Below are 57,671 nucleotides of genomic sequence, written 5' to 3'. Positions count from 1 at the left end.
CTCTCATTTTTATGCCTTAGATTCATCAATGGAGCAGATGTTTAATAATGAGCTTGTAAGCCTACAAAATCCTGTTACTGGCAAGCCTAAAACAGTTGTAACTACACCAAAAACAACCAAGCCCATCACCTCTGTTGCTAACACTATTCAGACTGTAAATATTGATGCGTCAGAGTTTAGCTCTATCAAATATAATGATCCACGCCTTGATGTTGTTGCAGATAACAAAGGCGTTGAAATGGGAATGCAGTGGGCAACGCCACTAATCAAAGCCATTCGTAAAAGCGGTGAAAAATCCAATAATAACCAAGTATCCCCAAAAGGTGCACGCTCGGTTATGCAGTTTATTCCAAGCACCTTTAATGCTTTAAAAAATAAATACAATAAAAATTGGAATATTAATAATCCAAGCGACATGACTGAAGCTGCTTATTACTTAGTTCGTGATATTTCCAAAGAATATAAAACCCAAGACCCAAGAGTGATTGCTGCTCATTACAATGGTGGATATAAGAATGGTCGATCTGTTCAAAAAACAGGGCAGGCAGTACATGCAGAAACCATTGCATATATTGATCGAATTAGTAAAAGCTTAGGTGGTGAAGCACCTGTAATCCGTGGCTCAGAATCGGAATTTCCAGAGTTTGAAGCAGACTATTCAAGACCACCAGAATATAAATCACAAGCTGATGCTGAAGCTATGGCAATGCCTAATGTGATGCATGAAAGCCTTGTTGATGATATCAATGTGAGAAGCGACCTTGAGTCTAGCTTTAAGGATTTGGAATCCCCAATGACGCAAGAGGATTTGAACTATCTTAAAGATACGGCGCATTATCAACCTGTTAATGGCAACATAAATCGTGTGGCTTATGTTGAACCACAAATTATACTGTCTGGCAAAGGTGCTTCTAACGAAACTCGTTTGACTCAACTTGAGGAAAGTATTGAGCAACTACAAACCACTGCTAATCCACAACAAACTACTGTTGAAAGCGTAAAGCAAGAAGCAATCAATAATCCAGATAATGCAATTGATCAGATTAATGGGGCTATTGTTGCGTCAGATGCGCCCACAGCAAATATTAACAATTGGCAAGGCACACGCTCGGATAATTATTTAAAGCGTAGTATGGCGCAATCTGATGGCTCTACATTGCAGCAACTGCACAACAAGAAAAATAACACCACTTTTGAACGACAAATAAATAGTGATGGAACGATTAGTCCTGTTCGTGCCGTTAAAGATGGGCGTGATTTATTTGCAGTATCAAAAGGCAATAATGTTTTGACAAAAAGCCAGAATGATGCAGCCCAAGCACTTGAACGTGAATTCTGGCAACCAAAGACAAAACAGCACGATGGTGTGCCAGACTTATCTAAAGATTCCAGTAATGAATATGGCTCATTTGCAAGTACGGCGGATGGTCGTGAAGCATTGGAAATCATGGAATCTAATCCAGATATGCAGATTACTTATACTCGTTTGGATCAAGATGGAAATGAGGAGGTGATTACAGCTTCGGCTCGTGACCTATTGGATGATATTCGTGATCAAGAAGATTTAGCCAAAGAAGATATTAGTGCCGTCAAGGCTTTAGCAAGTTGTGCGATGAAATTTGGGAGCGATGCGGCATGAGATCGGAATGTAAAGAAGCGGTAGAGAAAGCCTTAGGGCGTAAAACACCAACCAATTATCGTAATCGAATTTCTTTAATGTATCAACGAGCGCAAAACATTTTAGCGCGGACTGATCCCGATTGGGGTATGAAAAGTGCAGCCGATCGAGCGGAAGCGATTGCACAAAAAACGGCAAGCGACCTATCTATTCAGATTGCAAAGAATAACCAAAATATTGCACGTGATGCGGTCTTAAAGGCACAGATTGAAGCACAGATTTATAATCATCCAAAGCTCAACCCGATACAAGCCTTGATGCGTAAAATAGCCTATTTTTCAGATCAAAGCGGCATTCAATCTGCGGAAAAACAGGCGCAATCCTTGCATAGTTTATGGATGTCACGAGTTGCTGATGTCTTCACCAAAACCCAGGAACGATTTGGAATGTCAGTCAATAAAACTATGACTGATGACATTATTCGAGTCATGTTTGGTGGTAAATCCGACAATCCAGAAATTATGGCAATGGCTAAAGAGGTAAGCGAAACGCTAGAAGAAATGCGTTTAGCCTTTAATCGTAATGGCGGAAATATTAAGAAGTTAGATAACTATGGTTTTATGACTTCTCATGATCAGAAAAAAGTGGCTCTCACTGATCAATCTGAATGGGTCAATAATGTAATGCAGGGCTTGGATCGCAATCAGTATGTTAAAGAAGATGGCTCTTTAATGAATGATGCCGAGCTTAAAACAGTGCTTGATGATGTTTATCAAACCATTGCAACCAATGGTGCAAACAAGGAATTAAAAGCTTTAAATCAACAAAAGAAATCCGATGCTATTACTCCAATTGGCGGGCGTAGTAAAATGGCAAATCGCCACCAAGAAGCTAGAGCTTTACATTTTAAAGATGGTGATGCATGGCTGAATTATCAGGGAAAGTATGGCACCTATAATGAAACTGGATTTCATGAGATTTTAAAGAACCATGTACAGCGTATGTCAACCGAAATTGCCATGATGCAAAACTTTGGTTCTAATCCTAGACTGGCTTTTGAAACCATTCTAAATGAAGCATTGATACGGGCTAAAGCCGATCCTAGTAACGGTCAAAAGCATGGCGCACTAGATAAACAGGCGCATCGAGCAACGAGCATGTATAACACTTTAGATGCTCATACTAAGGCGATTGACTCAACTCTTGGAAATATCATGGGTGGGCTGCGTGCGCTCATGGTGTCATCAAAATTGGGCAGTACCACCATCACCACATTTGGTGACCATGCAAGCATGAAGCGAATAGGTAACATGCTAGGACTTTCCTACACTAAATCGATTGCACCTGAATACATGAAGCAGCTTACACAAGGCAAGTATCGCGATGAAGCATTGCGGTTTGGCCTCGGCATTAACGAAATGGCCGGTTCAATAACTCGTTTTGGTGACGCTGATGTTGTCAGCAGTGCTACCAAGTCAGGCCGCTTTAATGCACGTATGCAGGCTTTTGCTGCAACGACTATGAAACTATCAGGTTTGAACGCCGTCACTGCAGGGGCGAAACGAGCGTTCAATCTGGTGCATATGAATAAGCTTGCTGAAATGACCCGTAAAATGGATTGGAAGGATCTTGGTGAAGCTGATTTAAAAATCCTAAAAGGCAATGGGATTAATGAAAGCGATTGGCAATTGTGGCAAAAACTTGAACCAAGCAAGCGTGATGATGGAACGCCTGTTTTAACTCAGAATGATTTTTTTAATGCGCCTGATGATGTGATTAAACAATTTCTGCCACCTGACAAACAATCAAGTGATCGAGCTATTCAGGATTTCCGCTATAAGGCTGCAATGAAATACCAGACTCATATTTTTAATGAAGAAAGCGTGGCTATTATTGAGGCTGGTGTTCGTGAGCGAAGTATTATCAATTTAGGTGAAGCTGGTACAATCCAAGGCGAGCTAGGTAGAACCTTATTCCAATTTAAGGGATTCCCTTTAGCTTATATGTTTCGTATGGGGCATCGTGCATTTGCTCAAAATGATATAAAAAGTCGGGCGACATTTCTGGCATCTTTACTTGCGTATCAAACTTTGGCGGGCGCATTAATTGTTCAGATGCAAAACGTGGCAAATGGTAAAAATCCAGAGCCAGTATTTACGCCTGATTTCTTTGGTAAGTCACTTTTAAAAGGTGGTGGGCTTTCCTTCTTGGGGGACATCATGTCTGCACTTTCAGATCCAACAGGGCGCAGTGCATCTGATTTTATTAGTGGCCCATTAATTGGACAGGGCATGAAATTGGGTATGCTGCTTACAGGTATGGGTAATAATATTATTGAGGGTAAAGAATCAACCCGAATGATGGAAATAGCCAACACATTAAAAGGAAATATCCCACTTCAAAACTTATGGTACAGTAAATTGGTTATAGACCGCATGCTGTATTCTAAACTTCAAAATATGATTGACCCAGATTATTTGCCTAAAACACAGCAGCGATTAGAAAATTTAGGGAATAGTTACTGGTGGGATATGAGCGAATGAAAAGAATTGGAATAATTTTATTGGTATTATTAACGGGATGCGCAACTCAACCAGAAAAAACAAAAGTCGATATTGGGCAATTAAGATATGTAACAAAAGAAAAGCAGATTAATTATCTCACTTGTATTAAAGAGGCTAGCTTAATTTACTCAAAATCCAGTTCATCTGCTGGAGAGGCGGCACAAGCTACTTTAAGCAAATGTGAATCCCAACTATCTGAAGTAACTACAGCTTCATTTAATCAATTACATGCTGTTGGTAAGCATGATATGACAAGCTTAGATATAAAAATGGCGAATGAATATAGCGAAAAACTAAAAAAAGACTCCTATGATAATGCAGTGCGATATATTATTGAGAGTAGAATGAAAAACCAATAAATTTCGCAAAAAACTTAACTTAAGCCCCTTAATATAGATGGGGCTTTTAATAATCAAATAGAAAATATTTTAAAAATGCTGTTTATTTATTTAAGCAGATTTAACTGCCCAATTTCATATTTATAACTTTGCCATTCGCCTAAACGTGGAATGCGATTAATGCCAGTTTGTTCGCGCCACAGCTCAATAAACGCATCTCCATGTTCATAGTTTGGAATACTGCCTGTCGCCCAACTTGATACCGCTGATGATGATGCATCAAGCACATAGGAAATTTTTTCATGTGACCAACCGAGATTGCGTAAATCTAAAATCATACGACCAAAATCGGGTGCTTTATAACCCCGTCTTTGCACTAAAAATTTTTTAATTTTTTTATCAGATTTTAGTTTTCTAAAACGTTTAGGTAGTCCACCTGTTAGTACAGAACTATCAAAATTTAAATCATATATATACATTAAGTGGTTACCCCATGTATTTGTTCTAGTGCATTCGCATCTAAATTTGAAAATTGACAGTACTTCAAGTAAGCGTGCATATATGCTGTACCAGGTGCGCCGTGTCTATTCTTACCAACAATAGCCTCAGCAACACCTATGTATTTAGACTCTTTGTTATAAATCTCATCTCGATATAAAAATAAGATTTGATCTGCATCCTGTTCGATGGCTCCAGATTCTCTTAGATCAGAAAGTATGGGGCGCTTATTGGGACGTTTTTCTAATTCACGATTGAGCTGTGATAATAGAACAACCACGCAATCAAACTCTTTTGCCATGGCTTTCAATTCCCCAGTGAAATACGCAATTTTTAGGTCTTCACGGGCAAACTGTTTGGTCGTTTTCATAATCTGCAGATAATCAATCAGTACTAAGCCAATCGATCCATATTCATGCTTTACCTTGCGAACTGACTCTCTGATATTGGCAATTGAAGGGCGAGATGTATCATTGATTTGCATAGGTACATTTTGAAGCATTGCTACAGCGCGCGTATAAGCCGTAAATTCGTCTTTTGGTAGTAGGTGTGGTGTGTTGCGCACCAAACTGATATTAGCGGGTGCTATGGCGCAACAGAGACGCATAGCGATCTGTTCTTTCGGCATTTCACCCGACATAATCAGAACTGGTTTTTTTTGGATGACAGCAACATGATTCGCAATAACTTGCATCATGGTGGTTTTTCCCATGGCAGGTCGGGCTGCTATCACAAATAAACAACCTGGTTCAACGTCACCTAATTTTTGATCTAAATCATAAATACCAGTTTGAATACCCTTGATCAACGTAGTACCAGCAATCGCTGCTTCCATTTTACGGCTGATTTCTACAAATGTGTTTGATGCTGCATCATGGATATGGAATAAAGATTCACTTGCCGTTTCAGTATTTAAATTTGCAAAAACTGTTTGAGCATTTTGTACAAGTTCACCACGAGTAACGGTTAGCTGACGTGCTTGCTGAATGATTTTTAATGCTTCAGTTTCAACTTGTCTACAGGCTGTAAGATCTTTTAATTTTTCTGCATACGACTGTAGATTATAAAAACTTGATGGTGCATCACTCATGAGTTGCATTAGATACTTTTCGCCACCTGATGCTTCACCATATTTTCGCGTTTCTAACCATTGATTGACTAGGATTAAATCATAAGGTGAGTTATGAGCATCAAGATCTACAATCGCACTAAAGATTAACTTATGACGTGTTGCATAAAAATCGTTTTCAGAAAGTAAATTTTCAATTTGGTCATAAGATCCAGTTACGGTCATCAGGGCAGCGAGTACCGCCTGTTCGATTTGAATATTGTGAATTGGAGTCTTGTTACTCATGTGATGTTCTCCAATAAACTTTTTGGTTTGCTGTCGGTAATATTTAAAGCTGGCATTGCTGCTGAGTTCTGAGTTGGCTCTAGCAGATTCACATAATCTGGATTGGCTTTCTGGTATCGCTGAAATTTGTCGATAATCCATGCTGTAAATTTGTGGAGTTTCTGAGATTCAGATAATCCCTTGCCATCGAAATAGGAATTGAATGAGCTTAATTCAAATTCAAAACTTGGAAGACCAAAAATGAGCTCAAGATTTTTTTCGTGACCAGCGATTTTGATCTTAGTTTCAAGTTGTTTTTGATTCGGAATCCAGTCGTGTTTTTCAGAGAGATTCATTGATAGATTCAATGATAGATTCAGCGACCCAAAATTGGGTTCATTCAAAGTACCGTTTTTGGGTTCATTACTATCCAAAATTGGGTCGATTACAGGGGGGTAATCGTCCCGTTTTTGGTCTTGTTTAATCGTCCCGTTTTCGGGCTTATTGGGGGTTTTAATCGTCCCAATATTGGATTCATTATTTAGGTCAATAGACCCAATATTGGTACTATTAGAATCGTCATTTTTTTGCTCTTGATCGCGTGATTTAACACCAATTAATTGCAAAATTCTGACTCTACCAGTAGGTCCAGTTCGCTTCCCCGTGTCTAAAATTAAGCCAATTTCGATAAGCTCATTGACTACCTTTTTCACCGTTTTTAAGTTCAAAACAGTATCAGCAGCTAAACGCTCCATACTGGGCCATGCTGTATGTTGTTCGCCAGCGCGGTCTGCTAAGGAAAGCAGAACCAAGCGCTGAGCAGAGGTGTTTACTGGAGCAGTCCAAGCCCAGCGAGTAGCATCATTACTCACTCGTCCTCCTTATGCCGATCTTGGTTATTTACTACGGCATTTAGAAGGCGTTCTGGTGTCATACGCACTGATTCAGCATATACGGACGATGATACAGAATCAGTATACTTAACAGCAGTTTTGGACGATTCTTTGGTATTTTCTGCTGTAATAGAAGGCTTATCCATTTTTAGATGCCTCCCATTCTGATTCATACTTTTTAAATTCACTTTCAAAAGTATTGCTAATACTTTCAGATAAAAAATCTGCAATATAAATCAAACGCTCAAGACTTGTGAAAACTACATTAGAAAGAACTTTAGAATTTTCTTTAATAGCAAATAACTCATCTTTGATTTGATGAAGCAGTGCACCAAACCAAGAGCTTATTTCATGGGCTAGGCCATAGGCTTCGGAAAGATCGGCAGCATCAAATTTAACGTTTATATTTTTTGATGCATTTTTATATTTCTCATATTCAGAATCAAAAATGTTGATGTAGTTTTCAGCTAAGTATTCTGCAACTGAAATAAGACTTTTAATATCAGTAAAGCTATGAGGTGTGGAGCTAGATTCTTGCTCAACCTCTATAAGTCGCTGTGTTTCTTTCTTAATACGACTAATTAGAACTTTAACTTGAGTGGTTGAATCTAATGCAAGTGAATAAGCATCAAGGATATTGATTGCACTATAAAAAGATTTTTCTGGAAATTGAATATTAACTTTTGCGTTCATGACGAATGCACTCCTAATGATTGTTTAGAGGCTTTACCAGTCACGACCAAGTGAGGGTGGCAAAGCTGAAAAGGGTTGGTCGACAGGCTCATTAGGTTACCTGCACACTCGAAAGTGTCCCTCTCCAACTTCACCATAACATGCGAATGCATAGAGAGATAACGCATAAAAAAAGCCCGAAGCGGACTGTATGCGCCAATGAGTTGATAGCCGACCAAAGCTAATCTAGTGATTTTGCACCAGACAAACTTAATATAAATCAATAAAATTAATTTGAAAAGGGCGAAGCTAAAAATAGGTGAATATTTCATACAGATTCTCCAAATCTCTTGGCAAGTATCCGCATGCCTTTTGGCAAGATGAAGAATTCAGTTTGTGTAAAGCTATATGATTGGCCAGAGGCTTTAACACCTTCTTTCAAAGAATACTTAGTTTCACAATAGCCCTGATTTTCACTGTAATAAGTTGAAGCTCTGGCATTATTTAAATAGCGATCCCAATTATTTTTTCTAAGCCACTGGGCCAAAACTTGTTGCTTTAAGTTCAGAATTTTACATGCCTGTTGAAACTTCACGCCGTGTTCTGTACGAGTGATAGTTTCTATAGCTTTCGACAGTACTTGGTTTTCAGTACAAAGTTGGATATTTTGTTCAGCATAGCTAAGCAACAGGTCTCGCAATTGTGCTGGATTGTTTAGATCAGGCAGTTGAGGTTGTAGCATCATGGCATCAAAGTTGTGAATAACTTTAAGATGGAAAGCTGGACTAATCCACATGGCATATGCATAAACTATTTCTTTTACAACGTATGTACCCTGATTTATCCCACCACGAATTACATTGATGGGGGATACAGGAATTCCTGTATCGATTAATACTTGAACAAGATCCCGGGTTTGTTTGTTTTCAAGAAAATATTGGGGCTGGTTTTTACGTTCACCTCCGCTGGCCTGATGTAAATCATTGGCACAGAAGCGTCCATGCTGATCTTGCCGAATCATGGCGCCATCAATATTGACTTTAGAGGCAACTAACACATTTGCGGAGACTTTCATGGTTATGCCTCCATTTGAGCTGCAGCAGCTTCTTTCTTACTATTATGCCACTCAACAATCTCTTGATAATCAAAGAAAACAGGAGCTTGTTTTGTGGTACCCATTTTCATTGGCTTTGGAAACGTGGGATCTTTTCGGATCGTATGACGAAGTGATTCACGTGTGACATCCAACATTTGGCATGCTGTACTAAATTGAATACGAAGAGGAGTCGCCTGATTCATATCTATAACCATATTTATAAGAATATGGTTGAAGTGTGTTTTCGTTGCTATCCCGAAAATACGGGGATTGATATTTATTGGGATGATTTTTCTTTCAAACTATCCAAATAAGTATGCATCCCATACATTATAAGCTCTTTCCTTTGATCCTCAGTTTTTGCATTTTTTACAAAATAAATAAACGGATTACTTTTACTTTTAGACTCTGCATACTTATTTTGGAGAGTCTTTTGCGAAATATTGATTTTTGTATATTTTAGAATTTTTGAAATAGCGGTCTTACATGCATGACTATCATCTGTAATAGTGTTGTTAAATTTAACAAATTCAATTATGCAATAGATTCCAAATAAGCTGAATGTATCCCACTTTGATGGACGTCCTCGAGGTGCTTTTTCAATCTGGAAGCTTGGCTCGTGCTTTTCAGCTAGCTTATAGGCTAGAGCCATCCACATAGTATCGCCATTTGTTTTTTTAATTCCATAAGCATCCATTAAATCTAGAAGTTTCATCAATCTTATTAATGTAATTCTTCCAGCTTGATGTCGGTTATATTTTTCAATTTCTTTAGTTTTTTCTTCAAATGCTTTTTGTGTATAAAGTAGTTTTCCTAAACACGAAATAGGATCTTTAAATTCTGGAAATGGAATTGTATCGTTAATATTTGATTCTTTATTTTTATGTTTCATCATAATTTCCAACTCTAAAATTTACAATTTGGTCTAATTCTGCAAAATTGTTAATAACTACTAATTGGACACAATCGATAACTCTAGAAGTAGCTACTTTGCTAACTTTGCATACTGGAACTGTATGATTTCATCGCCTAAAATCTTGGCTGTATAATCATATGGGCTAATACTTGTCTCTTTAGTCGCATCTAAATAATCACTCCACCAGTTGAGCATAGTTCTTCTTTCTTCTAAGAACTCTGCTTTATGGATATATGCAAGCCGTACATTATTACGCTCTTGGTGACTCATTTGTTTTTCAACAGCATCTTTTTGAAATAATTTACTCTGAATCAATGCAGCACAGGCCATTCCTCTAAATCCGTGACCGCACACTTCAGTGTTTGTGTCATATCCAAGACGGCGTAAAGCTTTATTAATGGTTGATTCACTCATAAATCCGTGAGGGTCGCCATTTTTAGGAAATACATTTTGAGTATGGCCGCTGTATCTATAAATCTCTTTTATTATTGCCAGTGCCTGTTTCGAGAGTGGAATTAAATGTGAAGTCTTCATTTTCGCCCCACGGTGAGAATACTTGTAACCTTCTACAAAATCTCTAGTTGGGGGAATGGTCCATATAGCATTCTCAAAATCAAATTCTTTCCATCTAGCAAATCTGATTTCACTTGAACGAGCAAAAGTATGTAATGCAAACTCCACACATAAACGTGTTAAAGGATAACCAGTATCGACCAATAGCTTAGATTGTAACTCTGGCAGTTTTTCTAACGGTAACTGAGGATGATGCTTTGTTTTCTTTGTAAGAACGAATATATCTTGTAAACTGTAAGCTGGGTTCGTTTCAATAAACCCTTTAGATATTGCAAATGCAAAAATACTTGTTAGCCGCTGGCGTGTCTTTTTTACAACTTCTGTATAACCTAAGTCTTCAATAGTTTTAATTACTTGAACGAGTTCTTTTGACTTGATTGCATCAATGGGTTTTTCCCCTAGTTTGGGGAAAACATAATCCTCCATATTCTTAAGAGCCCTTTCTGCTGTTTCAGGACCCCAGCGCCCAGTATTTTTATATGCGGTGTGCCACTCTCGAGCTATAGATTCAAAATTATATTTATTCTCTAGTTTAGCTTTTTGTATTTCACCGTATTCAATTGGATCTATACCATTAGCAATTAGTTCTTCTAATTCACGGCGCTTAGTCCGGGCAGCTTTTAAGCTTAAAGCTGGGAAGTTACCTAAAGTCATTAAGCCATCTTTGCCATTAGCTCTCTTATATTTAAATCGCCATACCTTCGAACCACTCTTTCGAATGAATAGTATTAGCCCATTACCATCATACAAAGAGTAGTCTTTTTCCTGTGGTTTTGCCCCAGTACATTTGGAGTCAGATAGCGGAATTGTCTTTTTGGCCATGATTGAATAAGGATACATATTTAGTAGAACTTTATATATCCTCAATCATATCCTTGTATTTTGCAACTATATCCTTATACATTTACTTATATTTTGTTATGTTTTTATTTTATCTATATGAATATAAACTATTTTTAACTAAATTATTTTATATTTTGCTATGGGGGTGGTGCGCTCGGCGGGACTCGAACCCACGTCGGTCACTTAGGAGGCAACTGCTCTATCCAGTTAAGCTACAAGCGCATAATTTTATGATTATAAACAAAAAAGTTATTGCCTAAGCAATAACTTTTTTAATTTTTTATTCAGACGTAGAAGTCTTCGAATTTAGCAACTTGTATAGTAAATACATGACCACAATCCAGACAGGAATCATGATGACAGATTCCTTAAACCCTTGCGTCCACATAATATAAAGAACAACCGCAATAAACAGTAGAACGATGTAGTTACTTACTGGCGACCAAAGCGCAGGGAATGATACCTTGTGATGCAAAGCTTTCATTGCCGATCTGAATTTTAAATGGGTTAGACTGATCATGGCCCAATTTAGAACCAATGCACCCACTACAACATACATTAAGTGCCCAAGCGCATCTTCAGGAACAAAATAGTTCAGTAATACACAACCGAAAATCAATACCGCAGACAACAAAACGGCAGGAATTGGAACCCCTTCTTTATTGACTTTTTTAAATACGGCTGGTGCGTTGCCCTGTTGAGCTAGACCATAAAGCATACGGCTATTGGCATACATACCACTGTTATAAACAGATAATGCGGCAGTCAAAATAATAAAATTCAATAAGTGAGCTGCCCAGCCAATCCCTAATTGACTAAAGATCATGACAAAGGGACTTTTATCTAGACCACCTAAATCCAATTGATTCCACGGCACTAAAGAAAGCAGAATAGTCAATGAACCTACATAGAAAATCAGGATACGAATCACCACCTGATTGATCGCTTTTGGAATAGTTTTCTTTGGATTATCAGCTTCTGCCGCAGCCATACCGATCAGTTCAATCCCACCAAAGGCAAACATCAAAAAGGCTAGCATATAAAATAATCCATCAAACCCATTTGGAAAAAATCCACCATGTGTCCATAGATTACTAAATGACGCAGTTGAATCTGCTCCCGCAGTAAAAAGCAGATAAAGACCAAAAATGATCATGGAAATGACCGCAACCACTTTGATAATCGCAAGCCAAAATTCAGATTCACCATAAAACTTAACATTGGTTAAGTTAATTGCAGTAATGACTACAAAGAAAAACAGCACAGAAATCCATGACGGAATATGAGGCCACCAATAGTTAATATATTTGGCGACTGCTGTAAGTTCAGTCATGGCCACTAAAACATACAAAATCCAGTAGTTCCAGCCTGCTAAAAAGCCAGGAAACTTCCCCCAATATTTATTGGCAAAATGGCTAAATGAACCAGCAACAGGCTCTTCTACGATCATTTCACCAAGCTGGCGCATGATTAGAAAAGCAATTAAGCCACCAATGGCATAACCTAAAATAATAGAGGGACCAGCAGATTGAATAACTTGTGCGGAACCAAGAAATAAACCTGTACCAATTGCGCCTCCCATGGCAATCAACTGGATATGACGGTTTTTTAACCCCCGCTGAAGTTTTGAAGAATCGTTGTTCAAAGGACTTCGCTCGACCGTGAATAAGTTGGCTATTCTAATAGATCGAGTGGTTTTAGCCTAGCCTGACTATAAAAAAAGCGATCGACTTTAGTTGAACTTAATAGTCGAATTTGTCATGATTTCGATCGATTCATGGACATTTTAAATCATTTAGCAATGATTTAGGCCATTGAGAAAAAGGGCAGCAGTGTTAGAAAATAAATCTTCTAGCGTTACATCTACATATTTATACGGCTATTTGCAATTCAAGGTTGAGAGTTGTTAATTTGATTTTTTACTTATATGCTTATTTTTTCATGCCATAATTGTAGATATTATGTAGGTAATATACTCCACAAGCCTTTTAAAATGAAACTTGCAGATGTGCCATTTTATATTGATATGATTTGCCAAGACCTTAGTTATGATGACTTTATGGAATACCATCAAGGGCTATTTGAAGGCATCTGTAATGATGAAGAAATATCTAAAAAATTTTCAACAATTACAAACTCACACCAAAAATTCATTGAAGAATTAAAAAATAATGAAGATTTTTGGGAATTTTTTGATGTCGGTTGTGCGAAGTGGGCTAGTAGTTTGGTTGTTATGGCGCATAGTCAATGTGATGATGTGCGAATGAGAGCAGCTAAAAATAACAAGTTAATTGCACATGAGTTAATGAATGATAAAAGTCCTGATGTTCGGGCTTCCTGTGTATATGCTTCAACAAAGATTTCAGATGTACTTTTAAACGATACACATCACTATGTTCGTGCTGTAGTTGCTGTGAAAAGTGAAGAATATGGTTTGAAATTGATGAATGATTCTTCTGACTTTGTACGAGAGTGGTGTGCAAAATGGGAGGTGTGTGCTAGACAGTATGTGAATGACAAAAGTTTAAAGGTTAGATGGAATGCGCTGTATCAGCATAAAAATCTAGCTGAACTCTTTATAAACGATGAATCGGCTGATATTAAATCGTTGTGTTTTCATATAGACAAATCTTTTGCATCAAAACTAAAAACTGACCTAGACCCTAAAATTCGCAAAAAAGTGTTGGTTGAACTACCTGAAATGGCTGAATACTTCTTAAATGATGAAAGCGAAGATATTAGAAACTTAGCACTTAACAAGTTAAATTCAACCAAGTAATGCAAATAGCCATTTATACATCTGATTTTTTTGCTTATATGATGTATAAAATTAGATATGCCTTATTTGGGTGATGCACAAATATAAATGAAAAGGATGAAGGATCATGAGTTCTCGACCACAAGTTAAAATTCCAGCTACTTATATGCGTGGTGGAACCAGTAAAGGAGTTTTCTTTAAACTGGATGATTTACCTGAATCCGCGAAAATTGCAGGGCAAGCAAGAGATCAGCTATTACTTCGGGTTATTGGTAGTCCAGATCCGTATGGTAAACAAATTGATGGAATGGGTGGTGCAACATCAAGTACCAGTAAAACGGTGATTCTGGCAAAGAGTACCCAACCAGAGCATGATGTCGATTACTTATTTGGACAAGTATCGATTGATCAGCCTTTTGTTGACTGGAGTGGAAATTGTGGCAACTTAACTGCTGCGGTGGGTTCTTTTGCAATTAGTAATGGCTTAGTGGATGCGAGCCGTATCCCTGATAACGGTGTATGTACCGTTAGAATTTGGCAAAAAAATATTGAAAAAACCATTATTGCCCATGTACCTATCACCCAGGGTCAGGTTCAAGAAACAGGCGATTTTGAACTGGATGGTGTGACTTTTCCTGCGGCAGAAGTTCAGATTGAATTCCTTGATCCTGCCGATGACGGTGAAGAGGGCGGCGATATGTTTCCTACAGGAAATGTGGTGGATACCCTTGAAGTTCCAGAGATTGGAAGCTTCAAAGCGACTTTTATTAATGCAGGTATTCCCACGATTTTCTTAAATGCCGCTGATCTCGGCTATACAGGCACAGAGTTACAGGAAGCAATTAATAGTGATACCCAAGCACTTGCACGATTTGAAAAAATTCGGGCTTATGGTGCTGTACAAATGGGCTTAATTTCAGATATTTCTGAAGCGGCAGCACGTCAACATACGCCAAAAATTGCATTTGTTGCACCAGCAAACTCTTATCAATCATCTAGTGGGAAAATGGTTGAAGCACAGCATGTTGATTTACTGGTACGTGCATTATCTATGGGTAAATTACATCATGCCATGATGGGAACAGCAGCAGTAGCTATTGGAACTGCCGCCGCAATTCCTGGAACCTTAGTCAATCTTGCAGCAGGTGGGGGCGCACGAGAAGCAGTACGATTTGGTCATCCATCAGGAAGTTTACGGGTGGGCGCACAAGCCGAGCGAAATGGAGAAAAATGGGTGGTGAAAAAAGCCATCATGAGTCGCAGTGCCCGAGTATTAATGGAAGGCTGGGTGCGAGTTCCAGAAGATTGTTTTTAAATAAAAATATTTGAAAAATAGAGGTTGATGTAAACTTAAATCAATCAAAAATATAAAGTCCTATAGTTCAAACAAAGAATATAGGGCTTTATTAAATAATATTAAAATAATAGTGTATAAATTTTATAATATTGGAGCGATATTTTAGGACTAGTGGAATAGTATCTATCTAGTTTTGAGATAATCTTTAGTGCCTTTATGAGAATTAAGTCATTAAAATAATTAATTAAGTTAATTTTAATACATATTTTGAATAACTTTTGAGTACAATGTTCTTCTGGTGGGAAAAATATAACTGAATATGCTTAATGATAATGATTTAGAAACGGTATTTATTTTAGGGCAGCTACAATTACGTACGCTGACACCTTTAATTTCCAAGGAAACCATTCAAAGTTCAGTACCGACATTGTCTTTATTGGATAAATTACCCATTCCTGCATTTATTTTAAGTAGCGATGGTATTTTTTTGAAAGTAAATCAGTTGTTTGCAGATATATATGCAAGCGATGCCTTATATATGCAAGGTAAATCAATAAGTAGTTTTCTTGAAAATATTGAAGATGAAATCGTGACTGTACTCGATCAATTTGAGCATAAGGAAGGGCATTATGAGAAAGAACTTTATGTAAAAGGGCATTTTTATAATACCTACTGGCGCGCTTTAAAGGATGATGCTGAACAGATTATTGCAATTATGATTGTCTGGGCAGAAGTAACCAAGTTAAAACGCCGTGAACGTGTACTGGAGCTGAATAATCTGCGCTTACAGGAATATTTATATGTCGATCCTGTCACAGGTGCTGCAAATCGTTTGGCTCTGGAACAATGGTTGAGCGAAACTCAGTCAGAACATAAGCATATTCCCTTTTATGCCTTGATGATTGATTTAGACGATTTCAAAAAATTTAATCAAACTTATAGTTATAGTCAGGGAGATGTCGCTCTAAAAGAAATTGCCGAGCTTTTAGAGAGTTATTTGAATCCTAAAGAAAGTATGCTTTATCGACTGAATTCTGCGCAATTCGTTGTCATTATGCCCAATGCATCCGAACTGACAGCTTATACTTTGGCGGAACGCCTTCGAATCGCAATTTATGAAGCTGCGTATCTGTTTGAAAATGGTCTTCAAGATAGATTGACGGCAACAGTTGCAATCTATAAGCCTTCTCTTCATGAACTAACTTCATTTTCTGAAATTGAATCACGTTTGTGTTTTGCAATTAAGAATGTCAAAGTCCGCGAAAAAAATAAAAGTATTTCATTGGAGTGATCTAAAGCTTAGTTCCTCGCCCTCATTTTTTAATCAAAACAGAGTGTCAGATTTGTTTTAGCTGATGAAAACAGCATGTGGCTGAATTGAATATGTTATCTTTATGGGCAATCCGCCAGATCGTACCCAAGAGTGTAAAGATCTTTCATTTTTTGTTTCATCCGAGGCTGTCGTGACATCGATTTCACAAGTAAATGCCAATGCATTATTTGCGGCACAAGAGCGTATTCAGCAAGATTTAAAAATGGCCTTAGATGCATTCTCTTTGGCTGAACCTTTAAAATCTGCGGTTTATCATGCTGTGATGTTGGGTGGAAAACGTGTACGTCCAGCGCTGTGCTATGCAGCAGCATCGCTCAATCAGCATTCAAATTTTGCTGCGGCACGTCGGGCAGCAGTTGCAGTTGAATTTATTCATTGCTATTCATTGGTACATGACGACCTTCCATGTATGGACAATGATTTGTTACGCAGGGGGCAACCGACCTGTCATGTGGCTTTTGGCGAAGATACGGCTTTACTTGCAGGAGATATTTTACAGTCGATGGCGTTTGAGGTTTTGACCAGTCGTTTATTTGATCAGCAAAGTAGCGTTGATACCGCAATTGTGTTGAAACAAGTCCAAATTTTAGCAACTGCAAGTTCTAAAATGGTCAGTGGCCAAGTCATGGATTTGCAGGCAGAAGGACAAGCGATCAATCAAGATCAACTAGAAACCATTCATCGTAATAAAACTGGAGCTTTGATTCAGGCTGCGATTATGATGGGGGCTGTTACGGCATTTTCTGGAACTGATCAAGCCATTCCTCAATTGCGCCAATTTGGACAACATATTGGTTTAGCCTTTCAGGTGCATGATGATGTACTGGATATTATTTCCACCACAGAAACATTAGGCAAAACCGCAGGTAAAGATGAACAGGTTGAAAAATCGACTTATCCTGCATTGATGGGTTTAGATGAGGCACAACACTATGCCCAATCTTTACAGCAGCAAGCGCTTTCTGCACTAGATTATTTTGGTGAATCTGCCAAAGACTTGCTAGAAATCGCGCAGTTTGTATTATCTAGAAAAAACTGATTTTTTGTTCAGAGCAGCAATTCCTTTCCTTGAAGGAAAGGAATTGTGTGAATGATGGATGATTGGCTTATGAAGGATTTCGCCCCATCACACCACGAATAGTATTGAGAACGTCGGCAGGGAGTACCACCGTTTTGGCATTGTTGGATTTTGCCATATCTTGCATAGCCTTGATATATTGTTCGCCCAATAAATAAGCCACAGGAATTTCCTGTTCACCGACTGCCGAAGTCACCATCTCAATGGCTTTTTGCGAAGCTTCAGCGAGTACTACTTGAGCTTCAGCGTCACGACGAGATGCTTCTAACCGTCCATCGGCTTCTAAAATCGCGGCCTGTTTTTCACCATCTGCACGCGTTACGGTTGCACGACGTTGACGTTCTGCTGCGGCTTGAGCTTCCATCGCAGCCTGCATTGTTGTTGAAGGTTGAATATCCTGAATTTCAACTGTTTTTAAGGTAATGCCCCAGTCTGAAATATCATCTGAAATTGCAGCTTTAAGCTTGGCTTTAATATGGTCACGAGAAGATAATGCATCATCTAGATCCATCTCACCCACAATGGAGCGTAATGAGGTCTGAACCAGATTTTGAATTGCCCATGTATAGTTCTCAATACCATAAACCGCTTTTTCTGGGGTGGTCAAATTAATATAAGCGACTGCATTCATGACCAAAACTGCATTATCGCGGGTAATCACTTCCTGAGAGGGGATATCCAATACAATATCTTTTGTGGTGACTTTATAAGCCACTTCATCGACATAGGGAATCACAAAATTAAGTCCTGGACTTAAGGTCGCATGGTATTTCCCAAGGCGCTGAACAATCCATTTATAGCCTTGTGGGACAATACGCACCCCTTTAAAGATGGTGACACCCACAAAAATGAGAAAGGCTAAACCAATAATCGTACCGACTGGCATAAAAAATCCTCTTATGTTTCTTGAGATTTATGTAATTGAACAACTAGATCATTGCCCATAATATCGACCACCCTGACACGATCTCCCACTTGTACAGGAGAAAGGCTACGGCAGTTCCATTCATCGGCTCCCAATACAGGCAAAGCAAAACGTACTACGACCTGATCATGGCTTAATCCGACCTGAATCACCATACCGACCTGACCAATCGTGGCTTCACGGGATAATCCAGCTTTAGTTTTATCAATTGAAAGTGGCTTAATAAATTTAAACCATAGAATGGTGCAAAGAATTGACAAGATAATCCACAGTACAATTTGTGTGTTTACACTCATCATCGGGAAAAGCCACAGTAAAATACCTACCATAATGGCGGCAATACCAAACCAAAGGGCGGCAAAGGCAGGTAAAATCAGCTCGGAAAGCATGAGAATAATACCTAAAACAAACCAATGCCAGGGTTCTAAAAATAATTCCATAGCGTTGCTCATATTACTTATGATAGAGATGAAAAAATCATCAGTCATCAATGTAACAGAACTAGGCAAGGATGAATATTAAAATAGCAAAATGAATATAAAAATCAAAAAAATGCTATAAATTTGGCAATATAATGGGTAGTTAAGCCTAAAGCTCAAATACCCATTTTATGAGTTAAAGATGCATTAAAATTTTGGACGTGGTGCAGGTTTTAGTGCGGCTGGGGATTTTTTAAAGGCATTAATTACACCTTGAATTTCTTTTATTTTCAGTTGAGCTGCTTTTTCGCCTTCCAAAATTGCCTGATTGCTCGATTTCAAATCCAGTACGCCTAAATTGCCGACTTTTGGCTGAATGACGACATTGGCTTGATTCAACTCTGTACTGATACTTTGCTGACCCATAATATTAATGGTTTGATCTAAAAGGCCTAGCATATTGCCCGCGCCTGAACCTGTGGGACGTGCAGAGATATCGACTGCTATCACAATATCCGCGCCCATATCTTTTGCTGTTTTGACTGGAATAGGGCTTACCAGACCGCCATCGACATATTTCACATTAGCAATCGTTGCCGGTACAAAGACATTGGGGATACTACAAGATGCGCGAACTGCTTGACCTGCATTGCCTTTAATAAAATCGGCTTTTTGACCATTGTCCAGACGAGTGGCAACTGCGGCAAAGCGAATTGGGAATTTTTCAATCGGTTTATTGCCTACTTGGGTATTGACGTAATCCTGTAATTTTTGACCCAAAATAATGCCCTGACGATTAAGCGTCAGATCGCGTAAATCCGATTCCTGTAGCTTTAGCGCAAGACTTTGCATTTGATACGGTGTTTGACCACTAGCATAAATACTACCGACAAAACTACCTGCACTGGTTCCAGTGACAATTTTAGCTTTAATACCATGCGACTCTAAAACTTTAATTACCCCAATATGAGCAAAGCCTTTAGCACCACCACCGCCAAGAGCTAATGCAATCACGGGTTCGCGGGCTTTGAGAGGTGTGGTTTGAGTGGGAGTTTTAACGGTTTTATCACAACCAAATAGCGCAAGACTCAGGGTGCCAATCAGGGCAAAATGTACAACTTTCATCTTCAATTAAAATAGCAAAAATGGCCAAAAAAGATGCGCACATCTGAACAGATTTAATTGGTGAATACTAGCGTTTTTTGACTAGATTTTGTAAAGGTAATGAGAGCCAGTTTGGTGTATGCGCTGAAAATTTTCCTGCGAAATGCTGCATAATTTGATCCAGATCTTGTTCATAGTGACCTGTTGGATGAAATAAGCCTAAGCTATGAATCTTTTTTTGATCAAAATCAAAAGCAAAAATCACAATCGGAATATGCGCTTTTAACGCAATTTGATAAAAGCCACTTTTTATTTTTTCTGCTTTTTTACGTGTACCTTCGGGGGCCATACCTACCCAGATCTGATCCTGTTGTTCAATGAAATGAACAACTTGCTCAGTTAATCCATTGATACGATCACGTTTTACAGGAATTAACCCTGCCCATTTTAATAAAGGCTGGAAAGGTGGTTTAAACAAGCTATCTTTGCCCAAAACAGTAATTTTAATGCCTAAGCCACCAATTGCTAAAAAACCATACCATGCATCAATATTGGAAGTATGTGGTGCAATAATTGCGACAGCTTTGGCTAAGTTTGGCAATTCACCTTCAATGCTCCAGCCTTGTGCCAAGAACATTTTTTTAAATAAAGCACGGCTAAAAGTTGTACCACGATGTGGAACCTGATTGGGCAATTCTGGAAAATATTGCATATCCTGCTGGCTATAAAAAAATCCTTTTTATCATCATAGTCTTTTGAAATTAAACTGACATTGGCAGAATATAGACTTTAATGCCCAATATTTTGCAAAGGGAAATAAATGCTGAATCCTACGCGCTTATATGTTTTATTATTTTCATTGTATTGGGCGCAAGGATTACCTGTTGGGTTTATGACACATGCCTTGCCTGTAATTTTAAGGTCGCAAGGTGTTTCGCTGGCACAGATTGGTGGCTTTGGTTTACTGATGTTACCGTGGTCAATCAAAATACTTTGGGCACCACTGGTCGATCGATTTGGTTATTCTAAAATAGGGCATTATCGTAGTTGGATATTACCCACGCAAATTTTTAGTGTGGTCATTTTAGTAATTTTATCTTTTTATCCGATTGATTCATTAGGTCAAACACATTATCTTTTTTTGTTTTTTGTACTGCTGCTTTTTTTAAATTTAACTGGTGCAACACAAGATATTGCGACCGATGGTCTAGCGGTTAATTTGTTGAAAACAGATCAACAACATTGGGGTAATACCTTTCAGGTTATTGGTTCTCGGCTTGGTTTTATCGTTGGTGGCGGGGTTTTGCTTTGGGCTTTAGATTGGCTCAGTTGGCAAATAACTTTTCTGGGGCTAGCTTTGGCTGTACTCATGAATACCATTCCAATTTTATATTATAAAAATGAGCAAACCAGAATAAATAATACAGCGCAATTGCAGTATTCATTAAAAGACTATTTTGATCATTTTACGCAATCAAAAGAGCTACGTTGTTGGCTACTGGTGTTGATCAGTTTTAAAGTTGCGGATGGTTTGAGTGGGCCATTATTAAAACCGCTCATGGTGGATATGGGACTTAACTTTACTCAGATTGGTGTATATATCACGATGTTTGGTGCTTTTGCTGCATTATGTGGAGCAGCAATTTCAGGGTACTTACTTAAACGCTATTCGCGTTCAATGTTATTGATTTTATTTTCTTATTTGAAAATTTTAAGCCTATTGGCTTATGCAGGTTTAGCCTTTGTTTTTGGTCAGAATATCAAACTACCAAACATGATTATTTATCTGATTAATGCATTTGAAGATGCCGTTTCTGCCATGCTTTTGGTGGTTATTCTAACTTTGGTGATGCAATACAGTCGAAAAACTTTGGCGGGCACTGATTTTACCTTTCAGGTTGCAATCATGGCCACCGTGGGAGGCGGCTTATACACGGTAAGTGGAATTGTGGGAGACTGGCTAGGCTACGCTGTGTATTTGAGTTCGATTGTATTGATCGCGATGATATGTATGATTCCGCTTTATCAATGGAAAAAACATTATACAAAATTTAAATAAATAATTATTTAAAAATCAATAATGTAAAAATTAGCCTAAGCAAAAAACTGAATAAGTTAATAAAATTTTAATCGTTCTGTAATATTTGCGAACTGTGTAGGATTTGTAACAAATTTACACAGGAACAAAATATGAAAACCAAAATTGCATTGGCATTTGCCTTATCTTTCTTTGCTGGAACCAGTTTTGCCGCACCGACGTTGTATGGGGAAATCGACACTTCGCTTGATTACTTGCCTGAACGTAATGCAACAAAATCAGATAGTGATGTTTGGGAACTCAGTTCCAATAGTTCATATCTTGGGATAAAAGGTGAAGAAAAATTAACCGAACGTTTAAGTGCAGTTTATTTGGCAGAATGGGCATTTAACGCCGATGGAGATGGAACCGACTGGGCGCAGCGTAATCGTTTTGTGGGATTAAAAGATAATGTATTCGGCACGCTGAAAATTGGTAAACACGATACACCCGTTAAACAACTTTCCTCAGTCGTAGACACATTTAATAATTATGTTGCTAACAAAGCTGATATTACAGGTATTTTTACTGGTGAAAACCGAGTAGATAATGTGGTTGTATATGAATCTCCTGCACTAAACTTACCTAATGGTCAGATTAAAATTAATGCACTGCTAGCCACTGGGGAAGGCTCAGGCATTAAGTCATCGAGTGGTGGCGTAAAAGCTGCGGGCGGTGGTTTAGGCGATGCATGGTCTGCCTCGGCTGTGTATGACAATAAAATTGTGGTTGCAGGGATTGGCTATGACAAAGCGATTCCAAGCACCTTTTTAGGACGTGGCTTTTTAAATGCATCTGAACCAGAAATTTCAGGTGGTTCTCTTTTAGCCGCTGCCAATACGATTCGAGCGATTGGTCGAATTAATTTACTAGATAATAATTTGGCTTTAAAAGCACTTTATCAGAGTTCAGAGGTTGAGCGTGTGGCAGGCAATGCAGTGGGTTCAGAAAAAATTGATGACGCAAATGGCTGGTTGATTGGCGCTGAATATAATTTTCCAAATGCAAAAAACTGGACAGTAAAAGGTCAATACAGCCAAAACAATACCAGTTTTAAAACCAATGTATCCGATTTTGAAGCCGAACAAATTATTGCAGGGTTAGATTATGCATTTAGTAAGCAATTTAGAACCTATGGTTATGCAGGCTATTTAACACTTGAGCAGGCAGACAAAAAAGATAAGCAGCCTGTCGGAGGAATTGGCTTAGAGTTTAAATTCTAATAAATCAATAAGCTAAATAGAGGCGATCAGAAAGGTCGCCTTTCTTTATTTAAGAGAGTTTTAAGTTTAAATTCTTAGATTAGCAGGGTGTAATCGGAATATGATGTTGATGTTCGATCCCATTTTTTGAGTTTATATGATACTTAAGTTTATTTGACAAATACAGGTTACTGGTTTGAATTATTTAATTAGGTAAAAATAAAAACTCCTAAAGACCAAAATGATAGACGTTATTTATTCGATATAAAATCGCTTGCAGGATTATATCGGACTGGTCATTTTAAACATTACCTGTTTAAATACGGATGAAAATAAACATTCTAATGTTCAGATACACTGTCATTGGGTTTAAGATATTTTTGGATGACATGAATATCTAAGCGACATGACATACAGATAGAAATCCTGATAATAAATTGATTAGCTGTGAGCCAATACCATGCCTAAAATCCTAATTATTGAAGATGACTTCATGATTGCAGAGTCCACGCTTACTTTGCTCAAGTATCATCAATTTGATGTGGAATGGGTAAATAATGGAATCGATGGCCTAGCACAACTTGCAAAACAGACTTTTGATCTGGTATTGCTTGATCTTGGTTTACCCATGATGGATGGTATGCAGGTACTGAAGCAAATTCGTCAGAAAACTGCTGTACCTGTGCTGATTATTTCAGCACGTGATCAACTGGAAAATCGTGTAGATGGACTAAATCAGGGGGCTGATGATTATTTGATCAAGCCTTATGAGTTTGATGAGTTATTGGCACGTATCCACGCATTATTGCGCCGTAGCGGTAAAGAGGCACAAGCCACCAGTCAGGATCAAATTCTCAAAAGTGGCGATGTAATCTTAAATATCGAGAAGCATGTTGCCACAGTAAAAGGTCAGGAAATTGAACTTTCTAATCGTGAGTGGGCAATTTTAATTCCACTCATGACACATCCAAATAAGATTTTCTCCAAAGCAAATTTGGAAGATAAGCTGTATGACTTCGATAGCGAAGTGACCAGTAATACTATTGAAGTCTATGTGCATCATTTGCGCTCTAAACTGGGTAAGGATTTTATTCGTACAATTCGCGGTTTGGGTTATCGTCTTGGACATAGCTAAAGGATTTTAAATATCTATGTTCCAGCATTATTCTTTAAAGCGGCGCTTAATTTGGTACACGTCTATTTTTAGTATTTTGCTGGGCTGTGTTCTTATTTTTTCAGCGTACAAAATTGCCTTACAAGAAAGTAATCAGATTCTTGATGCACAAATGCAATATTTGGCTAAGCGCTCTGCAACTCAACCTTATGCGGCTGTCGTAAGTCACTTTGAAAAAGATCGTATTTATCGTGAAGAAGATCTTTTTGTTGATATTTGGGCATACAAGGAACAAAGCCATTTAAGTCATGCAGACCGTTTATTGGTTCCTCCTGTCAAATATGCAGGTTTTTATACGCAGCAGACTGAACATGGAATCTGGCGTACTTATGTAATGCCGACCAAAGATTTTCAAATTCAAATTAGCCAACAACAAAAAGTTAGACAGGTCATGGCGCTTGAACTTGCGGGAAGCATGTTTTTGCCTTATGTCATTATTTTACCTTTTGCTCTCATTGGTTTAGCGGGAATTATTCGACGTAGTTTAAAACCACTAGATGACTTTAAATCTGAACTGATTCAACGTGATTCTAATGATTTAGCACCTATTTATGAAAAACATTATCCTGAAGAGCTTTCACCCACCATTCATGAAATGAATCGGCTATTTGAACGGATTTCTACAGCTCAACAAGAGCAGAAACAGTTTGTTGCCGATGCTGCTCACGAACTGCGTACCCCGATTACCGCTTTAAATTTGCAGACCAAAATTTTATTAAGCCAGTTTCCAGACCACGTGGCATTACAAAACCTGAGCAAAGGCTTGGCTCGTATCCAGCATTTGGTTAGTCAGCTTTTGGCTTTAGCTAAGCAAGATGCTTCAATGAATAGCCTTGAGCGATTTAGCACTTTTCAACTCAATAACGTCGCATTGAATTGTGTCGAGCAGCTGATGAATTTAGCGATGGAAAAGGAAATAGATCTGGGCTTTGAGCGCAATGAAGATATTGAAATGGTCAGTATTGAACCTACTGTTCACTCTATCATTTTTAACTTGATTGATAATGCGATTAAGTACACTCCAGTGGCTGGTGTGATTAATATTTCTGTATATGAAAATGAAAATAACTATGCCTGTGTGCAAATTGAAGACAGCGGCGCAGGGATTGATCCACAATATTATGATCAGGTATTAAAACGTTTTTATCGTGTACATCATCATCTTGAAGTAGGAAGTGGTCTTGGTTTGTCTATTGTGGATAAAGCAACGCAGCGTTTGGGCGGTGAGTTAATCCTTTCACAAAGCCCAGAGCTAGGGGGGTTGAGTGTATTGGTACGTTTGCCAAAAATCTTAAAAAGTTGAATAGATTAAAAGGGTTTGATTGATTTTCATTAGATCATTGGGAGAGGTTCATGTTGCTCCAGTTTTTTTAAAAACAGCATACATTTTTGGATTCTCTTTCCATCGTTGCCTAGTTTTTCTGGTTTAAAATGTAAAATCCATTGTAATTTATGCCCAATTTTACAGATTTCACGCAACACTTTTTTATTTTTATTCAGCGCATCATAAAAAATGGTACTCGCTTGTTCAATTTCCTCTAATTTAAAACGATATGATGATGAGAAAATAAAACATAACCAATCACGTATTTGGCAGTTTTTTAAGTTTAGAATTTCTCGTGGATCTGTTTCAAAATCAATAAAAGTAAAATGATGATGCGCATCGACTAAAATATTACGAACAAAAGCTTCACTTAAATAGGCACCTTTATGGTGGAGTGTTTGAATTTCAGTCATTGCATCTGTGTAAAGTTTTAATCGCTGCTCAGAGCCATCTGCTTGTGCAAGTGCATGATCAAGTTGAATAACATGTTGACCGCCGTTTGCAGCATCTTGAAGTAAAATCCCATTATCACAGAGAGCTAACACTTTGGGAGTGCTTACTCCTAATTTTGCAAGGGAAGTAATACGTCGATATTCACAGTGAATTGCTTTCTTGCCGCCATAATTAGGAATAGGCGTTAATGCTTCTATATGAAGCAAACGTGCCAGCCATTTCAGAGGAGTATACATCCAGATAGAATGCCGTGTAGATGCTTTTTTTAGCCAAACTTTGACATGCTCAAACTCATAAGACTGAATGGATTCGTTCTGTTGATCGAGAGATGCATGGAGCAACTCCGTAAAATTAGACATAAAATTAAACCCTACATTTTATAATGGATATTTTATGTCAGGTTATAGAGGATGTCACTTTTTAGAAACGGCGTTCAAATACAATAAAAAATTAGTCAAAAAAAACGGTTCTAAAGAACCGTTTAAAAGATCATCATGAAAGTGTGAAGGGATTTAAAACATACCTTCTTCTGAGTTGGCAGAAATTTTGTGAATAGACAAATCTGCGCCCTGAAATTCTTCTTCCTGTGATAATCGAATGCCTATTGTCACTTTTAAAACACCATAGACAATGAAACCACCCAGTAGGGCGATACTGACTGCTAGAACGCTTCCAATCAATTGTGACATAAAAGAAACATGACCTAATCCACCTAGCCATTGTTGTCCAAATACTCCTACAGCCAGACCTCCAAATACACCACAAACGCCATGCAAAGGCCAAACACCTAGAACGTCATCAATTTTTAGTTTGTTTTGGGTATATGTAAATAATTTAACGAAAATCACACCTGCAATTAACCCAATCATTAATGCACCAAAAGGATGCACCACGTCTGAGCCTGCACAAATAGCAACTAAACCAGCCAATGGGCCATTGTGTAAAAATCCTGGATCGTTTTTTCCTGCTAGATTGGCGCTGAGTGTACCGCCCACCATAGCCATGAGTGAATTAATCGCAACAAGACCAGAGATTGCATCGACTCGCTGGGCACTCATAACATTAAAGCCGAACCAGCCAACAATTAAAATCCATGAGCCTAAAGCCAGAAATGGAATAGATGATGGCGGATGCGCACTGACACGACCATCATTTTTATAACGACCATGACGTGCCCCTAATAAAAGTACCGCTGCAAGTGCGATCCAACCACCCATTGCATGAACTACCACAGAACCAGCAAAGTCATGAAATGGCGCACCAAAATGTGTTTGTAACCAATTCTGTAGACCAAAGTTGCCATTCCATGCAATACCTTCAAATAATGGATAAACCAACGCAACCAATAAAAAGGTTGCAATCGCTTGAGGGCGCATTTTGGCGCGTTCGGCAATACCACCTGAAATAATGGCAGGAATCGCTGCGGCAAAGGTCAGTAAGAAGAAACAACGCATCAGGTTATAGCCATGTTCTGCCGAAAGCGTTGTGCCCATATGAAAAAAATGCAAACCATAGGAGATGTAATAACCTATAAAAAAATAGGCAATTGCAGAGATTGAAAAGTCAGTCAGAATCTTGCTAAGTGCATTGACCTGATTTTTATGGCGGACTGTACCTAGCTCTAAAAATGCAAAACCAGCATGCATGGCTAGTACTAAGACAGCGCCTAACAACAAGAAAAAAAGATCTACATTTTGCATAATCTGCTCAAAATAGGTGCTTAAAATCACTTTAACTGCACAACTTATATTGTTAATGCACCAAAATGGTTTAGTAAATCTAAAAAATAGCGATCATAGTAATTATCTTATGATCATAAAAAGCATCAAGCAAAAAATGCACCAGTTTAGCGGCTATTTCCAATTTTTTTAATAATAGTGGTGCGCGTTGGTCAAATATGGTGCTGTTTTCATTATTAACCCTTTGATTGTTTTTAACGCGAAATTTAAGATTAGCAATCATTTTGGGAATAGAATAAGTCAGGATTTAAAAATAACGATAGTTAATAATGGTCGGCTATGGCTCATATTTTTCTCGCACTTTTTCCACTTATTGCCTTAATCGCAACAGGTTATCTATTTAAAAAATATAATTTTTTTAGTGATGAGTTTTGGCTGGGTGCAGAGAAACTGAACTACTACGTGCTTTTCCCTGCATTACTGTTTTATACATTGGCTACAGCAAATATCGATCCGCATAGTGTCAAAACGGTGATCACGGCGATGTTTGTAGTGCTTCTTATGGTTACTTGTGTGCTTTATTTTTTAGGCATTTTAAAAAAGATTCCACCTGCCCGTTTTGGGGTACATGTACAAAGTATTATTCGATTTAATACTTATATTGGGTTGGCTTTAGTCGCTGCACTTTATCAAAAAGAAGGCATGTCGATTTTGGCTATTTTGTTGGCGCTGAGTGTACCTGTCGTTAATATCATTTCTGTACTTGCGCTTACGCCGTCTGAACAAATGTCGCTTAAACCAGTTTTAATTGCATTGCTTAAAAACCCTCTGATTTTATCCTGCATTTTAGGTGGCTTGGTCAATGTATTACATATTCCCGTTTGGGACGGTTTTACAAATTTACTTAAGCTGTTTTCTGCATCGAGCTTACCTTTGGGATTACTTTGTGTCGGTGCCGCTTTACAGTTTAAGGAGATGAGAAAGGATGTTCCTGTTTTAATTTTAGATACTTTTGCTCGGTTACTGATAATGCCTGCAGTGGCTTATTTTGTGTGTTTGCATTTGGGACTTTCCAAGTTAGAAAGCCAGATTACGGTTATCTTTTTTGCGTTACCGACTGCATCTGCGGCTTATATCCTGACTAAAGTATTGAAAGGGGATAGCCAGCTTATGGCTGCGGTGATTAGTTTTCAAACCCTTTGTGCTGCGGTGACCTTGCCCTTGGTGATTTGGTGGGTGGGGTGATTGCCTAATTTTTCATACTATTGTATAGAGAGTAATGCAGCAGAATTTATTTGTTGTGGTCAGATTATTTTTGATGATTGAATGGTGAGATTTATATGGTGATTGGAGAATATCAAAAGTGTTAGCGCTACAATCGCGTAAATTGAATCGATATATTTTCGAGAGATAATTTGATTATATATTTAAATGAATTTAGAGTTTGGAACTACATATGAATATTTTCCCTTTTCCTTTTCAAGTCACTGATTGGGAAAAAATAGAAACGACAGAATATAACGGTGAGACTGGAAAAGCGTACTGGAAAACACAGTATTTTGGTGAAGAAAATAACAAAATTAGAGTCAGAATGGTGGAATATTCAGCCAATTATCTAGCCGATCATTGGTGTGAAAAGGGTCATATTTTATTTTGTCTTGAGGGATCGCTTGAAAGTCGATTAAAAGATGGTAGAACTTTTATTTTAACCAAAGGAATGAGTTATCAGGTCGGTGATCATGCGGAACCACATCAATCTTTTAGCTTAAATGGTGCAACATTACTCATTGTTGATTGAATAAAGAGTTGTTTAAAAAAGGACTGAATAATCAGTCCTTTACACTACGAATTAGATTAAATTACCAACACCTTAAAGCGCAGCAATCTGCTCCATACTCGCTTTAATCTTGCTTAACTGATCAGCACATTCAGCCAACTTGGCTTTTTCACCTTCAACTACCGCTGCCGGTGCTTTTGCCACAAAACCTTCATTACCCAATTTATTAGCAATCTGGTCATGTTGCTTTTGAACTTTATCCAAGTCCTTCTGTAAACGACCAAGTTCGGCTTTCGGATCAATCAAACCTTTCATTGGCACAAAGACAGACGCATGACCAATCACACTCGAAGAAGAAAGTGGTGGTTCCTGATCTTTGGTCAAGAATTCAATGCTTTCAACTTTTGCCAGTGCTTTAAATAAAGGTTGAATACGCTCAATTTGAGTACGTTCTGCATCCGAAATATTTTGCAGCAATACAGGTAATAAACGTGCATTACCCAAGCCCATTTCTCCACGAATGTTACGAACCGCACCAATTAAACCTTGCAACCATTGCATATCTGCTTCGGCTTGTTCATTGATTTTTGCTGCTTCAGGAACAGGGTATTGCGCCGTCATGATCGTATCGCCACCTTTGCCAATCATTGGCGCAAGCGTTTGCCAGATTTCTTCGGTTAAATACGGCATCAATGGATGTGCTAGACGAAGTGATGCTTCTATCACTGCAAGTAACACACGGCGAACTTCAGCTTTACGTTCTTCTGAAACATTGGCATCGTTCAAAACAGGTTTGGTCAGTTCAACATACCAGTCGCAATATTCATTCCAAATAAAGTCATAAATGGTTTGTGCAGCAAGATCTAAACGATAAGTTGCAAATGCTTGATGAACAGCTTGCTCAGCTTTTTGCAAACGACTGATGATCCATTGTTCTGGAAGTTCCCAAAGCTCAGGGCGAGCTTCTTGAGCAACAGTTTGACCTTCAACATTCATCAGTACAAAACGAGTGGCATTCCAGATTTTATTACAGAAATTACGGTAGCCTTCGACACGTTTTAAATCAAACTTAATGTCACGACCTGTATTGGCAAGCGCACAGAACGTGAAACGCACTGCATCTGTACCGTAAGCATTAATCCCTTCGGGAAACTCTTTACGCGTCGATTTTTCAATCTTTTCAGCTTGTTTCGGATTCATCAAACCAAAGGTACGTTTAGCCACCAGACTTTCCAAGTCAATCCCGTCAATCAAATCTAAAGGATCAAGTACATTCCCTTTAGATTTTGACATTTTTTGACCTTCGCCATCACGAACCAAACCATGTACGTACACAGTTTTGAACGGTACTTGTGCAGTACCATCTTCATTCTTCATAAAGTGCATGGTCAGCATGATCATGCGTGCCACCCAGAAGAAGATAATGTCAAAACCAGTGACTAGTACATCAGTTGGGTGGAAGGTGTTTAAGAAATAATTTTGTTTATCTTTGGCAGCATCACCTGTCCAACCTAAGGTGGAGAATGTCCAAAGACCTGATGAGAACCAAGTGTCCAGAACATCTTCATCCTGCTGTAAAGTCACATCGTCTGGAATATTATTTTTAGCACGAACTTCTTCTTCGTTACGACCTACATAGATGTTGCCATCAACGTCGTACCATGCAGGAATACGATGACCCCACCAGAGTTGGCGTGAAATACACCAGTCCTGAATGTTGTTCATCCACGCCATATACATATTGGTATATTGCTCTGGAACAAACTTAATGCGTCCATCTTGAACCGCTTCAATTGCTGGTTGAGCAAGCGGTGCAATTTTTACATACCATTGATCGGTCAATAATGGCTCAACAATGACACCTGAACGGTCGCCACGAGGTGCTTTAAGGTCATAAGGTTGAATCTGATCCAGCCAGCCTTCGGCTTCTGCTTGTGCAACCAATTTTTTACGGGCAGCAAAACGCTCTAAACCAATATAATCACTCGGTGCAGCAATGGTTGCTGAAATCTGTTCGCCAGCTTTGGCAATAAATTCAAAATCAGCCAGAATTTCGGCATTTTTATTGAAGATATTGATAATTGGCAAGTCATGACGTTTGCCTAAATCATAGTCATTAAAGTCATGGGCAGGCGTGATTTTGACACAGCCTGTACCAAAGTCTTTTTCGACATATTCATCTGCAACGATAGGCACTAAACGGCCAGTAATCGGCAATACAATATTTTGACCAATCAGATGCTGATAACGTTCATCTTCAGGATGTACCGCAACTGCGCTATCGCCTAACAATGTTTCTGGGCGTGTAGTTGCCACCACCAAATAATCATTGCCATCTTGGGTTTTAAGTGATTTATCTTCAAAGAAATATTTGAAATGCCACAAAGAACCTTTTTCTTCAACCGATTCAACTTCAAGGTCAGATAGGGCAGTTTGTAGTTTTGGATCCCAGTTGACTAAACGTTTTCCACGATAAATAAGACCTTGTTCATGCAGTTGAACAAAGACTTCTTTCACTGCGTTAGATAAGCCTTCATCCATGGTAAAGCGTTCACGTGACCAATCTACAGAAGATCCCAAACGACGAATTTGTTTGGTAATGGTGCCACCTGATTGTTCTTTCCATTCCCAGACTTTATCTATAAATTGCTCACGGCCTAAGTCATGACGACTTACATCTTGTGCAGCCAATTGACGTTCAACCACCATTTGTGTGGCGATACCCGCATGGTCTGTTCCTGGTTGCCATAAGGTATTTTTACCCATCATACGGTTGTAACGGGTCAAGGCATCCATAATGGTATTATTAAAACCATGCCCCATGTGCAAGCTACCTGTCACATTTGGCGGTGGAATCATGATACAGAATGATTCACCATGACCAGATGGCTTAAAGTAGCCCTGTTGTTCCCAAGTTTGATACCATTTTTTTTCGATCTCAGTCGGATCGTAAGTGGTCGCAATGTTTTGAGCAGATTGAGCGGTTGCATCAGACATAATTTAGAAGTCAAAAGAGAATAAAAAATTGTATCTATTGTAGCAAAAAAACAATGAAAATGGCGTGTTACGATCAGATTGGATTGGGCTAAAAAATTGTTATCTATTTTGGTGCAAAAGTAATCTGTAGAGTCAGTAAAAAAAGTTTATGTTTTTGAGCGAAACTTGCTAAATTTATGTAAAGTAGTCATTTAATTGATCTATAAAAATAAGCGAGAGAAGATGAGTTTAAAATTTGGGGATAATGCAATGGGATATGCAGTCTTTTTAAAAATTAATGAAGCAACACATGGTCGTTTTGAAAGTATTCGAATGCAATTAAATCTGGGAGCAGAAAAAAGTCAGTCTAAGGCTTTGGGGAATGTTTTATCTGAAATTGCCTGTGAGATTATAGAGCAAGTCTTTGCTGAGTTGTTGTACCAACAAAAGCAAAAAAATAACGAATATGCGCAAAAACATGCAGCAGAATCAGAAAAAGTGATTCAGCAAATCTTGGAGACTATGCGCAAATATATGCCGTGGTCAGTTTCATTTTTTAGCAATGAACGTTTAACGCCCTTGGTGAATTACTTTTCAGATTTATTAAGTGAGCATAATCGACAAATTTATGTACGCTATGAGTTAGATTCTGTATTGGTTCAAGAAGCATTTGCATATATTGAAAAAGTACGTGAAGGGCAGATGAGTTATGTTCCTAAAGCATTTCAATTACTCACTCAAATTGTAGATGAAGGGGTGACTAGCCTCATTCGTAATCCAAAAAAATTACTTAAGTTTAATCTGGTTGTCGACAAAACCTTAAACGGAGTGATTAATATGACGACACATTTGGGATATAAACGCCTTGAGAAATTGGGTGAAAAAATTGATTCTACGACAGCAAATGAATATATTGAACATTTTCTGATGTTTATGCAAAAAGAAGCATGATCTAATCATTAATAAGGGAATAAACATGGCGAAGTTAACAACACTTGAAAATAAAGTCGTCTGGATTACTGGGGCATCATCTGGTTTAGGAAAAGCTTTGGCACGTGAATGTGCGTTGCAAGGGGCACAAGTTATCTTAACGGCACGCCGATATGATGAATTGGAAAGTGTGAGAATTGGTTTATTTAAACCTGAACGACATATTTCAATTGCTGCCGATATTACCGATGAATCTCAAATTCGCCATGCTTATGTACAGGTGCTTGAAGAAAAGGGAAAAATTGACTGGCTAATTAATAATGCAGGACTCAGTCAGCGTGCGTTGATTCAGGATACAAGCATGCAGACTGAACGCGCGATTATGGAAATTGATTATTTTTCGCAGGTATATCTGACTAAAACTGTGCTTCCAACTTTTATTCAGCAAAAAACTGGCCGTATCGCCTTTGTTTCCAGTGTAGCGGGTTTATTAGGGACTCAATATCGCGCCAGTTATTCAGCAGCTAAAGCCGCTATTCATATGTGGGCAAATAGCTTACGTGCTGAAATTGCACAATTTGGAGTCGGAGTTTCTGTGATCTTTCCGGGTTTTGTTAAAACCAATGTGTCTTTTAATGCGCTTAATGGTGAGGGAAAGCCACAAGGCCATCAGGATGAAGCAATTGAAAATGGTCTTGAAGCAGATGTATTTGCACAGGAAGTGGTCAAAGCGCTGATGCAAGAAGAAGAATATATTGTAGTCGGTGGCGCAAAAGAGAAATTAGGTGTTTGGGTATCTCGGTTATCCCCAAATTTACTCTATAGAATGATTCGTAAGATGAAAGTTAAATAAGATTCCTTATGCTGTTTCAAGAAGTTGTCTTCAACTTCTTGAACGGTGTTATTTTGATTTTGTAAAAATAGCGGTTCCATAGGCAAACACTTCAACCATACCACCTTGCATGCCGAGTTCTGTAGTACTTAAACGTACACCCATAACTTTATCTGCGCCTTGACGCACAGCTTCTTGTTTAAGTCGAACAATAGCTTCTCTTCTTGCACGATCAATGACACTTTCATAACTGGTTAAGCGACCACCTAAAAAATTATGAATATTTGCAATGATATATTTAAAATAATCATGAGAAATAACAACATTACTTGAAATAAATTGACCTGCTATTTCACTATATACAAAACGATTGGTATCAATGGAAATATGCGAAAGTTGTTGTTCTTTCTCTTTAAGTTCACGCCAGTGTTTTCGTTCAAAATGACGACCAAATCCCCAACCTATACAACAAAGAATAAAAAAGAGGACAATCTGAAAAATAAGATTTTCCATGAGTTATTCCTTAAGAACTAAAAGGATCGGGAAGTTTTGGGGCATTAGGTTGCACAATAACAGCAGTACCATAAACAAAAAGTTCTGATGCACCTTGAGCAATATTTGAAGTTGAAAAACGAATTCCTACAATTGCATTTGCACCTAATTGCTCAGCTTTGCTGATCATTCGTTGCATTGCTTCCTGACGAGATTCTTCCAAAAGCTCTGTATATGCAGTTAGCTCACCACCTACAATATTTTTTAAACCTGCCATCAGATCGCGTCCAGCATGTTTACTACGAACAGTGCTGCCATATACGACATCAAGTTGTTGCGTGATGTAATGACCGGGCATACTCTCTAAATTACTTAATAACATATACTTTTTTTAAAAAATAAGGGTGTTATGAAGATATAAAAAAAGTCATATCAATGCAATAAAAAAGCCCACCGAAGTGAGCTTATTCAAACTGTTTATACTTACTGTTTTTTCAGATCAGCACTCGATGGCTGATGTACGACAGTATCAGTGGTATTGGTTTTTAAACCGCCACCTAACGTTTTGTATAATTCAATTTGATTATTCAAATTGGCTTGCTCAAGTAACAATAAGCCTTGTTCTGCGGAGTAAGATGAACGCTGTGCATCCAATACTGTCAAATAGTTATCAATACCAGCACGGAAGCGGGCATTAGATAAGTTATAGGTTGTATTGGTCGCTTCCACCAGACGGCGTTGCGCTGAAATACGATCACCAATGTTGGCACGTGTTGCTAAAGCATCATTGACTTCACGAAATGCAGACTGAATAGATTTCTCATAACCAGACAATGCAATTTTCTGATCAGTTTCAGAAATTTTGATGTTAGCGCGACGAGTACCCCAGTCAAAGATTGGTAGGCTAATACTTGGACCAATAGACCATGCACCCGAGCCAGATTTAAACAAATCGCTCAATTCTGCTGAAGCATAACCTGCCGAACCTGTAAGGCTGATCGTTGGAAACAACGCGGCTTTTGCTGCGCCAATATTTGCGCCAGCGGCACTCAATTGATATTCCGCAGATTTCACATCAGGACGGTTATTTAACAGATCACTTGGTAAGCCAGTCGCAAATACATTTTGACGTGTCACAGATTTAACAGGTTGATTTGGCAGTAAGTTCTGAGCAACAGGTTGACCGACTAGCAAATTTAACAAGTTTTGTGCTTGTGCAATCTGGGTCTTGTAGTTCGCAACATCATTACGTGCGGTTTCAACAGAAATCTGGGCTTGACGTAAAGGAACTTCACTATCAATACCAACATCAAAACGTTTTTTGTTCAGATTATAAGAATCGAGTTGAGCTTTTAAAGTTTGGTCAGCCAGTTTCAAATTCGCACTCGCGAAAGAATAGCTTAACCATGCCTGAGCAACCTGACTCACTAAACTAATTTGTGTGGCATCACGAGCACTTTGCGTCGCTAAATAATTATCTAGTGCCGCATCTTTTAGGCTACGAACCCGTCCCCAGAAATCCAGCTCATAAGAAGTCACTCCTAATCCGACCTGAAAGGTAGAATAAGGATTATTTGGATCACGGCTTGGTGTAACCTGACGAATAGCACTGCCACTTGCACCAATAGTAGGTAACTGATTATTTTCAGTAATCTGATATTGTTGCTGCGCACGTTGAATATTTAGTGTAGCAGTACGAAGATCACGGTTATTGTCTAGAGCCAACTCAATCACTTGCAATAAGCGAGGGTCAGAGAAAAAGTCTTGATAGCCTTGTTCTGCAATAGATGTACCTGAAGCGCCATAACTATAGCTTTCAGGAATATCGGCTTTGGTAACTGGTTCTGGGCCACGCATGCTTTGACAAGCTGTCAAAGCAAGCGCAAGTGCAGATACCGCAATGCTACGACCCGAAATAGACCATACCTTTTGCATCACGATGTTTGCTCCTGATTATTTTGGGTTTTTGGTTTGTACTTAAAGATACTACGAATCCATACATAAAATACAGGGATAAAGAAAATACCTAAAAGTGTTGAACTGAGTACGCCACCAAGTACACCAAAACCTACTGAGTGCTGGCTTCCTGCACCTGCACCCGAAGAGATGGCAAGTGGTAGAACACCAAAACCAAAGGCAAGGGTGGTCATAATGATTGGACGTAACCGCATTTTGGCTGCATGCATAGTCGCTGCAAACAATTCTTCGCCTTTTTCCTGTAACTCTTTGGCAAATTCAACAATCAAAATTGCATTCTTTGCAGATAGACCAATCACCGCAATGATCGCTACCCTAAAGTAGATGTTATTGGAAAGGTTCGGATTATGCAGAATGTGGAATCCAAAGTAGGTTAGTAATACTGCACCTAAAACACCTAATGGAACCACAAGCATTACTGAAAATGGAATTGACCAACTTTCATAAAGTGCTGCAAGACATAGGAATACAATAAGCAATGAAAGTACGTATACGGCTGTACCCGATTGTCCAGAGTCTCTTTCTTCTAATGAAAGACCTGTCCATTCATGGTCAAATCCAGTGAGTCCCATAGATGGGAGTTTCTGCATAATATCTTCCATCGCCTGCATGGCTTCACCCGAACTGACACCCGCTGCTGGTGAACCCTGAATGTTTACAGAGGATACGCCATTATAACGTTCTAGTCGTGGTGAACCATAACTCCAGTGACCTGTTGTAAAGGCTGAGAATGGAACCATCGTACCTGCACTATTTCTTACATACCATTTATCTAGATCTTCAGGCATCATCCGCGCAGCAGCTTCACCTTGTAAATAAACTTTCTTAATACGACCGCGGTCAAGAAAATCATTTACATAGCTACTACCCCAAGCAATACTCATCGTATTGTTGATATCTGCCAGACTAACACCCATTGCACCTGCTTTCGCTTGATCAATTTCAATTTGATACTGAGGTGTATCTTCCATACCATTTGGACGGACAGCCATCAGGCGTTTATCCTGAGAAGCGAGACCAAGAATGGTATTACGTGCCTGAATCAATTTTTGGTGACCTTGACCATTAACATCTTTTAAGATGAAGTCAAAGCCTTGGCTTACACCAAGTTCAGGCATGGCTGGAAGCTGGAGCGGGAAGATCATTGATGCATCTTGTACCATTCCATTCAAGCGCATAGCTCGACCGATAATAGAACCAATTTGGGTATCGTCAGAAGTTCGTTCAGACCAATCTTTCAGTCGTACAAAAGCCAGACCTTGGTTTTGTCCCTGACCAGTAAATGAGAAGCCAGAAACTGTAAAGATTGAGGCAACGCTTTTCTCTTCTTGTTTCAGGAAGTAATCAGTTACTTTATCCAGTGTTTTGTCTGTTCTTTCCAATGACGCATTTGGTGGCAACTGAATAAGAGTCATCACTACACCCTGATCTTCATCAGGTAAGAACGACGTTGGTAAGTTACGGAAGACTAAAACGAATACCGCAATAATGATTGCATAAAATATTCCAGAAAATATTTTATGGTGTGTCATACGGTTTACACCGTTTTGGTATTTGGTCGAAATTTTGTCAAAACTACGATTAAACCATCTAAAGAAACGCGCAAAAATATTATTGCTTTGCTCTTTATTTGGATCATGTTGTTTCAAGAATGTTGCACAAAGGGCAGGGGTAAAGGTTAGTGCAATGATCAAAGAGAAGATCATGGCGGTGACTAACGTGACCGAAAATTGTCGATAAATAACGCCTGTTGTACCACCAAAAAAGGCCATAGGTACGAATACTGCGGTTAGAACGCTAGTAATACCGATTAAGGCACCCGAAATCTGCTGCATGGATTTTTCAGTTGCAGGGATAGGTTCGAGATGTTCCTCTTGCATAATCCGTTCGACGTTTTCCACCACCACAATCGCATCATCGACCAACAAACCAATTGCCAGTACCATTGCAAACATGGTTAAGGTGTTAATACTAAATCCGAATAGATTGATGACAGCAAATGTTCCTAAAACAACCACAGGAACAGCAAGTGTTGGAATAATTGTTGCACGCCAGTTCTGTAAGAATAGGAACATGACGATAAATACTAACACCACAGCTTCGATTAAAGTATGAACAACGTTTTCAATCGACAATTTAACGAATGGCGTAGTATCAAACGCAATTTCGTCTTTAAATCCTGCTGGATAATTTGGACGAAGTTTGTCTAATGCGGTTTGTACGTTATTGGCTGTATCTAAGGCATTTGCACCTGTAGAAAGACGAATAGCAATACCACCAGCTTCTTTACCGTTATATTTTGAATTGAACTGATAGTTTTCAGATCCCAATTCCACCCGAGCGACATCGCCTAAACGCACTTGTGCGCCAGAAGTCATGTTCTTTAAGAAAATGTTGCGAAATTGCTCTGGTGTCTGTAATAGGCTTTGCGCGTTAATGGTTGCATTGATAGTTTGACCTTCAATAGCAGGAGCACCACCGACTTGACCTACAGCGACCTGAGCATTTTGTGCTTTAATCGCATTGGATACATCAACTGGAGTCAATTGATAGGTATTCAATTTTGCTGGATCAAGCCAAACACGCATTGAGTACTGGCCACCAAAGACTTGTACTTCACCAACACCCGGGACACGACTTAACGGATCTTTAATGTTGGCATTGATATAGTCTTTGATATCTGCCCCAGATAATGATCCATCTGGTGAATAGAACGAAATAACCTGTAAGAAACTAGCACCCGATTTCTTAATGGTAATCCCTTGACGCTGTACAACTTCAGGTAAAGATGCAGTTGCAGTTTGCAGTTTGTTTTGCACCTGTACTTGCGCGATGTTGGCATCAACACCTTGATTGAAGTTTACATCAATGGCAACGCTACCATTAGATAAGCTTTGTGAGCTGATATAACGCAGCCCATCTAAGCCATTCAGTTGTTGCTCAATTACCTGAGTGACTGAGTTCTCAATGGTTTCAGCTGATGCACCAGGATAAGAAGCCGAAATCGAAATTTTGGGTGGCGCAATGGTTGGATACTGTGAAATTGGCATTTTTGTTAGCGTGATAATCCCCGCCAACATAATCACCAACGCGATCACCCATGCAAAAATGGGCCGATGAATAAAAAATTGAGCCATTCAGTCTACCCCTTATGTATTTGAAGTAGCTTTTTGTTCAGATGGAGCTTTGTTTTGTTCAACTGGTTTGGCATTTTCCGAATTAGCTTTGGCATTTGGATTTTGCGGTTGAGTACCAGATTGAGCTGCAGGCGCCTGATATGGTTTAGCAGAAACTTGCTGACCTTCTTTGATTTTCGCTATTCCATCAACAATGATCTTTTCACCTGTTTTTAAACCACCAGTTACAATCCAACTCGTGCCTTGTACACCTACAGTCTCAATTTGACGAGATTCTACAACACCTTTTTCATTTATCAGCATGGCAACTGCTTGTCCAGTTGGCGTGCGTGTAACTGCCTGTTGTGGTACCAGATACGCATTTGGAATCACGGCTTGGGTAATCTGAGCAGTCGCATACATGCCCGGAAGCAATAGATGATTTGGGTTTGAGAAGACTGCACGTAAAGTCACTGTACCAGTGTCTGGGCTAACGCTTGCATCAGAAAATGCAAGATGACCTTCTACTGGATAAATCGAACCATCCTCAAGGCGTAGTTTAACTTTAGTGTTGTTACTACTGTCCAGACTACCTTTACTTAACTTTTGACGTAAGCGTAATAGTTCTGCACTTGATTGGTTAATGTCGACATAAATCGGATCAAGTTGTTGAATCGTTACAAGTGGATCAGTCTGATTTGCTGTGACTAATGCACCAGCAGTAACAGATGAACGACCAGATTGACCAGAGATAGGCGAGCGAATAGTTGAGTAGCCTAAATCAACTTCAGCATTTTTAACTTGCGCACGAGCAGCAGCAACTTGAGCTTCTGCAACATTCACCTGACCGACTAAGTCATCATATTCCTGCTTTGAAACAGCATTACTTGAAACCAATTGTTTATAACGATTCATTTTGGTTTTAAGTGAATTTAGATTTGCATCCTGTTGCAACAATGCTGCCTTGGCGTTATCTAAAGTGGCACGGTTTGTTCTTGAATCCAGTTCATACAATGACTGACCTTCGCGGACATAACTGCCTTCGGTAAATAAACGCTTCAGAATCACACCGCTAGTCTGAGGACGCACTTCAGAAATTTGATAGGCTGTTGTACGCCCAGAAAGCTCAACAGTTTGCTCGACACTTTGTGGTTGTGCAACAAGCACACCAACTTCAGTAGGGGGCATTTGCTGAGCTGCACCAGCTTGCTGAGCATTTTTAGGATCTTTGCTACAGCCAACAAGCGCAATACTTGCTGCTAATGTGCAAGCAGTAAGGGCTGGAGCCCAAAGCTTTGCAGACATCATTGTTCCACCTCGTTTAGATTTTTATCTAACAAATAATTTGTTGTTGTCAAACCTACTTTGTAACCAGAGCCAAAGCAGTGAGATCCAAATAAAACCAATACTCCATCCCGCTAGAACATCTGTAGGATAATGAACCCCAGCATAAATTCTGGATAACCCCATAAAAAGCAGCCATAAACAGGAAACCCCTATGAAATACACTTTTTGGGAATGGTTCTGAGAAATCAATATTATTAAACTGGCAAATGCTGCGGCATAAACACTATGGGCACTGGGAAATGATGCACCATAATTTTCTACCAGATGATAAATCTCTGGCGGTCTGGGCCGATTAAAACACCACTTTAATAACCATCCTAAAGCAATACTGCCGCTGATCCCCATTAAAATGAAGATGAGTGTTGAATACTTTTTATACCATGCACAGCATAAACACCAGACTGACGTAAAAAATAATACAAATGGCATGCCACCCAGATAAGCCAGAACAATAACAATTTGATCCAGGATCTTATTTCGATGTTCACTCAAAATTTGAATAGCGTGTAAATCAAATTTTGAAATGAAGGGAGAATATAAGCCAAACACACTCAATAAAAATAAAATGCAACCAATACAAAGTATTAGGTAAGGCATATTTAATAACCTTCAGTTTAACCAAGCTCATCGGTTGGAATATGTCGTCAAAGTGTACTCGTCAGTACACTTTTTTTCAAGTCTAGGTTATTTATACTAATTTCTTTTCGAAAAATTTTTAACAATCAGCACACAAAGATAACAATTTTAAGTGATTTTTGGCACGTTTTCTTCATCATGTTCAGTCGTATTTAGTGTATAGATCCTGATTTTGGTGCCCCATCATCTACTTCAAGTGGTTGTTTAGGTGGCCAGAAGAAGTCACTTGGGCGCGTGAGAAAATGTGTCACCACTAATTTAGCTAAAGGTTTCCACTGTTCAAAGCGTACCCGACGTGCGCGTAAAGCAACAATAATCGTCAATGTAAAACTTACAAAAAGGTTGGTTAAACCAATCAGCAATACCCCCATAAACGATACGATAATGAGTCCAATATCAGGCGGCCCATTAATACACATTAAACCTTGCATGAAATTGGCAGAAGCAAAGGCAATATGGCGAATATCTAAAGGTAAACCTAAAATAAAACCAATGGTTCCCATACTTCCAAGCATAATTCCGAAAATAAAATTACCCGAAAGTGCTCCTAAATTACGTTGAATATAGTCTGCAAATTTATTTAATCGTTCCTGTCCCATCCAGTTTGCTAAACGATGATGCGCTTTAAGACGTGGGCCAACCTTGCGATAAACGGCCATGTTATCAAAATAGCCAGCTAGTAGACCCGATAAAAATAAACATACGCCTGCAATCGCAGCATGCGGAATGGCGAGTGAAGTAAAGGGATTTAAGCTATGCAATAGGGCATTCGCTTTGGTATGCGTGAGTAGTGGCTCATCCAAAAAGTATTGCCAAAGATAGGTAATCACCGCCGCCGTAGGAATGGCGATGGAAATATTTCCTAAAATTGCAACGAACTGTGTTCTGATAATATTGATAATGAGGGCTGCAAGTTCTGCAATTTGAGCCGTTCTGGAACCTTTACGTTGCTGTACGGTAGAAGCAAGTGCGGCGGCTGTCATTGCAGGCTGTTTTGTGGCAACAGTGAAGTGTAAAACATGGATCAAAACAAAGCCCAGTGAATAGTTCATGCTGTAAATAAAAGCATGCATCAAAGGAGCGAGTGTTAAGCGTGCTGCCAAAATTTTAAGCGTTGCCATTGCTGCGATAATGACACCCGCACCAGCCGCAGCTTTGTACATTTCAACAAAGCCTTTTTTATCGGTGCTTACATAGTGTTCACCTGTACGACTCGCGTTTTCGGTGACTTGTAAGGCAATTAACTCACTGTTTGTCGTCATCAGAGCGCGTACGCTTTTTTCACTATAATGCGCTTCGGTAATATCTTCGAGAAACTCACCCATCGACATATAGCGAGTTTGAGCATCTCCAACAACGATATTTAATAGTAGTTCAATTCGATCTAGACACTGTTCAAGCAATGACAATAAATAAGTCAGACTTAGGCTGACACCGATACGTTTGGTCGCACGACGTATTTTGAGAACAACTTCCCGACATTGCTCAAACATAACAAAGGCTTGAGAGGCATCGGGTGGTTCGAGTACAGCAACTTCGTGGCCCGTGTAGTGTTGTTTTTTAAACTTTTCAATAAAATCGATGACTTCACGATTTTGTACCAGAAAAGGTGATTCATATTCGGTGAGTTCAGGTTGTGCATTAATAAACTCAGGATATAAGCCAATACCACTGATACGATAAGATAAAACCGTAATGGCTTTAATCATTTGATCCTGAATGGCACGTTTTTCATCGATATTGCTATTACTTTGACCAATAATTTCAAAAAGAGCATACCAGCGTTTTTGCTCAATCGCATTTAACCAATACTTATCGCTACGTTGATGAAATACCTTGCCAATCAAGGTGCTCAAGTCATGATCATCTTGAATTAAAGGTAGAAAGTGTGCGCCTAAACGCTTAACCAACTGATTCCAAAAACCATCTAATGACAAAATGCCGCTGTCTGCATATAAGCTGGTCTGCTTGTATTGATTAATCAAGCGTAATAAAAAGCTTTGTAACGTATTTGCAGCATCTGGTCTAATCAGTAAAGATTCTACAAATGCGTCAAACTTGGCATTAATTTCATCCTGATCTTTGGTGTCTGTTGGACGAATACGGTTAACCAGCTCAATAATAATATTTTCATCTACAGCTTGACTCTGATCAAGCTGCTGCTGCATTTGAGTATATAGGTCAGATAAATTTATATGCATAGGCAAAAGAGTTATTGGATTCGATGTAACGCCATTAATGTAAGATTAGTTAAGGCTTGACGTGCTTCGCTATCAGGTAATCGATTTAAAGCATCAAGGGCCGCTTGTGTTTCTTGTTCAGCACGGGTACGGCAATACTCTAAAGCACCAGAATTTTGTACAATTTGGATGACTTGTTCGAGTTGGCTTATACCTCCTGTGGAAATACTTTTACGAATAATGTCATGTTCTTCGCCAGTGGTTTTTTGTAACGCTGCGATCAGTGGCAAGGTTGGTTTACCTTCCATTAAGTCATCACCGATATTTTTACCTAAGGTGTCTGCGTCAGAGGTATAGTCCAAAATATCATCAATAATTTGGAAAGCATTGCCAAAATGACCTGCAAAATGACGTAATGGTTCGCGATATTCTGGCGTGTTGGCTAAAATTGCTGCACCTTCAGTTGCCAATTCAAACAGGCGAGAAGTTTTACCGTGAATAATATTTAAATAGGTTGCTTCGGTGGTGTCTGGATCATGTTGAGATTGAAGCTGTAGTACTTCACCTTCGGCAATTTCACAGGTTCCTGTTGAAAAGTCTTTGAGTAAGACCATTTCATTCAGATCGACCAATAAATCAAAGGCACGTGATATTAGAAAGTCACCTACTAAAACTGCAGTTTGGTTGTTCCATGTTGCATTTGCTGTCGGACGACCACGACGTAAACCAGACTCATCGACGACATCATCATGTACTAGTGTTGCAGTATGTAGCATTTCTATAATCGCGGCCAATTTACGATGATGTTCTAAGTCTTGGACTCCACATGCTTGACCTGCAAGTAAACACATGATGGGGCGCATACGCTTACCACCTGCTTCGACTACATGTTTACTCACCGCCATGACTAAAGCGACTTTAGAGGTAATTCCTTCATTAATAAATTTGTCCATCACAGCAAAGTCGTTAGCTACAGGCGCGAGTATATCTTGCTTAAAGTCGATGGCCATATGAAAGGAAACCTCATCAAAATATTGGTAATTTGTTCAATGAAATAAAGCTATAAAAACTTAAACTCAAATGAATGAAACAACATAACTTGGCATACATGCAGAAGTTGTATGCGCTTTTTTTATGTTGTTTAGCCAGCGTTAGGGAGAAACTCCATGTTGAGTGGTTTTATAGTAGCAATTTGTTTTTAAACCTTATTTGTGATTTTACACATATTCAAACGAAATACTAGATTGATTCCACTGATCATAATGCTTAAGTGCTTTTCTTCTGTTTTTTTGTTTTAGCTTGAGTGATTTTGCATCAAAATACTTGTTGTTTGCCCAGTTATCCCTTAAAATCTTTCGCCTTATACATCCCAGTGGCGTTCGTTTTAAGATCGGTATATCCCTTTATCGACACGACGACACGGGCTTGGTTGGAGTACATTATGTACGCAGTAATCCAAAGCGGTGGTAAACAGCACCGTGTAGTTGAGGGTGAAACCCTTAAAGTTGAATTATTGAAAGCTGAAACTGGCTCAACTATTACGTTTGATGACGTATTAATGGTTGTAAATGGTGAGAGCATTCAAATCGGTGCTCCAGTTGTTGCTGGCGCAAAAGTAACTGCAGAAGTGGTTGGTCATGGTCGTCACGACAAAATCCGCATCATCAAAATGCGTCGTCGTAAACACTACCGTAAACAACAAGGTCACCGTCAATGGTTTACCGAGTTGAAAATTACTGGTATTGCAGGCTAATCACGAGGAGTAATAGACATGGCTTCTAAAAAAGCTGGTGGATCGACTAAAAACGGTCGTGATTCGAATCCTAAAATGTTAGGTGTTAAAATCTACGGTGGTCAATCAGTAACTGCTGGTAACATCATCGTTCGTCAACGTGGTACTGAATTCCACGCTGGTGCTAACGTAGGTATGGGTCGTGACCATACTTTATTTGCTACTGCTGATGGCGTAGTAAAGTTTGAAGTGAAAGGTCAATTTGGCCGTCGCTATGTAACTGTTGAATCTGTATAAGTTTTAATAGTTTGAAAAACCCGCATCTTGCGGGTTTTTTTACATTTAGCGCTACTACTTGTTTTACAAACTTGACTCTTTAGCCCGATTGCGAATAAATCGATGATGTTTAATGTCGTCATAGGCTTGTAAAATTTCATCATAAGTATTCATGACAAAAGGACCTTGACCGTTGATGGGTTCACCTAACGGTTTTCCTGAAAGTAAAAGTAATTTGCTGTGATGCAATGCCGTGATTTCAATATTTTCTCCATGACTCGACATGACAGCCAACGCCTGTTCCTCTAAAAGCTCATCTTGTTCTGTAAATTGTATCTGACCATGACGTAAATAAAGTAAAGAGCTGTCCCCATGCTGGGCAGGCAAGATCAGGTGCTGTCCTTGACGTAGATCAATATCTAAAACAGTCATTGGACTGAAGGTTAGTGCGGGTCCTTGTACGTGTTGGTATTGTCCTGCAATGACCCGAACTGAACCCGCCTGTTGAGGTAATTCAACTTTTGGAATATCGCCATTTTTTAAACTTTGATAGCGTGGCTCGGCCATTTTATCTTTGGCGGGTAAATTGACCCAAAGTTGTACCATTTCAAAAGCTCCACCGCGCTCACGAAAAGCAGAACTAAATTGTTCGCGGTGCATAACGCCAGAGGCCGCAGTCATCCATTGTACATCGCCTTTTGCAATGATTCCGCCACTGCCAGTGGAATCACGATGTTCTAACTCACCTTCAAACATAAAGGTTACGGTTTCAAATCCGCGATGTGGATGTTCATTTACGCCACGACGTTTATTAGAGGGTGTTAATATTCCAGGGCCTAAATGATCCAGCAATAAAAATGGCGAAGTTGTATTGCCAAGTTCATGATAAGAAAATACTGAAAGCACAGGGTAGAAGTCACCGACTGAAAAACGGGTATCGTTGCGATGAATAAATGCAAGGCTTTTCATAGGTGAACTCCATTATTTTTAATGTATTGTCATAGGAATAGCATAATTCTTTTTTTCAGATGGGGTCAGTCTGTATAATAGGACACTGTATTTTAATTTCAGTATGTTCTCCTATTACCGCAAGCGTGTATTTGAATCTCTTTATCTTGTTATTTTCTTCATAATGCTGTGATTTCTGTACATAAAATTCTTATTGGAGACATTAATTAAACAAAATCAATGTGTTTCTCCATAGTTTTATTTTTCAAAAACAGTAAGATATCGACATAACAGTAAAAACTGATTAGAGGTTTTATTTTATGAATTCCGTAAAAAAAGTGGCATACGCATTAACTTTAACCACAAGTGTAGTTGCACCTGTAATGAGTGTGAGTGCTTTTGCAGCCACGGCAGCTTCGGAACAGCAAGCAACCTCAAACCTTGTGAAACAACTCAGCGGTATGCAAAGTTTATCTGCCAATTTTGAGCAAACCACTAAAGCGACCAATAGTACTCGTGCGCAAAAAAATAAAGGTCTAACCGCACAACATATGAATCAGACCTTTACGGGTGTGATGAAAGTGGAACGTCCAGGTAAATTCTTCTGGGAAACGACTTCACCATCAAAACAAACGATTGCAACGACAGGTAAAACAGTCTGGATTTATGATCCTGATTTACAGCAAGCGGTTCGCCAAAGTCTGGATGATCAGGTGGCCAATACACCTGCGTTATTGTTGTCAGGCAATACCAATCAGATTATGCAGTCTTATCGTGTGACTCAGCCAGATAGCAGCAAAACCTATTACACCTTGTACCCTAAAGACAGTGAGGGCGCTTTTCAAAGTCTGACGATTAGTTTTGGTGCAAATAAAGCCCCAAGTTTGATGATTTTACAGGACTCTTTGGGTCAAACGACTTATGTGCGTTTTAATAATGTGAAGCTGAATCCATCGATTCCCGCTTCGACTTTTAATTTCACGCCCCCAAAGGGAACAGATATTATTGATCAATAATATCTCGTTGATTTCCAAAATATCGTTTCAGTTAACCGCTCATTTTGGGCGGTTAGCTTTTTGATGGATCATATAGATACATATTTTCAATGTTCAGTATAAATAGAGCTTTGTATAGTAGATAAAAATGAACATTGAAAACGATCAGAAGGGGCGGCAATGTCTGCACAACACTTTAAAAAAACATTAATAATTCTGCCATTTTTAAGCGCTGTATTTCTCACTGTGGGCTGTCAACCAAAAACAGAGAATAAAAAGGAAACTTCGACTGAAACCAAAGTTGAAAAGGTTAGTATTCCTGTTATTCAGTCGAAAGTAGTCGCCGTCAAATTGCCCAAGAATAAGCTGTGTCTGGAAGACGGCTGTACCGAATACAACTTTCAGACAGTCGAAACCAATCAGCCATGGATCAATGAATATTTTATCAATCGTATAAAAAAAGCAGATCCAAATGCTTTTGACAATATTCAGGATCAGCAAGTCAAATTACCAGAAGGTATGCCACAAGATGGTCAAAGCATCATGTTCGTGCGTTATTTAGGACAAAACTATAATTTGGCTTCATTTCAGTTATATAGCTACACCTATTCAGCAGGTGCTGCACATGGGATGCATCATGAAGAATATGTCATTTTTGATTTAAATAAGAAAAAACGGGTGAGTGTTGCAGATTTGCTGAAAGAGGGTAGTGATACAACAGTGCGTGATCGGTTGTATAGCTATAATCAAAGTTGGCTAGAAGAACACAACATTAGCAAAGACAAGCTTCAGTTGAGTGATAATTTTTATTATGGCAATGACGGAATTGTCTTTGTTTATCCACTCTATGAGTTGGCTTCTTATGCAGAGGGTTTAACTGAGTTGACTCTGCCTTATGATCAGGCAACAGATGTATTAAAAGCCGAATATCTGCCAAGTCAGCCTGTATTACCTAAAGAATAATAAATACCTGTAAGTTAAAATCATGATTTGTAAATATAGTCACTTCATAGTGACTATATTTTTTGCTGTGAAGCACTTACACTATAGGCAGTTTTTCTCTGCAACTTATGATTGGCTATGATCGACCCAAAATTACTCAGAAATAATATTGAAGCTGTAAATCAGGCTTTGGCAAAACGTGGTGTGCAACTTGATCCTGCTGAATGGGCATCTTTGGAAACGCGCCGTAAAGAGTTTCAATCCAAAACTGAAAGTTTACAGGCAGAACGTAATTCTGGTGCTAAACAGGTAGGTCAGATTAAAAAAGCAGGCGGTGATGCCTCTGAGATCATGGCGCGTATGCAGGCCATTGGTGATGAAATTAAGGCAGCAGAAGTTGCTTTAGCAGAGTTACAGGCTGAAATTGAAGAAAAAGCACTGAGTATTCCAAACTTGCCAGATGATTCTGTGCCAGAAGGCAAAGATGAAAATGACAATGTGGAAATCTCAAAATGGGGGACACCACGTCAGTTCGATTTTGAAATAAAAGATCACACCGATTTGGGTGAGTGGATGGGCGGTCTTGAGTTTGAAACCGCAACCAAGTTGACGGGTTCACGTTTTAGCGTATTGAAAGGGCCTTTAGCTCGGTTACAACGTGCTTTGACCCAGTTTATGTTAGATACCCATACTTTAAAAAATGGTTATACCGAAGCGTATGTACCGTATTTGGTCAATGCAGATTCATTACGTGGTACAGGCCAACTGCCAAAGTTTGAAGAAGATTTGTTTAAGCTACAAGGCGAAAAAGAGTATTACTTAATTCCCACTGCCGAAGTTCCTGTGACCAACTTTGTGCGTGACGAAATCATTGATGCGGATCGTTTGCCACTTAAATATGCAGCACATACACCTTGTTTCCGTAGTGAAGCTGGTTCTTATGGACGTGATACGCGTGGTCTGATTCGCCAGCATCAGTTTGATAAGGTTGAAATGGTGCAAATCGTCAAACCAGAAAATTCGATGCAGGCATTAGAAGAATTAACAGGTCATGCTGAAGGAATCTTGCAGGCATTGGGTTTACCATACCGTAAAATTTTACTTTGCGGTGGTGATATGGGCTTTGGTTCAACTAAAACGTACGATCTTGAAGTGTGGGTGCCAAGTCAAAATACTTATCGTGAAATTTCAAGCTGCTCAAATATGGGTGACTTTCAGGCACGTCGTATGATGGCACGTTATCGCGCGGATCAGAAAAAAACTGAATTGGTGCATACTTTAAATGGTTCTGGTTTGGCGGTGGGTCGTACTTTATTGGCGGTCATGGAAAATTATCAACGTGCTGATGGCTCGATCGAAATTCCAGAAGCATTACGTCCTTACATGGGCGGTACAACCTATATCGATTAATCAGATCGATATCTATTGTGCATGATTTTTGCTTTAACCTACCCAAAATCAAGATGTAGAGGTCGGCTGTGGAAATTCTTCCAATTTCACTTAAGTTGCAACAGCAACGTTGTCTGATCGTGGGTGGGGGGCATATTGCCTATCGCAAAGCACTATTACTGGTCAAGGCGGGTGCAATTCTTGATGTAATTGCACCTGACATTGATGACCAACTCAAGAGACTGATTGAACAAAGTAAAGGTTCGCTTCATTTAAAAGTATTTGAAGACAGTGATTTAGATCAAGCCTATCGTTTAGTGATTGCTGCAACCAATGATACTGCGGTAAATCAACGCGTGTTCGAGCAAGCCGAACTCCGAAATCTGTTGGTGAATAGTGTGGATGATATTCCCAACTGTCGTTTCATGATGCCTGCGATTATTGATCGTTCGCCATTAGTCATTTCTGTCGCGTCAAATGGGGCTTCACCTGTGCTGTCACGTCAGTTGCGTACCCAAATTGAAACATTAGTGCCACATGGTATGGGGAAACTCGCTGAGTTTTCTGGACAGTGGCGTAGCCGAGTTAAGACACAGATTACCAATCCAGATGAACGTCGTATTTTCTGGGAAGAACTGTATGCCAGTCCGCTTAAAGAACAAGTATTTAATGACAATCTGCAAACAGCCAATCACATGATGATACAAGCACTTTCCGAGTGGACTGCACCAAAAGGTGAGGTTTATTTGGTGGGTGCAGGGCCAGGTGATCCAGAGTTATTGACTTTAAAAGCGTTGAGATTGATGCAACAGGCCGATGTCGTCATTTATGATCGTTTGGTTTCACCACCAATCTTGGAACTTTGTCGCCGTGATGCAGAAAAAGTTTACGTGGGTAAAGCACGTTCAAATCATAGTGTACCGCAAGATGGCATTAATGCTTTACTCGTTCAATATGCACAATCAGGAAAACGTGTCTGTCGTTTAAAAGGTGGCGATCCATTTATATTTGGACGTGGTGGTGAAGAAATTCAGGAATTATTTGCTTCGGGTGTTCCTTTTCAGGTGGTGCCCGGAATTACTGCTGCATCGGGTTGTGCGGCGTATGCAGGTATTCCACTCACTCATCGTGATTATGCGCAAAGTGTACGTTTTCTGACAGGACATTTGAAAGAAGGCTCGCCTGAACTGCCTTGGAATGAGTTGGTGTATGAAAATCAGACGCTTGTGTTGTATATGGGGTTGGTGGGGCTTGAACATATTTGTCAGCAATTGATTTCATATGGTCAACGTCCTGATATGCCTGTGGCTCTGATTTCTAAGGGCACGACCCCTGAACAAAAAGTTGTTGTGGGGACACTCTCGAATATTGCGTCTAAAGTCTCGGAATATCAAATCCATGCACCAACTTTGACGATTATTGGTGAAGTAGTCAGTTTGCGTGAACAATTACAATGGTTATAACCTGAATTGTTCCAATTATTTAGTAGAGAAACTCTGTGATTCACGTTGTATTGTTTGAGCCTGAAATTCCTGCCAACACAGGTAATATCATTCGTTTATGTGCCAATACGGGGGCACAACTACATCTGGTTAAACCTTTAGGATTTGAATTAGATGATAAAAAGCTCAAACGTGCAGGTTTAGATTACCATGAATATGCACGGATGAAGATCTGGGACAATATTGAGCAGTGTCTAGAATATCTTAAGTCACAAAATATCACTGAAACTGATATTTTCCCACTGACCACCAAAGGCAGTGCGACACCACATACGGTCGATTTAAATCGTCCTGTTGCATTATTGATGGGGCCTGAAACCCGTGGTTTGCCTGAGCATGTTCGTTTCATGTTTCCGCAGCAAAACTGGATTCGTTTACCAATGGCAGAAAACTCACGCAGTTTGAATTTGTCGAATGCAACGGCAGTGATTGTCTATGAAGCTTGGCGGCAACAAGGTTTTCAACCTTTATCATAAGATTTAAATATCTCCATAAGGGCCTGCAACAACGATGATATAACCGTCAGGGTCTTTAAACCAGACTTCACGATGGTTGGCATTTAAATTGACTTTCGGTTGTTCCAAAATATTGACTTGATGTATCTGTAAACGCTGTACTAGAGCATCGAAATGTTTGGTTTGAAACCAGAGCAGAACGCCATTGCCCTTGAGTTGATTTGGGTTTCCCAAATAAGGGTGATGATGTGCTTGCCATTGGTGCAGTTGTAACACCATTTCACCTTGTTCATTCAGCAGTTGTTCGTATTCGGAGCCACCATGACCACTTTTGAGTGCGAGAACATGTTGATACCACTGACTACTCAGTTCGACATTATCGACTGCAATTAAAGGTTGGGGTGTCATTCTATCCCTCTTTCTTATGATGTCGCTGTGGTTTGAGATGAATCATAATTTTGTTGTGCTTTGAGAACAGATTCAATGTGCGTTTCTGCCCATCCTTTTAGTTGTAATGCAGTTTGGGATACATCGCGACCTAAATCGGTTAAACGGTATTCGACTCGAATGGGTGAGCTGTCTTGTACTTGCCGAAGGATAAAACCATCTCGTTCCAATATTTTAAGTTTTTGCGATAAAACTTTTGGAGAAATACCTTCAATTTTTTTCTTGAGAAGATTGAAATGAATCGGCTGTTCTTCTAAAACATTCAAAATGAGAAGAACCCATTTATCTGCCATTTTTTCAAAAATAAGACGAGCGGGACAAAACTGACTGTAGACATTATAGGCAAGTAAGGCATTCATTTATTGGCTCCTTAATTGTTCACTTTGTGTAAAAAATCACTCAAATTAATATAGTTACCTTTTGGTAACTAATTGACACCTAGTTTCTAAAATATATCATTAATCTATCTCCATGCAAATAGGGCATTTCTAATGGCTAAGGTATCTCTGGTTTATTTTTCAGGCTATGGTCACACTAAGGTTTTGGCAGAAACTTTTGCCGCGCAAATTGAAGCGAATTTAATTGAAATTAATCAGGATGGTGATATTCAGGATCAAGACTGGCAGACGCTAGATGATTCTGCTGCAATTGTATTTGCAGCACCAACGTATATGGCTGCGGCGCCATGGCAATTTAAAAAATTCGCCGATGCTTCTTCAAAAAAATGGTTTACTCGCACTTGGCAAGATAAAGTTTTTGGTGGTTTTACCAATAGCGCCAGCTTAAACGGTGATAAACAAGTCACTCTAATCCAGTTCCAGACATTGGCATCACAACACGGTGGTATTTGGGTCAGTTTGGGTTTGTTGCCTGCCAATACTAAAACAGCAACGCGTCAGGATATCAATAATCTGGGTGGTTCAGTAGGTGCACTGATTCAAACTCCCGCTGATGCAAGTGTAGATGAAATTCCAGAAGGTGATATTGAAACAGTAAAAAGTTATGCACAGCGCATTCAAACGATTACTGATCGGTTTTATATCGCAAAATAATGCTTATCGACTTTGGCTCAGATTTAACAGATCAATCCTTCAACTTTTGGATCGGACGCTGATTAAATTTGAGCTAAGTTCTATTGTCACTCTTTGTTGAAAGTCTGAGTTGAAAAACAAAAAATGGGAGGATTATTGAGGTTCAATTTATCTTTATCATCATGTGAACTAACCAATGAATTTTCTAAAATTACGTATGATTCGATAACAAACGTACAATCCGCTCAATGAAAATAAAATCAATGCGCCTAAGATATATTTCAAATTGTCTATATCATTCTGATAAAGCTGTTGAATATCCTGCTGTGACCAACTCAAAGCGGTGAGTTGATTGTTTTGAATGTCTGCCCATTGAATATTTTGAAAATAAACATAATTTCCGATTGATTGAATGGTCGCTTTGCGGATGTAACGTGTACTAAATAGATTGTATTGATCTGTGCAAACAGTTTTTAAATAGTGTTCACAACTTAGCTTGACTACATAACCATGATCTTTTAGCACAATGAGTGCTGACTGATCTGGTTTTTGATTATTCGACATTAAAATGTATTGATGATTTGAATCTGTATCAAATTTGATGGTTTTTCGGCTTTCATACGTCTCGCTACTTTTTAAAATATCTTGCGTTTTCACGATACAGGTGACAACTAGAGCTGCTGTGATCACAAAAATACAGATTGCCAGACTAAAGCGGAACACTTTCTTAATGGTTTGATGCATGTTTATCTTCAAAGGTTTGAAAAATATTAGAGACAAATGTTTAACATCGGCTTTTATTCATGAATATTGGCTGTAAAAAAAGCGACACTCTTTGAACAAAAAGATTTTATGTTAAAAAAGTTAATTATTTCACAGATTGAATGAAACTTTTCGTTAAAATTATCATTACTTTGAAATGATATTTTGATTTGTATTTTTATTAGAAATAATTGAAAGAGGTTTCGGTTATTCCTGTAATAAGTGAAGGACTTTTATGGGTAATTATTTTTTACTACAGGCTCTTAGCGTTGTATTTGCACTTTCAATTGCGACCACAATGTTTAATAAACGAATTTTAGATTTCCCTCAAGCTATAGGTGTACCTATCGTTTCGGCTGTACTGGTATTCATTTTGCAGTGGGGGGCGAATTTACTGCAAGGTAACCAATTTATCACCATCAATATTCATAATATTGAAGAAGCAGTAAGAGGCATTGATTTTTATGACTTTTTAATTAATGGGGTAATCTGTTTTATTCTCACTTCATCGGCACTTAAATTTAAAATATCTGATTTACGAAAACATTGGAAACCGATCGGGATTCTTGCCACGATTGCATTATTACTCTGTGCAATTCTTTTTGCAGGTTTAATGTATGGTTTTCAATTTTTGATTGGGAATCCAGTTCCTATACTTGTATTACTCCTTTTAGGTTCGGCATTAGGTGCAACAGATCCGATAGGCATTAAGGGTGTACTGAGTTCAGTTCGCGCTCCGCATCATTTAATCGTCAAGCTAGAAGGCGAATCTTTATTTAATGATGCGATGTGTATTGCAGTATTTATGACTTTATTGAATGTATTGCAAGGTGAGCACTTTTCGCTGGTTCATACACTTGAAAACTTTATTTATGAAATTGCGGTTGCTGCGCTCATTGGTTGGGCGTTCGGATTAGGAATTCTGCGATTACTTCGTGGGAAACATGAAATGGAATCGCTGATTTTAACAACAGCTTTACTCGCTTGTGGTTCTTATTTGGTGGCATTATTTGCACATGCTTCCGCACCGATTGCTTGTGTGATTGGCGGTTTGATCGTAGGCAATAAATGGAAAGAAATATTACAGGAACGTGAAATACGAGAAGTAAATCATTTTTGGCATACCGTTGAAGGGATTATCAATTCTTTCCTTTTCACATTAATTGGGCTTGAACTTTTTATTCTTGATTTAAATGCAACTATGATTTTAGGTGGAATGATTGCTTTTATTGCATTACATATTTCCAGATTTGCAGCAAACTTTTTATCTTTTTCGTTTTTTCCTTCATTTAGAACAAAGAGTTATAACGGGAGTCTGACAATATTATCTTGGGGTGGTGTACGTGGAGGGATTTCTTTAGCATTAATATTAGCAGTCGCAAACGTTCCTGAATTACGTGAATATAGTAGTATTTTAATTGGTTATACATTTATTAGCGTACTTCTTTCGGGTGTTGTTTGTGGTTTGGGTTTACCTGCGGTGATGAATGCATTTTATTATAATCCTAATGAAGAAACACAGGGTTTTAAAGGTTGGTATCAGCAGTTATGCCATAAAATGAATCGTCGAGGTTTTAAATATATTGTTGGGGAGGATATCAACGGATTGGAAACCATAACGATTTACAACCCAGAAGTTATTATTGATAAAAAATCAGAAGATGGGATAGCCTCTGTGCATAATCCTAATAAAATCGAAGAAGTAAAACGTTTAGAGAATCCTGATAATTTTTAAATATTTATATCTTTAATTCGTAGTCATTAGTGCTAAAAGTTAAGGATGTAAGCTTTTAGCACTTTAATTTTAAAAAAAATAAAGAAATATATTAGGTTAGTTTAATTTGATAATTTATTATTAAAAATAATTTAACTTTATTTTATTTAGATAAAGTAAATCTTAATAAAATATTATTTTATAGTAAATTATTTGTATGTAAAATGTATCTCAAGTGTAATCTATTTCTATTCTATAATTTTTTTTTTGAAATTAAACATACATTTATATTTTATTTGTTTTTTCTGTGGTGAACTAATTATCGGAATATTGGCAAAGTGTCATGTTTTGCATATTCTATTTTCTAAATTTTAGGTTTTAAATAATATTTACATAAAAATGGATGTATTTCTCATTTATGAAATGCGAAATATTGAACTGAAATACTTAAAAATAAAAACCCAAGATTATATGAATAAGGAGATATCACATGTCTGAAATACAAATTATCGCCAAATCAAGCCATGCAACTTTAGCTAATATTACAGCTAATACCGCTAAATTAAACCAAGCATCAGTAGTATTAATTAAGGCGTCAACGAGTGATATCAAATCAATTACTCGAGATGGGACAAGCGCGATAGTCGAATTAAAAAATGGGGAAAAAATTGTCATTGAGGATTTTTTTAGTACCCAGACTGCAACCAATAATAGTCTTGTCTTTGAAGATACACCAAATAAGTTAATGTGGGCACAATTTGTTGATGCGCAAGGTAACGTTATTGATCCTGTGATTTATGAACCATTAAATAATATTGAACCTTTATTATATGATGAACAGAGTAATGCGATTAGCCCATGGGCATGGGTAGGTGGCGTAGCCGCTGTTGGCGCAATTGCGGCAGCGGCAGGTAGTGGTGGAGGTTCATCAGGAGGTGGAAGCACTAGTGGAACTGGAAGCACAGGCAGTACCGGGAACACAGGTGGAACTGGAGGTACAGGTGGAACCGGAGGTACAGGTGAAACTGGTGGAACTGGCGGTACAGGT

General features: G+C 38.7%; 53 protein-coding genes, 1 tRNA gene and 1 pseudogene (1 of these 55 only partly in view). 25 read left to right on the top strand and 30 right to left on the bottom strand.

What is annotated here, in order from left to right:
* From A7A69_RS06620 to A7A69_RS06610, 3 genes and pseudogenes are all read left to right on the top strand, one after another.
* Positions 1-1,639 (top strand): annotated as a pseudogene (locus A7A69_RS06620) (lytic transglycosylase domain-containing protein) (it extends 824 nt beyond the left edge of the window).
* Positions 1,636-4,161 (top strand): hypothetical protein, encoded by a 2,526-nt coding sequence (locus A7A69_RS06615; protein WP_152876658.1) that lies wholly within the window; start codon positions 1,636-1,638, stop codon positions 4,159-4,161. Before A7A69_RS06620 ends, A7A69_RS06615 begins: the two are co-directional and overlap by 4 nt.
* Positions 4,158-4,541 (top strand): hypothetical protein, encoded by a 384-nt coding sequence (locus A7A69_RS06610; protein ID WP_152876657.1) that lies wholly within the window; start codon positions 4,158-4,160, stop codon positions 4,539-4,541. The genes A7A69_RS06615 and A7A69_RS06610 overlap by 4 nt, the downstream gene beginning before the upstream one ends.
* A gap of 86 nt (positions 4,542-4,627) precedes the next feature.
* Here A7A69_RS06610 and A7A69_RS06605 read toward each other — a convergent pair whose 3' ends face one another.
* The 11 genes from A7A69_RS06605 to A7A69_RS06555 all read right to left on the bottom strand — a co-directional run bounded on the left by A7A69_RS06605 (position 4,628) and on the right by A7A69_RS06555 (position 12,989).
* Positions 4,628-4,999, bottom strand: a complete 372-nt coding sequence (locus A7A69_RS06605; protein WP_152876656.1) for a hypothetical protein — start codon at positions 4,997-4,999, stop codon at positions 4,628-4,630.
* Positions 4,999-6,372 (bottom strand): replicative DNA helicase, encoded by a 1,374-nt coding sequence (dnaB, locus tag A7A69_RS06600; protein ID WP_152876655.1) that lies wholly within the window; start codon positions 6,370-6,372, stop codon positions 4,999-5,001. The genes A7A69_RS06605 and dnaB overlap by 1 nt, the downstream gene beginning before the upstream one ends.
* Positions 6,369-7,223 carry a helix-turn-helix domain-containing protein gene (locus A7A69_RS06595; protein ID WP_187349185.1) on the bottom strand — a complete coding sequence of 285 codons (855 nt, stop codon included), beginning with the start codon at positions 7,221-7,223 and terminating at the stop codon, positions 6,369-6,371. The genes dnaB and A7A69_RS06595 overlap by 4 nt, the downstream gene beginning before the upstream one ends.
* Before the next feature lie 159 nt (positions 7,224-7,382).
* Positions 7,383-7,937: a hypothetical protein gene (locus A7A69_RS06590; protein ID WP_152876654.1), complete on the bottom strand. Its 555-nt coding sequence runs from the start codon at positions 7,935-7,937 to the stop codon at positions 7,383-7,385.
* On the bottom strand, positions 7,934-8,248 hold the full coding sequence (locus tag A7A69_RS16785; RefSeq protein WP_241675222.1) for a hypothetical protein: 315 nt from the start codon (positions 8,246-8,248) through the stop codon (positions 7,934-7,936). The genes A7A69_RS06590 and A7A69_RS16785 overlap by 4 nt, the downstream gene beginning before the upstream one ends.
* On the bottom strand, positions 8,245-8,991 hold the full coding sequence (locus A7A69_RS16780; protein WP_152876653.1) for a KilA-N domain-containing protein: 747 nt from the start codon (positions 8,989-8,991) through the stop codon (positions 8,245-8,247). The genes A7A69_RS16785 and A7A69_RS16780 overlap by 4 nt, the downstream gene beginning before the upstream one ends.
* 2 nt (positions 8,992-8,993) lie before the next feature.
* Positions 8,994-9,215, bottom strand: a complete 222-nt coding sequence (locus A7A69_RS06575) for a transcriptional regulator (RefSeq protein ID WP_233746946.1) — start codon at positions 9,213-9,215, stop codon at positions 8,994-8,996.
* Positions 9,216-9,289: 74 nt separating this feature from the next.
* A complete protein-coding gene (locus A7A69_RS06570; RefSeq protein ID WP_152876651.1) occupies positions 9,290-9,904 on the bottom strand; it encodes a hypothetical protein in 615 nt (204 codons plus the stop codon).
* 93 nt (positions 9,905-9,997) lie between these two features.
* A complete protein-coding gene (locus A7A69_RS06565; RefSeq protein WP_171500789.1) occupies positions 9,998-11,341 on the bottom strand; it encodes a tyrosine-type recombinase/integrase in 1,344 nt (447 codons plus the stop codon).
* 149 nt (positions 11,342-11,490) lie between these two features.
* Positions 11,491-11,566: transfer RNA gene (locus tag A7A69_RS06560), tRNA-Arg, on the bottom strand.
* A gap of 58 nt (positions 11,567-11,624) precedes the next feature.
* Entirely contained in the window at positions 11,625-12,989 is a 1,365-nt protein-coding gene (locus A7A69_RS06555) for an amino acid permease (RefSeq protein ID WP_120370845.1), read from the bottom strand.
* Positions 12,990-13,337: 348 nt separating this feature from the next.
* On the opposite strand from A7A69_RS06555, the gene A7A69_RS06550 reads away from it, so the two are divergent.
* The 4 genes from A7A69_RS06550 to A7A69_RS06535 all read left to right on the top strand — a co-directional run bounded on the left by A7A69_RS06550 (position 13,338) and on the right by A7A69_RS06535 (position 17,771).
* Complete coding sequence (locus tag A7A69_RS06550) at positions 13,338-14,123, top strand: HEAT repeat domain-containing protein (protein ID WP_151981488.1); 786 nt, start codon at positions 13,338-13,340, stop codon at positions 14,121-14,123.
* Between the two features lie 106 nt (positions 14,124-14,229).
* Positions 14,230-15,417: a 2-methylaconitate cis-trans isomerase PrpF gene (gene prpF / locus A7A69_RS06545; RefSeq protein WP_152876649.1), complete on the top strand. Its 1,188-nt coding sequence runs from the start codon at positions 14,230-14,232 to the stop codon at positions 15,415-15,417.
* Between the two features lie 301 nt (positions 15,418-15,718).
* Positions 15,719-16,690: a sensor domain-containing diguanylate cyclase gene (locus A7A69_RS06540; RefSeq protein WP_241675221.1), complete on the top strand. Its 972-nt coding sequence runs from the start codon at positions 15,719-15,721 to the stop codon at positions 16,688-16,690.
* A gap of 172 nt (positions 16,691-16,862) precedes the next feature.
* Positions 16,863-17,771, top strand: a complete 909-nt coding sequence (locus tag A7A69_RS06535) for a polyprenyl synthetase family protein (protein ID WP_120370878.1) — start codon at positions 16,863-16,865, stop codon at positions 17,769-17,771.
* Positions 17,772-17,838: 67 nt separating this feature from the next.
* On the opposite strand, the gene A7A69_RS06530 is transcribed toward A7A69_RS06535, so the two are convergent.
* The 4 genes from A7A69_RS06530 to A7A69_RS06515 form a co-directional block, all read right to left on the bottom strand.
* Positions 17,839-18,696 carry an SPFH domain-containing protein gene (locus tag A7A69_RS06530; RefSeq protein WP_120370843.1) on the bottom strand — a complete coding sequence of 286 codons (858 nt, stop codon included), beginning with the start codon at positions 18,694-18,696 and terminating at the stop codon, positions 17,839-17,841.
* Between the two features lie 11 nt (positions 18,697-18,707).
* On the bottom strand, positions 18,708-19,175 hold the full coding sequence (locus A7A69_RS06525) for an NfeD family protein (protein WP_120370842.1): 468 nt from the start codon (positions 19,173-19,175) through the stop codon (positions 18,708-18,710).
* A gap of 186 nt (positions 19,176-19,361) precedes the next feature.
* Positions 19,362-20,279 (bottom strand): patatin-like phospholipase family protein, encoded by a 918-nt coding sequence (locus A7A69_RS06520; RefSeq protein ID WP_120370841.1) that lies wholly within the window; start codon positions 20,277-20,279, stop codon positions 19,362-19,364.
* Positions 20,280-20,346: 67 nt separating this feature from the next.
* A complete protein-coding gene (locus tag A7A69_RS06515; RefSeq protein ID WP_152876648.1) occupies positions 20,347-20,970 on the bottom strand; it encodes a 1-acyl-sn-glycerol-3-phosphate acyltransferase in 624 nt (207 codons plus the stop codon).
* 108 nt (positions 20,971-21,078) lie between these two features.
* On the opposite strand from A7A69_RS06515, the gene A7A69_RS06510 reads away from it, so the two are divergent.
* The 4 genes from A7A69_RS06510 to A7A69_RS06495 all read left to right on the top strand — a co-directional run bounded on the left by A7A69_RS06510 (position 21,079) and on the right by A7A69_RS06495 (position 26,014).
* Positions 21,079-22,317 (top strand): MFS transporter, encoded by a 1,239-nt coding sequence (locus A7A69_RS06510; RefSeq protein WP_152876647.1) that lies wholly within the window; start codon positions 21,079-21,081, stop codon positions 22,315-22,317.
* Between the two features lie 131 nt (positions 22,318-22,448).
* A complete protein-coding gene (locus A7A69_RS06505; RefSeq protein ID WP_152876646.1) occupies positions 22,449-23,558 on the top strand; it encodes a porin in 1,110 nt (369 codons plus the stop codon).
* Between the two features lie 439 nt (positions 23,559-23,997).
* The gene (locus A7A69_RS06500; RefSeq protein WP_120370837.1) at positions 23,998-24,672 is read left to right on the top strand and encodes a response regulator transcription factor; all 675 of its coding nucleotides are present in this window, start codon (positions 23,998-24,000) and stop codon (positions 24,670-24,672) included.
* 16 nt (positions 24,673-24,688) lie between these two features.
* Positions 24,689-26,014 carry an ATP-binding protein gene (locus A7A69_RS06495; RefSeq protein ID WP_120370836.1) on the top strand — a complete coding sequence of 442 codons (1,326 nt, stop codon included), beginning with the start codon at positions 24,689-24,691 and terminating at the stop codon, positions 26,012-26,014.
* 29 nt (positions 26,015-26,043) lie between these two features.
* Here the strand turns inward: A7A69_RS06495 and A7A69_RS06490 are convergent, their stop codons facing one another.
* Positions 26,044-26,847, bottom strand: a complete 804-nt coding sequence (locus A7A69_RS06490) for a BUD32 family EKC/KEOPS complex subunit (RefSeq protein WP_152876645.1) — start codon at positions 26,845-26,847, stop codon at positions 26,044-26,046.
* A gap of 153 nt (positions 26,848-27,000) precedes the next feature.
* Positions 27,001-28,188 carry an ammonium transporter gene (locus A7A69_RS06485; RefSeq protein ID WP_152876644.1) on the bottom strand — a complete coding sequence of 396 codons (1,188 nt, stop codon included), beginning with the start codon at positions 28,186-28,188 and terminating at the stop codon, positions 27,001-27,003.
* 318 nt (positions 28,189-28,506) lie between these two features.
* Here A7A69_RS06485 and A7A69_RS06480 point away from each other — a divergent pair, with 318 nt between their 5' ends.
* A complete protein-coding gene (locus A7A69_RS06480; RefSeq protein ID WP_152876643.1) occupies positions 28,507-29,412 on the top strand; it encodes an AEC family transporter in 906 nt (301 codons plus the stop codon).
* A 211-nt stretch (positions 29,413-29,623) separates the two neighbouring features.
* Positions 29,624-29,965, top strand: a complete 342-nt coding sequence (locus tag A7A69_RS06475; RefSeq protein ID WP_152876642.1) for a DHCW motif cupin fold protein — start codon at positions 29,624-29,626, stop codon at positions 29,963-29,965.
* Between the two features lie 72 nt (positions 29,966-30,037).
* Here the strand turns inward: A7A69_RS06475 and A7A69_RS06470 are convergent, their stop codons facing one another.
* Entirely contained in the window at positions 30,038-32,941 is a 2,904-nt protein-coding gene (locus tag A7A69_RS06470; protein ID WP_152876641.1) for a valine--tRNA ligase, read from the bottom strand.
* A 249-nt stretch (positions 32,942-33,190) separates the two neighbouring features.
* On the opposite strand from A7A69_RS06470, the gene A7A69_RS06465 reads away from it, so the two are divergent.
* Together A7A69_RS06465 and A7A69_RS06460 are read left to right on the top strand one after the other, a co-directional pair.
* Positions 33,191-33,871: a hypothetical protein gene (locus A7A69_RS06465; RefSeq protein ID WP_151981522.1), complete on the top strand. Its 681-nt coding sequence runs from the start codon at positions 33,191-33,193 to the stop codon at positions 33,869-33,871.
* A gap of 25 nt (positions 33,872-33,896) precedes the next feature.
* Positions 33,897-34,703: an SDR family NAD(P)-dependent oxidoreductase gene (locus tag A7A69_RS06460; protein WP_152876640.1), complete on the top strand. Its 807-nt coding sequence runs from the start codon at positions 33,897-33,899 to the stop codon at positions 34,701-34,703.
* A 48-nt stretch (positions 34,704-34,751) separates the two neighbouring features.
* On the opposite strand, the gene A7A69_RS06455 is transcribed toward A7A69_RS06460, so the two are convergent.
* The 8 genes from A7A69_RS06455 to sdsA all read right to left on the bottom strand — a co-directional run bounded on the left by A7A69_RS06455 (position 34,752) and on the right by sdsA (position 45,440).
* Entirely contained in the window at positions 34,752-35,195 is a 444-nt protein-coding gene (locus A7A69_RS06455; RefSeq protein ID WP_152876639.1) for a YbjQ family protein, read from the bottom strand.
* A 10-nt stretch (positions 35,196-35,205) separates the two neighbouring features.
* Positions 35,206-35,556: a YbjQ family protein gene (locus tag A7A69_RS06450; RefSeq protein WP_151981459.1), complete on the bottom strand. Its 351-nt coding sequence runs from the start codon at positions 35,554-35,556 to the stop codon at positions 35,206-35,208.
* A 101-nt stretch (positions 35,557-35,657) separates the two neighbouring features.
* Entirely contained in the window at positions 35,658-37,109 is a 1,452-nt protein-coding gene (gene adeK, locus A7A69_RS06445) for a multidrug efflux RND transporter AdeIJK outer membrane channel subunit AdeK (RefSeq protein ID WP_152876700.1), read from the bottom strand.
* On the bottom strand, positions 37,109-40,288 hold the full coding sequence (locus A7A69_RS06440; protein WP_152876638.1) for an efflux RND transporter permease subunit: 3,180 nt from the start codon (positions 40,286-40,288) through the stop codon (positions 37,109-37,111). The genes adeK and A7A69_RS06440 overlap by 1 nt, the downstream gene beginning before the upstream one ends.
* A 12-nt stretch (positions 40,289-40,300) precedes the next feature.
* The gene (locus A7A69_RS06435) at positions 40,301-41,575 is read right to left on the bottom strand and encodes an AdeA/AdeI family multidrug efflux RND transporter periplasmic adaptor subunit (protein WP_152876637.1); all 1,275 of its coding nucleotides are present in this window, start codon (positions 41,573-41,575) and stop codon (positions 40,301-40,303) included.
* Positions 41,576-41,596: 21 nt separating this feature from the next.
* On the bottom strand, positions 41,597-42,211 hold the full coding sequence (locus tag A7A69_RS06430; protein WP_151981455.1) for a phosphatase PAP2 family protein: 615 nt from the start codon (positions 42,209-42,211) through the stop codon (positions 41,597-41,599).
* A gap of 191 nt (positions 42,212-42,402) precedes the next feature.
* Entirely contained in the window at positions 42,403-44,451 is a 2,049-nt protein-coding gene (locus tag A7A69_RS06425; RefSeq protein ID WP_152876636.1) for a site-specific recombinase, read from the bottom strand.
* A gap of 11 nt (positions 44,452-44,462) precedes the next feature.
* Positions 44,463-45,440 carry an All-trans-nonaprenyl-diphosphate synthase gene (sdsA, locus tag A7A69_RS06420; protein WP_152876635.1) on the bottom strand — a complete coding sequence of 326 codons (978 nt, stop codon included), beginning with the start codon at positions 45,438-45,440 and terminating at the stop codon, positions 44,463-44,465.
* 431 nt (positions 45,441-45,871) lie between these two features.
* On the opposite strand from sdsA, the gene rplU reads away from it, so the two are divergent.
* Entirely contained in the window at positions 45,872-46,183 is a 312-nt protein-coding gene (rplU, locus tag A7A69_RS06415) for a 50S ribosomal protein L21 (protein ID WP_151981449.1), read from the top strand.
* Between the two features lie 18 nt (positions 46,184-46,201).
* Entirely contained in the window at positions 46,202-46,459 is a 258-nt protein-coding gene (gene rpmA, locus A7A69_RS06410) for a 50S ribosomal protein L27 (protein ID WP_004929519.1), read from the top strand.
* 63 nt (positions 46,460-46,522) lie between these two features.
* Here rpmA and A7A69_RS06405 read toward each other — a convergent pair whose 3' ends face one another.
* Complete coding sequence (locus A7A69_RS06405; protein WP_152876634.1) at positions 46,523-47,407, bottom strand: pirin family protein; 885 nt, start codon at positions 47,405-47,407, stop codon at positions 46,523-46,525.
* Between the two features lie 299 nt (positions 47,408-47,706).
* Here A7A69_RS06405 and lolA point away from each other — a divergent pair, with 299 nt between their 5' ends.
* From lolA to A7A69_RS06380, 5 genes are all read left to right on the top strand, one after another.
* Complete coding sequence (gene lolA / locus A7A69_RS06400) at positions 47,707-48,402, top strand: outer membrane lipoprotein periplasmic chaperone LolA (protein WP_152876633.1); 696 nt, start codon at positions 47,707-47,709, stop codon at positions 48,400-48,402.
* A gap of 159 nt (positions 48,403-48,561) precedes the next feature.
* Complete coding sequence (locus A7A69_RS06395; RefSeq protein ID WP_152876632.1) at positions 48,562-49,344, top strand: RsiV family protein; 783 nt, start codon at positions 48,562-48,564, stop codon at positions 49,342-49,344.
* Between the two features lie 117 nt (positions 49,345-49,461).
* Positions 49,462-50,733 carry a serine--tRNA ligase gene (gene serS, locus A7A69_RS06390; protein ID WP_152876631.1) on the top strand — a complete coding sequence of 424 codons (1,272 nt, stop codon included), beginning with the start codon at positions 49,462-49,464 and terminating at the stop codon, positions 50,731-50,733.
* A gap of 68 nt (positions 50,734-50,801) precedes the next feature.
* Entirely contained in the window at positions 50,802-52,175 is a 1,374-nt protein-coding gene (cysG, locus tag A7A69_RS06385; RefSeq protein ID WP_187349184.1) for a siroheme synthase CysG, read from the top strand.
* Positions 52,176-52,210: 35 nt separating this feature from the next.
* Entirely contained in the window at positions 52,211-52,690 is a 480-nt protein-coding gene (locus tag A7A69_RS06380; RefSeq protein ID WP_187349183.1) for a tRNA (cytidine(34)-2'-O)-methyltransferase, read from the top strand.
* A gap of 3 nt (positions 52,691-52,693) precedes the next feature.
* Here A7A69_RS06380 and A7A69_RS06375 read toward each other — a convergent pair whose 3' ends face one another.
* On the bottom strand, positions 52,694-53,077 hold the full coding sequence (locus tag A7A69_RS06375; protein ID WP_152876630.1) for a VOC family protein: 384 nt from the start codon (positions 53,075-53,077) through the stop codon (positions 52,694-52,696).
* A 14-nt stretch (positions 53,078-53,091) separates the two neighbouring features.
* Complete coding sequence (locus tag A7A69_RS06370; RefSeq protein ID WP_152876629.1) at positions 53,092-53,475, bottom strand: winged helix-turn-helix transcriptional regulator; 384 nt, start codon at positions 53,473-53,475, stop codon at positions 53,092-53,094.
* A 132-nt stretch (positions 53,476-53,607) separates the two neighbouring features.
* On the opposite strand from A7A69_RS06370, the gene A7A69_RS06365 reads away from it, so the two are divergent.
* A complete protein-coding gene (locus tag A7A69_RS06365; protein ID WP_152876628.1) occupies positions 53,608-54,168 on the top strand; it encodes a flavodoxin family protein in 561 nt (186 codons plus the stop codon).
* Between the two features lie 168 nt (positions 54,169-54,336).
* Here A7A69_RS06365 and A7A69_RS06360 read toward each other — a convergent pair whose 3' ends face one another.
* Positions 54,337-54,891 (bottom strand): hypothetical protein, encoded by a 555-nt coding sequence (locus tag A7A69_RS06360; protein ID WP_152876627.1) that lies wholly within the window; start codon positions 54,889-54,891, stop codon positions 54,337-54,339.
* A gap of 253 nt (positions 54,892-55,144) precedes the next feature.
* On the opposite strand from A7A69_RS06360, the gene A7A69_RS06355 reads away from it, so the two are divergent.
* Positions 55,145-56,644 (top strand): cation:proton antiporter, encoded by a 1,500-nt coding sequence (locus A7A69_RS06355; RefSeq protein ID WP_120370809.1) that lies wholly within the window; start codon positions 55,145-55,147, stop codon positions 56,642-56,644.
* Positions 56,645-57,113: 469 nt separating this feature from the next.
* A partial coding sequence (locus tag A7A69_RS06350) for a BapA/Bap/LapF family prefix-like domain-containing protein (RefSeq protein ID WP_187349182.1) occupies positions 57,114-57,671 on the top strand: 558 nt, incomplete at its 3' end.

Source organism: Acinetobacter guerrae (genome assembly GCF_009372255.1).
Lineage (GTDB): Bacteria > Pseudomonadota > Gammaproteobacteria > Pseudomonadales > Moraxellaceae > Acinetobacter > Acinetobacter guerrae.
This window is presented reverse-complemented; position numbering and strand designations above follow the sequence as displayed.

Coding starts and splice junctions, on each gene's coding strand:
- A7A69_RS06615 (WP_152876658.1), top strand. CDS start 1,636: ATGAGATCGGAATGTAAAGAAGCGGTAGAGAAAGCCTTAGGGCGTAAA.
- A7A69_RS06610 (WP_152876657.1), top strand. CDS start 4,158: ATGAAAAGAATTGGAATAATTTTATTGGTATTATTAACGGGATGCGCA.
- A7A69_RS06605 (WP_152876656.1), bottom strand. CDS start 4,999: ATGTATATATATGATTTAAATTTTGATAGTTCTGTACTAACAGGTGGA.
- dnaB (WP_152876655.1), bottom strand. CDS start 6,372: ATGAGTAACAAGACTCCAATTCACAATATTCAAATCGAACAGGCGGTA.
- A7A69_RS06590 (WP_152876654.1), bottom strand. CDS start 7,937: ATGAACGCAAAAGTTAATATTCAATTTCCAGAAAAATCTTTTTATAGT.
- A7A69_RS16785 (WP_241675222.1), bottom strand. CDS start 8,248: ATGAAATATTCACCTATTTTTAGCTTCGCCCTTTTCAAATTAATTTTA.
- A7A69_RS16780 (WP_152876653.1), bottom strand. CDS start 8,991: ATGAAAGTCTCCGCAAATGTGTTAGTTGCCTCTAAAGTCAATATTGAT.
- A7A69_RS06575 (WP_233746946.1), bottom strand. CDS start 9,215: ATGAATCAGGCGACTCCTCTTCGTATTCAATTTAGTACAGCATGCCAA.
- A7A69_RS06570 (WP_152876651.1), bottom strand. CDS start 9,904: ATGAAACATAAAAATAAAGAATCAAATATTAACGATACAATTCCATTT.
- A7A69_RS06565 (WP_171500789.1), bottom strand. CDS start 11,341: ATGTATCCTTATTCAATCATGGCCAAAAAGACAATTCCGCTATCTGAC.
- A7A69_RS06550 (WP_151981488.1), top strand. CDS start 13,338: ATGAAACTTGCAGATGTGCCATTTTATATTGATATGATTTGCCAAGAC.
- prpF (WP_152876649.1), top strand. CDS start 14,230: ATGAGTTCTCGACCACAAGTTAAAATTCCAGCTACTTATATGCGTGGT.
- A7A69_RS06540 (WP_241675221.1), top strand. CDS start 15,719: ATGCTTAATGATAATGATTTAGAAACGGTATTTATTTTAGGGCAGCTA.
- A7A69_RS06530 (WP_120370843.1), bottom strand. CDS start 18,696: ATGCCAGTCGGTACGATTATTGGTTTAGCCTTTCTCATTTTTGTGGGT.
- A7A69_RS06525 (WP_120370842.1), bottom strand. CDS start 19,175: ATGGAATTATTTTTAGAACCCTGGCATTGGTTTGTTTTAGGTATTATT.
- A7A69_RS06520 (WP_120370841.1), bottom strand. CDS start 20,279: ATGAAAGTTGTACATTTTGCCCTGATTGGCACCCTGAGTCTTGCGCTA.
- A7A69_RS06515 (WP_152876648.1), bottom strand. CDS start 20,970: ATGCAATATTTTCCAGAATTGCCCAATCAGGTTCCACATCGTGGTACA.
- A7A69_RS06510 (WP_152876647.1), top strand. CDS start 21,079: ATGCTGAATCCTACGCGCTTATATGTTTTATTATTTTCATTGTATTGG.
- A7A69_RS06505 (WP_152876646.1), top strand. CDS start 22,449: ATGAAAACCAAAATTGCATTGGCATTTGCCTTATCTTTCTTTGCTGGA.
- A7A69_RS06500 (WP_120370837.1), top strand. CDS start 23,998: ATGCCTAAAATCCTAATTATTGAAGATGACTTCATGATTGCAGAGTCC.
- A7A69_RS06495 (WP_120370836.1), top strand. CDS start 24,689: ATGTTCCAGCATTATTCTTTAAAGCGGCGCTTAATTTGGTACACGTCT.
- A7A69_RS06490 (WP_152876645.1), bottom strand. CDS start 26,847: ATGTCTAATTTTACGGAGTTGCTCCATGCATCTCTCGATCAACAGAAC.
- A7A69_RS06485 (WP_152876644.1), bottom strand. CDS start 28,188: ATGCAAAATGTAGATCTTTTTTTCTTGTTGTTAGGCGCTGTCTTAGTA.
- A7A69_RS06480 (WP_152876643.1), top strand. CDS start 28,507: ATGGCTCATATTTTTCTCGCACTTTTTCCACTTATTGCCTTAATCGCA.
- A7A69_RS06475 (WP_152876642.1), top strand. CDS start 29,624: ATGAATATTTTCCCTTTTCCTTTTCAAGTCACTGATTGGGAAAAAATA.
- A7A69_RS06470 (WP_152876641.1), bottom strand. CDS start 32,941: ATGTCTGATGCAACCGCTCAATCTGCTCAAAACATTGCGACCACTTAC.
- A7A69_RS06465 (WP_151981522.1), top strand. CDS start 33,191: ATGGGATATGCAGTCTTTTTAAAAATTAATGAAGCAACACATGGTCGT.
- A7A69_RS06460 (WP_152876640.1), top strand. CDS start 33,897: ATGGCGAAGTTAACAACACTTGAAAATAAAGTCGTCTGGATTACTGGG.
- A7A69_RS06455 (WP_152876639.1), bottom strand. CDS start 35,195: ATGGAAAATCTTATTTTTCAGATTGTCCTCTTTTTTATTCTTTGTTGT.
- A7A69_RS06450 (WP_151981459.1), bottom strand. CDS start 35,556: ATGTTATTAAGTAATTTAGAGAGTATGCCCGGTCATTACATCACGCAA.
- adeK (WP_152876700.1), bottom strand. CDS start 37,109: ATGCAAAAGGTATGGTCTATTTCGGGTCGTAGCATTGCGGTATCTGCA.
- A7A69_RS06440 (WP_152876638.1), bottom strand. CDS start 40,288: ATGGCTCAATTTTTTATTCATCGGCCCATTTTTGCATGGGTGATCGCG.
- A7A69_RS06435 (WP_152876637.1), bottom strand. CDS start 41,575: ATGATGTCTGCAAAGCTTTGGGCTCCAGCCCTTACTGCTTGCACATTA.
- A7A69_RS06430 (WP_151981455.1), bottom strand. CDS start 42,211: ATGCCTTACCTAATACTTTGTATTGGTTGCATTTTATTTTTATTGAGT.
- A7A69_RS06425 (WP_152876636.1), bottom strand. CDS start 44,451: ATGCATATAAATTTATCTGACCTATATACTCAAATGCAGCAGCAGCTT.
- sdsA (WP_152876635.1), bottom strand. CDS start 45,440: ATGGCCATCGACTTTAAGCAAGATATACTCGCGCCTGTAGCTAACGAC.
- rplU (WP_151981449.1), top strand. CDS start 45,872: ATGTACGCAGTAATCCAAAGCGGTGGTAAACAGCACCGTGTAGTTGAG.
- rpmA (WP_004929519.1), top strand. CDS start 46,202: ATGGCTTCTAAAAAAGCTGGTGGATCGACTAAAAACGGTCGTGATTCG.
- A7A69_RS06405 (WP_152876634.1), bottom strand. CDS start 47,407: ATGAAAAGCCTTGCATTTATTCATCGCAACGATACCCGTTTTTCAGTC.
- lolA (WP_152876633.1), top strand. CDS start 47,707: ATGAATTCCGTAAAAAAAGTGGCATACGCATTAACTTTAACCACAAGT.
- A7A69_RS06395 (WP_152876632.1), top strand. CDS start 48,562: ATGTCTGCACAACACTTTAAAAAAACATTAATAATTCTGCCATTTTTA.
- serS (WP_152876631.1), top strand. CDS start 49,462: ATGATCGACCCAAAATTACTCAGAAATAATATTGAAGCTGTAAATCAG.
- A7A69_RS06375 (WP_152876630.1), bottom strand. CDS start 53,077: ATGACACCCCAACCTTTAATTGCAGTCGATAATGTCGAACTGAGTAGT.
- A7A69_RS06370 (WP_152876629.1), bottom strand. CDS start 53,475: ATGAATGCCTTACTTGCCTATAATGTCTACAGTCAGTTTTGTCCCGCT.
- A7A69_RS06365 (WP_152876628.1), top strand. CDS start 53,608: ATGGCTAAGGTATCTCTGGTTTATTTTTCAGGCTATGGTCACACTAAG.
- A7A69_RS06360 (WP_152876627.1), bottom strand. CDS start 54,891: ATGCATCAAACCATTAAGAAAGTGTTCCGCTTTAGTCTGGCAATCTGT.
- A7A69_RS06355 (WP_120370809.1), top strand. CDS start 55,145: ATGGGTAATTATTTTTTACTACAGGCTCTTAGCGTTGTATTTGCACTT.